55 protein-coding genes, 1 tRNA gene and 1 riboswitch (1 of these 57 running past the window's edge) are annotated in these 57,671 nt (G+C 40.6%); of the genes, 48 read left to right on the plus strand and 8 right to left on the minus strand.

What is annotated here, in order from left to right; all coding sequences use genetic code 11:
- The first annotated feature begins 30 nt into the window (after window positions 1-30).
- The 14 genes from EG2_RS12395 to EG2_RS12460 all read left to right on the plus strand — a co-directional run bounded on the left by EG2_RS12395 (window position 31) and on the right by EG2_RS12460 (window position 13,651).
- Window positions 31-104 (plus strand) — tRNA-Pro (locus EG2_RS12395).
- Window positions 105-207: 103 nt separating this feature from the next.
- Complete coding sequence (gene rsgA, locus EG2_RS12400; RefSeq protein WP_003128803.1) at window positions 208-1,092, plus strand: ribosome small subunit-dependent GTPase A; 885 nt, start codon at window positions 208-210, stop codon at window positions 1,090-1,092.
- Between the two features lie 11 nt (window positions 1,093-1,103).
- On the plus strand, window positions 1,104-1,757 hold the full coding sequence (rpe, locus tag EG2_RS12405) for a ribulose-phosphate 3-epimerase (protein ID WP_081131189.1): 654 nt from the start codon (window positions 1,104-1,106) through the stop codon (window positions 1,755-1,757).
- Window positions 1,758-2,390: a thiamine diphosphokinase gene (locus tag EG2_RS12410; RefSeq protein ID WP_060815003.1), complete on the plus strand. Its 633-nt coding sequence runs from the start codon at window positions 1,758-1,760 to the stop codon at window positions 2,388-2,390.
- A 146-nt stretch (window positions 2,391-2,536) separates the two neighbouring features.
- Window positions 2,537-3,394 (plus strand): rod shape-determining protein MreC, encoded by an 858-nt coding sequence (mreC, locus tag EG2_RS12415; RefSeq protein WP_005469711.1) that lies wholly within the window; start codon window positions 2,537-2,539, stop codon window positions 3,392-3,394.
- 2 nt (window positions 3,395-3,396) lie between these two features.
- Window positions 3,397-3,906 (plus strand): rod shape-determining protein MreD, encoded by a 510-nt coding sequence (gene mreD / locus EG2_RS12420; RefSeq protein ID WP_060815004.1) that lies wholly within the window; start codon window positions 3,397-3,399, stop codon window positions 3,904-3,906.
- 187 nt (window positions 3,907-4,093) lie between these two features.
- Entirely contained in the window at window positions 4,094-5,407 is a 1,314-nt protein-coding gene (locus tag EG2_RS12425) for a C40 family peptidase (RefSeq protein ID WP_060815005.1), read from the plus strand.
- A gap of 144 nt (window positions 5,408-5,551) precedes the next feature.
- Window positions 5,552-7,222 (plus strand): PTS transporter subunit EIIC, encoded by a 1,671-nt coding sequence (locus EG2_RS12430; RefSeq protein ID WP_082709566.1) that lies wholly within the window; start codon window positions 5,552-5,554, stop codon window positions 7,220-7,222.
- Window positions 7,209-9,242 (plus strand): BglG family transcription antiterminator, encoded by a 2,034-nt coding sequence (locus EG2_RS12435; protein ID WP_060815006.1) that lies wholly within the window; start codon window positions 7,209-7,211, stop codon window positions 9,240-9,242. Before EG2_RS12430 ends, EG2_RS12435 begins: the two co-directional genes overlap by 14 nt.
- 13 nt (window positions 9,243-9,255) lie before the next feature.
- Entirely contained in the window at window positions 9,256-9,693 is a 438-nt protein-coding gene (locus EG2_RS12440; RefSeq protein ID WP_060815035.1) for a PTS sugar transporter subunit IIA, read from the plus strand.
- Window positions 9,694-9,850: 157 nt separating this feature from the next.
- Window positions 9,851-11,614 carry a PTS mannitol transporter subunit IICBA gene (locus EG2_RS12445; protein WP_060815007.1) on the plus strand — a complete coding sequence of 588 codons (1,764 nt, stop codon included), beginning with the start codon at window positions 9,851-9,853 and terminating at the stop codon, window positions 11,612-11,614.
- 12 nt (window positions 11,615-11,626) lie between these two features.
- A complete protein-coding gene (locus EG2_RS12450; RefSeq protein WP_003128815.1) occupies window positions 11,627-12,064 on the plus strand; it encodes a PTS sugar transporter subunit IIA in 438 nt (145 codons plus the stop codon).
- Between the two features lie 12 nt (window positions 12,065-12,076).
- The gene (locus tag EG2_RS12455) at window positions 12,077-13,225 is read left to right on the plus strand and encodes a mannitol-1-phosphate 5-dehydrogenase (RefSeq protein ID WP_060815008.1); all 1,149 of its coding nucleotides are present in this window, start codon (window positions 12,077-12,079) and stop codon (window positions 13,223-13,225) included.
- 132 nt (window positions 13,226-13,357) lie between these two features.
- Entirely contained in the window at window positions 13,358-13,651 is a 294-nt protein-coding gene (locus EG2_RS12460) for a hypothetical protein (RefSeq protein ID WP_005469722.1), read from the plus strand.
- A gap of 120 nt (window positions 13,652-13,771) precedes the next feature.
- Here EG2_RS12460 and EG2_RS12465 read toward each other — a convergent pair whose 3' ends face one another.
- Complete coding sequence (locus EG2_RS12465; RefSeq protein WP_003128819.1) at window positions 13,772-14,293, minus strand: type 1 glutamine amidotransferase domain-containing protein; 522 nt, start codon at window positions 14,291-14,293, stop codon at window positions 13,772-13,774.
- A gap of 127 nt (window positions 14,294-14,420) precedes the next feature.
- Here EG2_RS12465 and EG2_RS12470 point away from each other — a divergent pair, with 127 nt between their 5' ends.
- The 3 genes from EG2_RS12470 to EG2_RS12480 all read left to right on the plus strand — a co-directional run bounded on the left by EG2_RS12470 (window position 14,421) and on the right by EG2_RS12480 (window position 16,329).
- The gene (locus tag EG2_RS12470; protein ID WP_060815009.1) at window positions 14,421-14,972 is read left to right on the plus strand and encodes a hypothetical protein; all 552 of its coding nucleotides are present in this window, start codon (window positions 14,421-14,423) and stop codon (window positions 14,970-14,972) included.
- 170 nt (window positions 14,973-15,142) lie between these two features.
- Window positions 15,143-15,568 (plus strand): hypothetical protein, encoded by a 426-nt coding sequence (locus EG2_RS12475; RefSeq protein ID WP_060815010.1) that lies wholly within the window; start codon window positions 15,143-15,145, stop codon window positions 15,566-15,568.
- A gap of 8 nt (window positions 15,569-15,576) precedes the next feature.
- Window positions 15,577-16,329, plus strand: coding sequence for a DUF6681 family protein (locus tag EG2_RS12480; protein WP_060815011.1), 753 nt, complete (start codon window positions 15,577-15,579; stop codon window positions 16,327-16,329).
- Window positions 16,330-16,397: 68 nt separating this feature from the next.
- On the opposite strand, the gene EG2_RS12485 is transcribed toward EG2_RS12480, so the two are convergent.
- Complete coding sequence (locus EG2_RS12485; RefSeq protein WP_005469744.1) at window positions 16,398-16,805, minus strand: Hsp20/alpha crystallin family protein; 408 nt, start codon at window positions 16,803-16,805, stop codon at window positions 16,398-16,400.
- 169 nt (window positions 16,806-16,974) lie between these two features.
- On the opposite strand from EG2_RS12485, the gene ispE reads away from it, so the two are divergent.
- The 8 genes from ispE (at window position 16,975) to thiT (ending at window position 24,935) form a co-directional block, all read left to right on the plus strand.
- Window positions 16,975-17,826, plus strand: coding sequence for a 4-(cytidine 5'-diphospho)-2-C-methyl-D-erythritol kinase (ispE, locus tag EG2_RS12490; protein ID WP_003128827.1), 852 nt, complete (start codon window positions 16,975-16,977; stop codon window positions 17,824-17,826).
- Between the two features lie 235 nt (window positions 17,827-18,061).
- Window positions 18,062-19,006, plus strand: a complete 945-nt coding sequence (locus EG2_RS12495; RefSeq protein WP_060815012.1) for a metal ABC transporter substrate-binding protein — start codon at window positions 18,062-18,064, stop codon at window positions 19,004-19,006.
- Window positions 19,007-19,018: 12 nt separating this feature from the next.
- Window positions 19,019-19,699 carry a metal ABC transporter ATP-binding protein gene (locus EG2_RS12500; RefSeq protein WP_060815013.1) on the plus strand — a complete coding sequence of 227 codons (681 nt, stop codon included), beginning with the start codon at window positions 19,019-19,021 and terminating at the stop codon, window positions 19,697-19,699.
- Window positions 19,672-20,505: a metal ABC transporter permease gene (locus EG2_RS12505; protein ID WP_003128830.1), complete on the plus strand. Its 834-nt coding sequence runs from the start codon at window positions 19,672-19,674 to the stop codon at window positions 20,503-20,505. Before EG2_RS12500 ends, EG2_RS12505 begins: the two co-directional genes overlap by 28 nt.
- A 136-nt stretch (window positions 20,506-20,641) precedes the next feature.
- The gene (gene purR / locus EG2_RS12510) at window positions 20,642-21,466 is read left to right on the plus strand and encodes a pur operon repressor (RefSeq protein ID WP_003128831.1); all 825 of its coding nucleotides are present in this window, start codon (window positions 20,642-20,644) and stop codon (window positions 21,464-21,466) included.
- Between the two features lie 125 nt (window positions 21,467-21,591).
- The gene (gene glmU / locus EG2_RS12515; RefSeq protein WP_060815014.1) at window positions 21,592-22,980 is read left to right on the plus strand and encodes a bifunctional UDP-N-acetylglucosamine diphosphorylase/glucosamine-1-phosphate N-acetyltransferase GlmU; all 1,389 of its coding nucleotides are present in this window, start codon (window positions 21,592-21,594) and stop codon (window positions 22,978-22,980) included.
- A 101-nt stretch (window positions 22,981-23,081) separates the two neighbouring features.
- Window positions 23,082-24,056, plus strand: a complete 975-nt coding sequence (locus EG2_RS12520) for a ribose-phosphate diphosphokinase (RefSeq protein ID WP_003128833.1) — start codon at window positions 23,082-23,084, stop codon at window positions 24,054-24,056.
- Window positions 24,057-24,198: 142 nt separating this feature from the next.
- A riboswitch (TPP riboswitch) is annotated at window positions 24,199-24,300 on the plus strand.
- A gap of 92 nt (window positions 24,301-24,392) precedes the next feature.
- Window positions 24,393-24,935 carry an energy-coupled thiamine transporter ThiT gene (thiT, locus tag EG2_RS12525; RefSeq protein WP_042620412.1) on the plus strand — a complete coding sequence of 181 codons (543 nt, stop codon included), beginning with the start codon at window positions 24,393-24,395 and terminating at the stop codon, window positions 24,933-24,935.
- Window positions 24,936-24,974: 39 nt separating this feature from the next.
- Here the strand turns inward: thiT and EG2_RS12530 are convergent, their stop codons facing one another.
- On the minus strand, window positions 24,975-25,757 hold the full coding sequence (locus EG2_RS12530) for a hypothetical protein (protein WP_003128835.1): 783 nt from the start codon (window positions 25,755-25,757) through the stop codon (window positions 24,975-24,977).
- Between the two features lie 229 nt (window positions 25,758-25,986).
- On the opposite strand from EG2_RS12530, the gene EG2_RS12540 reads away from it, so the two are divergent.
- The 19 genes from EG2_RS12540 to gor all read left to right on the plus strand — a co-directional run bounded on the left by EG2_RS12540 (window position 25,987) and on the right by gor (window position 46,172).
- Entirely contained in the window at window positions 25,987-26,700 is a 714-nt protein-coding gene (locus tag EG2_RS12540; RefSeq protein WP_003128837.1) for a class A sortase, read from the plus strand.
- 80 nt (window positions 26,701-26,780) lie between these two features.
- Entirely contained in the window at window positions 26,781-28,136 is a 1,356-nt protein-coding gene (locus tag EG2_RS12545) for a patatin-like phospholipase family protein (RefSeq protein ID WP_249024297.1), read from the plus strand.
- A gap of 74 nt (window positions 28,137-28,210) precedes the next feature.
- Window positions 28,211-28,438, plus strand: coding sequence for a hypothetical protein (locus tag EG2_RS19715; RefSeq protein ID WP_249024296.1), 228 nt, complete (start codon window positions 28,211-28,213; stop codon window positions 28,436-28,438).
- Entirely contained in the window at window positions 28,431-28,646 is a 216-nt protein-coding gene (locus EG2_RS12550) for a YdbC family protein (RefSeq protein WP_003128839.1), read from the plus strand. The genes EG2_RS19715 and EG2_RS12550 overlap by 8 nt, the downstream gene beginning before the upstream one ends.
- Before the next feature lie 13 nt (window positions 28,647-28,659).
- A complete protein-coding gene (locus tag EG2_RS12555) occupies window positions 28,660-29,544 on the plus strand; it encodes a YicC/YloC family endoribonuclease (RefSeq protein ID WP_060815016.1) in 885 nt (294 codons plus the stop codon).
- Between the two features lie 12 nt (window positions 29,545-29,556).
- Window positions 29,557-29,838: a hypothetical protein gene (locus EG2_RS12560; protein WP_003128841.1), complete on the plus strand. Its 282-nt coding sequence runs from the start codon at window positions 29,557-29,559 to the stop codon at window positions 29,836-29,838.
- A gap of 119 nt (window positions 29,839-29,957) precedes the next feature.
- The gene (gene gmk / locus EG2_RS12565) at window positions 29,958-30,572 is read left to right on the plus strand and encodes a guanylate kinase (protein ID WP_060815017.1); all 615 of its coding nucleotides are present in this window, start codon (window positions 29,958-29,960) and stop codon (window positions 30,570-30,572) included.
- 5 nt (window positions 30,573-30,577) lie between these two features.
- Complete coding sequence (rpoZ, locus tag EG2_RS12570; protein WP_005469752.1) at window positions 30,578-30,883, plus strand: DNA-directed RNA polymerase subunit omega; 306 nt, start codon at window positions 30,578-30,580, stop codon at window positions 30,881-30,883.
- A 131-nt stretch (window positions 30,884-31,014) separates the two neighbouring features.
- A complete protein-coding gene (priA, locus tag EG2_RS12575) occupies window positions 31,015-33,414 on the plus strand; it encodes a primosomal protein N' (protein WP_060815018.1) in 2,400 nt (799 codons plus the stop codon).
- 10 nt (window positions 33,415-33,424) lie between these two features.
- The gene (def, locus tag EG2_RS12580; protein WP_003128845.1) at window positions 33,425-33,916 is read left to right on the plus strand and encodes a peptide deformylase; all 492 of its coding nucleotides are present in this window, start codon (window positions 33,425-33,427) and stop codon (window positions 33,914-33,916) included.
- Window positions 33,909-34,862 (plus strand): methionyl-tRNA formyltransferase, encoded by a 954-nt coding sequence (fmt, locus tag EG2_RS12585; protein WP_060815019.1) that lies wholly within the window; start codon window positions 33,909-33,911, stop codon window positions 34,860-34,862. Before def ends, fmt begins: the two co-directional genes overlap by 8 nt.
- Window positions 34,852-36,210, plus strand: coding sequence for a 16S rRNA (cytosine(967)-C(5))-methyltransferase RsmB (gene rsmB, locus EG2_RS12590; RefSeq protein ID WP_060815020.1), 1,359 nt, complete (start codon window positions 34,852-34,854; stop codon window positions 36,208-36,210). The genes fmt and rsmB overlap by 11 nt, the downstream gene beginning before the upstream one ends.
- Before the next feature lie 15 nt (window positions 36,211-36,225).
- Window positions 36,226-36,969, plus strand: coding sequence for a Stp1/IreP family PP2C-type Ser/Thr phosphatase (locus EG2_RS12595; RefSeq protein ID WP_060815021.1), 744 nt, complete (start codon window positions 36,226-36,228; stop codon window positions 36,967-36,969).
- On the plus strand, window positions 36,962-38,953 hold the full coding sequence (gene pknB / locus EG2_RS12600; protein ID WP_060815022.1) for a Stk1 family PASTA domain-containing Ser/Thr kinase: 1,992 nt from the start codon (window positions 36,962-36,964) through the stop codon (window positions 38,951-38,953). Before EG2_RS12595 ends, pknB begins: the two co-directional genes overlap by 8 nt.
- Before the next feature lie 239 nt (window positions 38,954-39,192).
- A complete protein-coding gene (locus EG2_RS12605; protein ID WP_003128852.1) occupies window positions 39,193-39,660 on the plus strand; it encodes a CtsR family transcriptional regulator in 468 nt (155 codons plus the stop codon).
- 5 nt (window positions 39,661-39,665) lie between these two features.
- Window positions 39,666-42,140, plus strand: a complete 2,475-nt coding sequence (locus EG2_RS12610) for an ATP-dependent Clp protease ATP-binding subunit (RefSeq protein WP_060815023.1) — start codon at window positions 39,666-39,668, stop codon at window positions 42,138-42,140.
- A 299-nt stretch (window positions 42,141-42,439) separates the two neighbouring features.
- A complete protein-coding gene (locus tag EG2_RS12615; RefSeq protein ID WP_060815024.1) occupies window positions 42,440-43,360 on the plus strand; it encodes a peptidase U32 family protein in 921 nt (306 codons plus the stop codon).
- Window positions 43,361-43,372: 12 nt separating this feature from the next.
- A complete protein-coding gene (locus tag EG2_RS12620; protein WP_005469760.1) occupies window positions 43,373-44,614 on the plus strand; it encodes a peptidase U32 family protein in 1,242 nt (413 codons plus the stop codon).
- A 211-nt stretch (window positions 44,615-44,825) separates the two neighbouring features.
- Window positions 44,826-46,172 (plus strand): glutathione-disulfide reductase, encoded by a 1,347-nt coding sequence (gene gor / locus EG2_RS12625; protein WP_060815025.1) that lies wholly within the window; start codon window positions 44,826-44,828, stop codon window positions 46,170-46,172.
- 161 nt (window positions 46,173-46,333) lie between these two features.
- Here the strand turns inward: gor and EG2_RS12630 are convergent, their stop codons facing one another.
- The 4 genes from EG2_RS12630 to EG2_RS12645 all read right to left on the minus strand — a co-directional run bounded on the left by EG2_RS12630 (window position 46,334) and on the right by EG2_RS12645 (window position 50,428).
- The gene (locus EG2_RS12630; protein ID WP_060815026.1) at window positions 46,334-47,320 is read right to left on the minus strand and encodes a polyprenyl synthetase family protein; all 987 of its coding nucleotides are present in this window, start codon (window positions 47,318-47,320) and stop codon (window positions 46,334-46,336) included.
- An 11-nt stretch (window positions 47,321-47,331) separates the two neighbouring features.
- Entirely contained in the window at window positions 47,332-47,892 is a 561-nt protein-coding gene (locus tag EG2_RS12635; protein ID WP_003128859.1) for a Gx transporter family protein, read from the minus strand.
- Between the two features lie 10 nt (window positions 47,893-47,902).
- Window positions 47,903-48,319 carry a NusG domain II-containing protein gene (locus EG2_RS12640; RefSeq protein WP_003128860.1) on the minus strand — a complete coding sequence of 139 codons (417 nt, stop codon included), beginning with the start codon at window positions 48,317-48,319 and terminating at the stop codon, window positions 47,903-47,905.
- Window positions 48,320-48,484: 165 nt separating this feature from the next.
- Window positions 48,485-50,428 (minus strand): NAD(P)/FAD-dependent oxidoreductase, encoded by a 1,944-nt coding sequence (locus tag EG2_RS12645; RefSeq protein WP_005469767.1) that lies wholly within the window; start codon window positions 50,426-50,428, stop codon window positions 48,485-48,487.
- A 268-nt stretch (window positions 50,429-50,696) separates the two neighbouring features.
- Here EG2_RS12645 and pplA point away from each other — a divergent pair, with 268 nt between their 5' ends.
- The 3 genes from pplA to menA all read left to right on the plus strand — a co-directional run bounded on the left by pplA (window position 50,697) and on the right by menA (window position 53,937).
- Window positions 50,697-51,638 carry an extracellular electron transfer flavoprotein PplA gene (gene pplA / locus EG2_RS12650; protein WP_003128866.1) on the plus strand — a complete coding sequence of 314 codons (942 nt, stop codon included), beginning with the start codon at window positions 50,697-50,699 and terminating at the stop codon, window positions 51,636-51,638.
- A 249-nt stretch (window positions 51,639-51,887) separates the two neighbouring features.
- On the plus strand, window positions 51,888-52,964 hold the full coding sequence (locus tag EG2_RS12655; protein ID WP_060815027.1) for an FAD:protein FMN transferase: 1,077 nt from the start codon (window positions 51,888-51,890) through the stop codon (window positions 52,962-52,964).
- A 13-nt stretch (window positions 52,965-52,977) separates the two neighbouring features.
- Entirely contained in the window at window positions 52,978-53,937 is a 960-nt protein-coding gene (menA, locus tag EG2_RS12660) for a 1,4-dihydroxy-2-naphthoate polyprenyltransferase (protein ID WP_060815028.1), read from the plus strand.
- A 100-nt stretch (window positions 53,938-54,037) separates the two neighbouring features.
- Here menA and EG2_RS12665 read toward each other — a convergent pair whose 3' ends face one another.
- Window positions 54,038-54,997: a biotin--[acetyl-CoA-carboxylase] ligase gene (locus EG2_RS12665; protein ID WP_060815029.1), complete on the minus strand. Its 960-nt coding sequence runs from the start codon at window positions 54,995-54,997 to the stop codon at window positions 54,038-54,040.
- A gap of 439 nt (window positions 54,998-55,436) precedes the next feature.
- On the opposite strand from EG2_RS12665, the gene rpoB reads away from it, so the two are divergent.
- Window positions 55,437-57,671, plus strand: the 5' portion of a protein-coding gene (gene rpoB, locus EG2_RS12675) for a DNA-directed RNA polymerase subunit beta (RefSeq protein WP_060815030.1). Its footprint extends 1,383 nt past the window's final position; 2,235 of the gene's 3,618 nt are visible here — the first part of the coding sequence; the start codon lies at window positions 55,437-55,439; the stop codon falls past the right edge of the window.

The following is a 57,671-nucleotide window of genomic DNA, read 5'->3' on the forward strand; positions in this document are numbered from 1 at the left end:
TAGTCTTTTTATTTTTTTAATATCTATTATCGGGAAGTAGCTCAGCTTGGTAGAGCACTTGGTTTGGGACCAAGGGGTCGCAGGTTCGAATCCTGTCTTCCCGATTTTTTTTGTCTGAAGAGTTTTCTTCAGGCTTTTTTTATTGGTGAGAAATTTATTCATGAGTTATAAATATGTTACAATAAAAAGAAATGAGGAGGAGAATTTTTGAAAGGACAAATAATCAAAGCTCTTAGTGGATTCTATTATGTAGAGTCTGAAGATACTATCTTTCAAACTCGAGCAAGAGGAAACTTCAGAAACAGAAAAATCACGCCACTTGTTGGGGATGAAGTTATTTTTGAAAGTAGTAATCCAACTGATGGATACTTGTTAGAGATACTGCCGAGAAAAAATGAATTGATACGTCCACCAGTGGCCAATGTGGATCAAGGTGTAGTGGTGACAAGTTTGATCCAGCCTAATTTCTCATTTAATCTATTAGATCGGTTTTTAGTTACACTGGAGTATAAAGAGATTGAACCAATTATCTTTTTGAGTAAAACAGACTTAGTGAGTGATCAAAGTGAGGTTCAAAAAATTGCCGCTTTGTACCAACAAATTGGTTACCAAGTCATTGTCTCAAAAGCAGATAATAGCGATCTTCTGGAGTTACAAAGAATTTTCCCGGAGCGACTAACAGTTTTTATGGGACAATCCGGCGCAGGAAAATCCACATTGCTTAACCGAATAGTCCCAGAGCTAGATTTGGAAACGGCCGAAATTTCTGAGTCATTAGGTCGAGGGAAACATACAACGCGACATGTAGAATTATTGACATTATATGATGGGTTAGTGGCTGATACCCCTGGATTCAGCTCAATCGACTTTTTGGAAATTGATAGTGGACAATTGCCTAAACAGTTTCCAGAATTCTTAGCATTGGCACACCAATGTCGTTTTCGTGAGTGTATGCATTTAAATGAGCCAAATTGTGCCGTAAAAGAAGCAGTTGAACAGCAAACAGTTGCACTTACCCGGTATAAAAACTATGTTCAATTTTTAGAGGAGATTGAAAATCGTCGTCCAATTTATAAAAAGAAAAATAAGTGAGGGAAACGAATATGATTAAACTAGCACCATCAATTTTAAGTGCGGATTTTGCGAATCTGCAACGGGATATTGAACTTGTAGAAAAAAACGGCGCGGATTACATCCATATAGATGTAATGGACGGCCAATTTGTTCCTAATATTACTTTAGGACCAAATGTTGTCAAAGCTATTCGTCCGATAACTAAGTTGCCACTGGATGTTCATTTGATGATTACTCAGCCAGAAAATTATATTCATGCGTTTGCCGAAGCTGGTGCCGATATAATTGGAGTTCATGCCGAAGCTACTCCCCACATTCATCGCGCAATTCAAATGATTCTAAATGAAAATGTAAAGGCGGAAATTGTTATCAATCCTGGTACGCCAGTAGCTGCTATCCAACATGTACTATCCATGTGTGATCAAGTATTGGTAATGACTGTGAACCCTGGATTCGGTGGACAATCTTTTATCGAAGAAACAGTTGCTAAAATCAAGGAACTAGCACAATTGAAAGAGAAAAACGGGTATCACTATGATATCGAAGTAGATGGTGGAATCGTTCCAAAAACAGCTCGGATCTGTTTAGAAGCTGGTGCCAATGTGTTTGTTGCTGGTAGCTACATCTACGACGCGGATAGTCCTGCTGATCAAATCAAAGCATTGAAAGAAGTGTTGCAATAAATGAATATTCTTCTAGTTGCAGGTGGCAAAAAGCAAACTTGGCCGTCTCTAAAGAAGTATGATAAATACATTGGTATTGATCGGGGATCATTTTATCTGCTTGAGGAGGATTTACCTTTAGACTTTGCGATTGGTGATTTTGACTCTCTTTCTTCTGAAGAAAGAGAACGAGTGCGACAGAATGCAAAAAATTTTTTTCAAGCTCCGGCAGAAAAAGACGATACGGATACGCAACTCGCATTATTGATGGCTATTGAGCATTTTCCTAATGCAAAGATTGATATTATCGGCGCAACTGGTGGAAGAATCGATCATTTTTTAGCAAATTTATGGATTGTACTGGAGAAACGGTTTCAGCCTTTCGCTCATAATATTAGTTTATTAGATAAGCACAATGTCATTCGTTTCTTTTTACCAGGGAAGTATTCCATACGTAAAGAAAAGGGTATGAAATATCTGGCATATTGTTGTCTGACTCCAATTGACAATCTTTCATTAATGGAAAGCAAATACCTATTGGAAAATGTGAAGGTTGAACATCCTACATCATTTGCTAGTAATGAATTCATAACGGATGAAGCATCCTTTATATTTGAAACGGGAATTATTGCTGTTATTCAAAGCAAAGATTAAGAGACATTCAAGTCTCTTTTTTTATTTTTGAAAATTTCAGAAAGCTAATTACAAAAAAAGCATTAAGACGTACAACTTAACTTTTGTTTACATCGTTTTAGTGGTAAAATTAAGGCTATCAGTTTGGAACTCATTGAGGTGTCTTTGTGAAAAAGTTTAATCCTAATAAAAATATCATAATCACATTAATTATTGTGATTTTAGTTGTTTCTGTGTTGAGTGTGACGATTGCTAGAAGAGCAGTTGGGAATTCATCCAGTTTTGTGCAATCGGCAGTCAACGACACGATTGGTATCGTGGACAAGGTGATTACAGCTCCAGTACGGTGGATCGAAACCGGTGCAAACTCTGTAAAGAAACTTTTTGTCACGTATGAAGAAAATGAACGTTTAAAAGAGAAAATCGATAGTTATGATGAGATCGCTCGATCAAATGAAAATTACAAGCGAGAAATCGAATCATTGAAAGAAGAGCTTGAGTTAAACGAAACATTGACTAACTATGAAAAAATTACTGCCAATGTTATTAATCGTTCACCAGATACATGGCAAGACATGCTTGTTGTGGATCGTGGCACGAAAGATGGTGTTGAAGTAAATATGGCGGTTATGTCCCAAAAAGGTTTGATTGGGCGTGTGATTGAAGTGAATGCAGCATCTTCAAAAATCGAATTGTTGACTTCTGAAAATCAAAATTCAAATCATTTTCCTGTTCGAATCAGTGGGAAAGACGGCGAAACTTTTGGAATTCTAAGTAGTTATGATCAAAAAGAGAAGTCCTTGGTTATCAGTCAATTGACTGGAAGTACACAATTGAAAGAAGGCGATGTTGTACAAACCTCGGGATTAGGAGGGAATTCTCCAGCCGACCTTGCTGTCGGGACAGTTGTTAGTACCACCAAAGATGAATTTGGATTAGATACAAAAGTATATGTAAAACCTTATGCACAAATGTATGATATTCAAGCAGTTACTATTATCAAACGTTTGGCGGGTGACAAATAGGCATGAAAAAAAATACGTATTTAAAGTACTTTGCCGGAGCATTTTTTTTCTTGATGATGTTGTTAGATGGACAATTAACCCGTTTACTTGAGCGCTGGACGCAAGATAATTATATAGCGAGTGCACATTTACTATTGATTGCCTTCCTATGTGGTGCCAGATATTTGCCTAAAAACTACTTGATTATAACTGCATTGATCATTGGATGCTTGTATGACCTTTACTATATTGGCATAATAGGTATTTATGCTGTCGCATTCCCGATGATTGTGTGGATCATGTATATTTTAAATAAAACGCTATACCAAAACATATTCACCATGTTTTTTGGAATGATTATTTTCGTTACGGGTCTTGAAATGGTAACTTTGGGGATACAGTTGTTATTTAAAATAGCAACAGTCAATACTTCATTTTTTGTCTCTCGTTTCTTAGCACCGACACTGCTATTAAATATTATTTTATTTGTTATTTTAGTTATTCCATTCATGAAGCTATTCAAAGAAGAATAGCTTCATTTTTTTGTTATGTATTATATCGAATTTGGTAGATTATTTGAAATCTGTTTGTAACATTCTTTTTATCTGCTTGACATGTATCTATGTTACAATCGCTTTATCGTAAAAAGACTTTAGATATTCTTATATATTTTAAAATTAACTTAAACTTTCAATGAAAAGTCAGGCGGAGGAATGAAGGGTGAAAAAACGTATTCTATCAGTAATATTAGTGAGTTCTATTGCGCTTACTTCAGTTGTAGCACCAACACTTGTCGCAGCAGACGACTTTGATAGCAAAATTGAACAAAAAGATCAAGAAATCAGTAACCTAAAAAATCAACAAGCTGATGCTCAAGCACAAATCAAAGCATTGGAAAATGATGTTGCAGCTATCAATGAAAAAGCTGAAGTATTATTGACGCAACAATCTACTTTACATGCTGATTCAGAAAAATTACAAAAAGAAATCGATGACTTGAATGTTCGTATTGAAAAACGGGAAAAAGCGATTCAAAAACAAGCAAGAGATGTCCAAGTGAATGGACAAAGCACCAATTTTATCGATGCCGTTCTTGAAGCAGATTCTTTAACGGATGCTATCGGTCGCGTTCAAGCTATGACGACGATTGTTAGTGCTAATAACGAATTGGTTCAACAACAAAAAGCGGATCAAGAAGCGGTTAAAACGAAAAAAAATGAAAATGATAAAAAACTAAAAGAAATTGAAGCAAATCAACTTGAACTTGAGAAACAAGTAGGAGCACTTCAAGCGAAGCAAGCAGACTTGAATGTTTTGCAAGCAGATCTTGCTTTGCAACAGTCATCTAAAGAAGATGAAAAAGCCGACCTAGAAAAACAAAAAGAAAGCTATCAGGCTGAACAGGCACGAATTGCTGCCGCAAAAGAAGCGGCAAAAGCAGCTCGAGAACGTGAAGAAGCTGCGCAAGCGGAATCAAGCACAAGTAGTACAACAAAAACAGGCGAATCAACTTCGTCGAATGAGTCAAGCACAAATGAATCAAGCTCAACAAATGAATCTTCCAGTACTAACAGTACCGGAACAAGTGACTCAGTAGAAAATGATACACCAAAACAAGAAACAATTGTAAATAAGCCTGAAAATAAACCAGAAAACAATACAAACGTTCCTTCACAATCTGTAAATGGGTCAGCAATTGTTTCAGAAGCAATGAAATATCTTGGTACACCATATGTCTGGGGCGGAACGACACCGAACGGATTCGATTGTTCTGGTTTTACTCAATATGTGTTTGCAAAAGTAGGAATTTCATTACCTCGTGTGACCTATGATCAAGAGTATTCTGGTACGGTTATCTCAATCAATGAAGCAAAAGCTGGTGACCTATTATTTTGGGGATCGCGCGGAAGTACGCACCACGTGGCTATTGCACTTGGTGGAGGACAATACATTCATGCACCTACCACTGGACAAAGTGTTTCAGTTAGCAGCTACTCTTATTACGCACCAAGTTTTGCTGTGCGTGTTAATTAAATAAAAAATGGTAAAAATAAGGCAATAACTTAAGCTGACGTTTTTCGTCAGCTTTTTTGGTACATTCAAAAGGAGGAAGCATAATCTACGGTTATTCCTTTTTGGAGAAAACCAAATTATACTAGTGTTAGGTAGGTGAGGAGGATGAAGGGGATAAAAGACAGAGGACAAACAATTCAATTTTTAAAACTCTATACCCATTATTTTTCTGATATGATGATGCCAAATGTAAGTATTTTTATTGCATGGGCAGTCATTGCGTTTGCCGTACCCGTACTACATGCGGATCAGGGGATTTTGATCAAGTCAGAAGAAGCTATTTTACATTTTCTCTTACCAATATTGCTTGCTTACACTGGCGGAAAAATGGTTGAACCAACAAGAGGTGGAGTTTCAGGAGCAATTGCGATTTTAGGGATGATTTTAACCTCTCAATTTCCACAAGTTTTTGGAGCAATGATTATCGGTCCGTTAACGGGTGGTATGCTTCGATTCTTTGATCATATCTTTTCTCGAAAAGTAAAGACTGGCTATGAGATGCTCTTTCGTAATTTTTCGGCAGGCTTAATTGGAGGTCTTCTATTTTTATGTAACTTTTTTGTATTTGGCCCTTTGCTCGATCAGCTTAGTCAACAAAGTTATCATTTAGTTGATTTTTTTCTCAAGCAGAATTTATTTCCTGCTATTCATCTTTTTCTGGAGCCACTAAAGGTTCTTTTTTTTAATAATATTATCAATCATGGTCTATTTACGCCGTTGGGTGTTGAAGGCGCCAGTATTCATGGAACGTCGATTTTATTTCTGCTTGAAGCCAATCCTGGTCCTGGTTTAGGCGTCTTGTTTGCATGTATGAGGTATGGTTCTCAAAAAGCAAGAAATGGGGCGACTGCTGCTGCATTTGTGCAAGCTATAGGAGGTATTCATGAAGTTTATTTCCCATTTATCTTAATGAACCCATTATTGATTATCGCACCGATTTTAGGTGGAGCTACTGGTACATTTATTTTTCAAATGAGTAAAGTTGGCTTGCGATCACCGGCTTCACCAGGTTCTATTTTGGCTATCTTAACAAATACGCCAAATCACATGTGGTCAGGCGTATTAGCTGGAGTATTAGTAAGCACGCTTGTATCTTTTTTTGTTGCCTATTTTGTTTTGACCTATCACTCAGTGAATGAAAAAAGTACGGAAGGAACAATATGTATGGATAAAGTAAAGAGAATTATCGTTGCATGCGACGCAGGGATGGGATCTAGCGCAATTGGGGCAAGCTTATTAACTAAACATTTAGAAGAAGCAGCCATTTCCATACCTGTCGATTATAAATCAATTTATCAGTTGAAGGATGGAGAAGATCTTTTAGTTATTACCCAATCAGGGCTTGGTGCTTTAGCTCAAACTAAGACACCTCAAGCACAACATTACTTCTTGAGTAACTTTTTAGCGGAATCAGAGTATGAAACACTAGTTAAACTTTTAAAGCAAGAGCAAGAAACGGTAGCAAATGTTTCTTTTAAAATTGGGGAAAAAATCCCAACATTGATTTTTTTGTATGAAGGCAAGAAAAGAGGCGCTCAAACGATGGCTGTTGCAATCGTTCGTAAAATTGCCAATGAATTAGCCATACCTATTGAGGTAAAGAAAGAAGATATTGAGACAACCCAGTTTAATCCAGAGGCATTATATATCGTTCAAAAAGATTTTCAGCAAATGGCTGCATTAACAAATGTCACCCACTTAGTTGTCGATGATTTAGTGACAACTTCCAAATATCGTCAATTGATGACAGAAGGAGTCGCCTATGTTCTTGACTAAGCGTGAAACTATTTTGTTGACTGAGCTAATGAACAGTAATGGTCCTGTTTCTATGGACCGAATGATGCAGCTTTTGAAAGTAAGTAAGCGGACTGTCTACCGCGAACTAGCCAATTTAGAGAATTCGTTGCGTACTGTAGGGGCATCCTTAGAAAAAGAAGGTCGTGGACATTTTCGAGTCATTGTCGGGAATAGTATCACTCAGTTGCAAGAAGCAATTATGTCTGATCCATCCCAAGAGTTTGCGTCAATAGAGCGACAACATCGGATTTTGCTGCAATTGGCAACTACTGCTAAGCCGATTAGTAGCCATCGTTTTTTAGAGCTCTATCAAATCAGTAATACTACTTTTTTTTCTGATATTAAACAATTAGAAGAAAGTTTGGCGCGCCTTCCGTTGACAATTATCCGTAATCAAGGATATGAGCTCAAAGGACCAGAAAAACATCGACGTTTAGTAGCAGCAAATACGTTGATGATGGAAATAAATGAATACCAGTTTTTTCATTTTCCTGAAGCAGAACAAACGGCGCATTTTTTATTTGAGTTTATTGAAAAACAGTACTTGATTTTAGCACAAGATCTTATAAGAGAAGTGGTTGAACCTAAATATCCTGAGCTAAGTGATCGCAAGTTGGCTTTTATTGGTATTATGCTTGCTTTAGCCATGGAGCGAGTAGCAACAGGATTTTCAGTAGAGGAAGAAAGTTATCCAAGTCAAATCAACAAAGATTTGCTGAAGGTAGCTAAACAGATTTTTGCTCAAGTTGCTGAACAAACGAAGCGGTTGTATTCGGTTAATGAAATAGTTTTTTTTGCGATTTTATTAGGGGATTTTTCTAATTCTTTTGACCGCGATTTTTTTGAAGAGAATTTTGATACAACTTTGGCATATCAGGTAAAACGGTTGATCGAACTGATTAGCCAGCACACTGAGGTTGATTTTTTTGAAGATGAAATTTTATATAAAATGTTGCTAACACATATTTCTGGGGTAATGACCCGAGCGATTTTGGAAGAAAACCATCTAAACAATCCAATTTTAGAAAAAATAATGAAACAATATGAGGAAATTGCAGAAGCAATCCGTTTAAGCTTACCGCTTGTTTTCCCACAACAGCAGTTTTCGATAGAAGAAATTGCCTATATGGTATTGCACTTCGCAAACTCATTAGAAAAGAATCCTAAAGTGATGGAAGTCAATATTGCAGGTGTATCACCAAGCGGACTGGCTTCAATTAGTTTGTTAGAGATGCAGCTAAGAAAGCAATTTCCATTTATCAATAAAATTACTTTTTTCCGTGTGGGGGATATTGAACAGGATAAAATTGAGGGCAACTACGATTTGGTGATTTCCACATCTTTGTTGCCAGGTTATCGAGGAAAATATAAGCTAGTATCTCCTATTTTATTGGAAGAAGACATTCAGGAACTAAAAGAAGAATTTCGTCTGCTTAGTCAGAAAAAGAGACTTTCTCATGCTATACCTACGCCAGTTTCTACTAGGGAAGAAGATACCTATGAAGATGTTCTAGCATTTATTGAGGAGATTAATCGCTTATTAGAATTGTTTACTCTTCAAACGATTGACAATGGTCCCAACTTAGAAGAAACATTATCTGAAGTGATGAAACATTTTTCCAAAGCATTAGTACAAGACAGAAAAAAAGTAGCCAATAAATTAGTGAAGCGCTATTTACAAGCCCCTGTTGGAATACCGAATACTCACTTTGCCCTTTTTCATGCGTCAAGTACAGAAATTTTGCAACCAGTTTTCAAAATCTTTGATTTATCACAAGGACTATCACTTTATGCGATGGATAAACAAGAGATTAAGGTAACTCGTTTGTTAGTTATGCTCGCTCCTTATCCAATCGATGAGCAAAGCAGTAAAATCTTAGGGAGGATTAGCGGTTCCATCATTATGAATGATCTCAATACAGAAATATTTAATTCAGGAAATTTTTCCATCATTTATCAATTGCTTGCTACGCTTTTGATTGAAGAAGTCAAACAATAATGGGGAGGAGAAAATAGTGGATATTCCAGCAGCACATATTTTGTTAGATCAGCGATTCCAAAGTGCAGAAGAAGCATTGCATGAGATAGGTACATTCCTAGTAGACCAAAAAATGGTTCAACCTCAGTATATAAACAGTTTAATTCAGCGACACAAAAAATATGGTGTTTATATAGGAAACTTTGTGGCCTTGCCTCACGGAGAAGAAGAGGCAGACAAATGGATTAATGAAGAAGGGATTTGTCTTGTTCAAGTACCAGACGGTGTCGATTTTGGCGATGCAAAAGAATCAAAGGTCACTACGATTCTGTTTGTGGTTGTTCTCAAAGAAAAGCAGTTGTCATGCTTGCAAGAAATTGCTTTTTTTTGTTCAGATATCCAAAATGTAAAACTATTAAGCGACGCTGCTACAATAGAGGAAGTCCAAAAAATACTATCGCTAGAAGAGTAGAAAAGGGAATTTATTGATTAGTCATGCATTATGCATGGCTTTTTTTGTAGATAAGAGACAAACTTTGGCACAGTTTCCTGTGACAAAGTACGACTTTCGAAGCATCGGGAAAGCGCCTACAATCAAGGTGTAAAAACAAGTTGGGAGGAGAATGAAGATGGAACAAGTACAAGCAGACAGGAAGGCGTCTTTAAAGTCGAGAGTCCAAAAACTAGGTAGTACATTGTCGAGTATGGTAATGCCCAATATTGGCGCATTGATTGCATGGGGCGTGTTAACGGCTCTCTTTATTCCAGATGGCTATCTGCCAAATGAATCCTTTGCTTCAATGGTCGGTCCGATGCTGACTTATCTAATACCGATACTGATTGGATACACGGGCGGGAAAGTAATTGCTGGAGATCGGGGCGCAGTTGTTGGGGCAATCGCTACAATGGGGGTCATTGTGGGAACAGACATCCCGATGCTTTTAGGTGCAATGATTATGGGGCCATTAGGCGGATATACGATTAAGAAGTTCGATGAATTTTTTCAAGATAAAGTGCGGGCAGGCTTTGAGATGCTGGTCAATAATTTTTCTGCGGGTCTTCTAGGTTTTGCTTTGGCTCTGTTGGGCTTTGTTGTCATTGGACCTGTGGTAAACACATTGACAGAAGCAATGGCAGCAGGCGTTGCAGTGATTGTCAATGCACATCTGATTCCATTAGCAAATATTTTTATTGAACCTGCCAAAATCCTATTTTTGAATAATGCCATCAATCACGGAATTCTGACTCCATTAGGTACGGAACAAGTAAGCGAGTTTGGTAAATCAATTCTATATTTATTAGAGGCAAACCCAGGGCCCGGATTAGGTGTTTTATTGGCATTCACTTTCTTTGGCAAAGGCGCGGCAAAATCATCTGCTCCAGGAGCAATCATTATCCACTTTATAGGTGGTATTCATGAAATCTATTTCCCATATGTGATGATGAAGCCATTAATGTTTTTAGCTGTTATTGCAGGAGGTGTTTCTGGGAGTTTCACTTTTCAATTATTAGGTGCAGGTTTAAGGGCACCAGCTTCTCCAGGTTCGATTATTGCTATTTTAGCGATGACACCATTTAATTCAGTGATGAGTGTCGTCTCTGTTTTAGCAGGGATTGCTGTTGGAGCAACCGTATCATTTCTTGTGGCGGCAGCAATTCTAAAAGCCGATGCCAAAGATACTGTAGATAATTTTGATGAGAAGGTACAGGAAATACACCAAGCTAAACAGCGTTCAAAAGGAGTGGCTCTAGAATCGTTAACAGGCATTCAGAAGATTATTTTTGCCTGCGATGCTGGTATGGGTTCAAGTGCAATGGGGGCTTCCATTTTGCGTAAGAAAGTTAAAGATGCTGGTTTGGCACAACAAGTCACCAATCAAGCAATCAATAATCTGACAGATGATGCGCATACATTGATTGTGACACAAAAAGAGTTACAAGAGCGGGCAAAATTAAAAGCACCAAATGCAACATTTGTTGCTGTAGAAAATTTTTTGAATTCTCCTAAATATAATGAGATCGTGGCAACATTATCGGGCTCAGGAGTTGAGGAAGAGAAAAAAACGAAAGCAGTAAATCATAAGCCACTGCCTCTAGAGGAATTAAAGGGCATTCATGAAGTTATTCTTGCCCATGACGATCGTGAAGGCTCAGCGACCATGGCGAGAAAGGTTTTTCAAGACTTATTAGCGAAAGAATCTCTCTCATTATCACTTAAAAAGGTTCATATCGATAATCTAAAAGCGGATGCTTCATCATTGGTAATTACCAAAGAAGAGTTGACAAAGCAAGCGCGGTCGCTAGCACCAGAGGCAGTCCATCTATCTGTCAGCAATTTGATGCGAACGTCAAACTACCAGCGAGTAATCACAACACTTAAAGAAGCTCTTTAAGGAGGAAGAAAAATGAAACTATTAGAAAAAGAAATGATTGAGCTGAATCAACAGTTTGCGAACAAAGAAGAAGCGATTCGTTATTGTGGGAAAAAACTTGTTGAGGCCGGATATGTTGATCCGGAATACGTCAACGCTATGATCGAACGAGATGCAATGTTATCTGTCTACATGGGGAATTTCATAGCTATACCACACGGGACAGATGAAGCAAAAAAATATGTCAAAAAATCTGGTATCTGCATTGTTCAAGTGCCTGAGGGCGTAAATTTCGGGACAGATGAGGATGAAAAAATCGTTACGGTATTATTTGGCATTGCTGGAATAGGTGAAGATCATTTGCAGTTGGTACAACAAATCGCTCTCTTCTGTAGCGATATCGATAATGTGGTCGAATTAGCGGATGCTTTGAGTAAAGAAGAAGTCGCCGCTAATCTAACAGTGGCATAGGAGGGGAAAAAGATGAGAGCAGTTCATTTTGGTGCAGGGAATATTGGTCGAGGGTTTATCGGAGAGATTTTGGCAGCAAACGGTTTTGAAATAACCTTTGTTGATGTAAATGAAACGATTATTGCTGCGCTTCAACAACGTAAATCCTATACAATTGAATTAGCAGATGAGGACCGCGAACAGATTTTTATTGAACACGTGACAGGAATCAATAACGCAAAAGAACCGGATGCGGTTGTTCAAGCAATTGTCGAAGCCGATATTTTAACCACTGCCATTGGCCCTGCAGTATTGCCTCGCATTGCACCGCTCATTGCAAAAGGGCTGGATCAGCGAGCAATCAAGAAAAAGGAGCAAGCGATTGATGTCATCGCTTGCGAAAATATGATCGGCGGATCCACTTTTCTAAAAGAGGAAGTAGAAAAGTATAGCCAACAACTCGCTTACCTGGAGAATAATGTTGGTTTTCCAGATGCAGCAGTGGATCGCATTGTTCCGATGCAACAACATGATGATCCTTTGCTGGTTCAAGTGGAACCATTTTGTGAGTGGGTAGTTCAAGAAACAACAATGAAATCAGTACTTCGTCTACAAGGCGTGCAATACGTACCAGATCTGAAACCTTATATCGAGCGTAAATTGTTTAGTGTGAACACAGGTCATGCTACAGTAGCTTATACAGGAGCCCTACAAGGCTATGAGACCATCGATGAAGCCATGCGTGACCATCTAGTTGTGATTCAGCTGAAATCCGTTCTAGAAGAAACTGGTCAACTTTTAGTCGCCAAATGGGATTTTGATCCTGATGAGCATGAACAGTATATTGAAAAAATTATTCAACGATTCAAAAATAACTACATTTCGGATGCTATTGCTCGAGTAGCCCGCACCCCTTTGCGAAAATTAAGTGCACAAGAACGATTTATCCGCCCCGTCCTTGAATTGCAAATGAGAAATGTACAACCGTTCCATCTCTATGAAACGATTGGTATGATTTTCAACTATCATGATCCAGAGGACGAGCAAAGTCAACAATTGAGAGAGTTACTGGAAGCAGCTAATCTTTCTCAAGTGATCACAGAAGTCACAGGGGTAGAGGATCAGAGAATCATTGAGAAGATCAAACAAAACATTGAAAAATATGCTTATGTAGCTGCATGATCATTGGCTGCCGATTGCTATTCCAAATCATGGATAAGCCATCGGCAGTCAGTGGTTTTTGGTCTATTTTGGCAGGAAGTTTGACCTTCTGAATCATTCACGTGATAATAAAGGGAGAAATGAGGGATCGGGATGGAGAGATGGTTTGAAGAAGCCCAACTACATGTGATTGAATTACCTATCAGTTGGCAAGATGGTCGTCCTTGTTATAGTGCGTTTATTCGAGAATTGCCAATGCTGCAGGCAGAAGGTGGTTCACGGAAAGATGTCTATCGACAATTGGCGGAAGCCTATCAGATCTATTGGGAAAAACACCAACAAACGGAAGAAGAGGAGATGACTTCTTCTTTGCTATCACTAGATGAATTGCTTAAATATTATGATGGTGAGACATTTGATGGTTTTGACATTTCTATGGATGAATAGAAATATTAATAAAAAGAACTTGCGAACAAAGACAGCAGGTAAAATCGCTAAAGGATAGAAAAATAGGGAGTACGATATTCGTACACCCTATTTGTGAGTTCTTCGTTTAAAATTTAGGCTTTATTTGTTGCCTTCAAGTGCTGTTGTAATGGCTTGATTAAATGCATCCAAATCATCAGGATTACGACTAGTGATCAAATGATACGTGTCATCAATCACCACAGGCTCATCTTTGACAGTAGCACCTGCATATGTTAAATCTGGACGAATGGAATCATAGCCAGTCAATGTTAATTCTTTTGTCAATCCGGTTTGAATAAAGAGTTGAGGTCCATGACAGATAGCAAAAACTGGTTTTTCAGATGTCAGAAACTCTTTGGTCAAAGTGACATAGCGTTCATCTGTACGTAATTGGTCTGGAGAAAAGCCACCAGGAATCAACAAAGCATCAAAATCGGAAAAATTGATTGTATCAATAGACGCGTCAACTGCAAAAGTGGTCCCTTTTTTTCCTGTGACAGAGTCCACGCCTTCATTACTGATAATGACAACTTCATGTCCAGCATTTTCCAGTGCTTCTTTTGGCGAGGTTACTTCAATATCTTCAACTAGATCGGTAATGATAGTGGCAATTTTACTCATCAAATCTCCTCCTTAAAAATTATGCTTTTATTCATCTTCAATTTCTATGCTAACGAAGATTCATACTGCTGACAAATAATCTGTTTAGAACAAAAATAAATTAGATAAAAAAGAAAGAGAGAAAAAAATGGCAACAATTCAATTATTTATTACAGATGAGCCGCTCGTTTTTGAAAAAGCTGTCTTGCAATTTATGGGCGAAGAGCAAATAGTCGAAAAGAATCTGAGGTTCAAAGATGCTACTATAGAATTATCAAAGGAAGTAGAATCTACATGTGTCTCATTGGTCAAGCAAGGCATTCTATGGCTGGAAGAAACCGGTGAAGAAGAGGACTATATTGACTTACTTTATTTGGATTTTCAAAATACAACTCATTCAAAGATAGCGGCTACTATTTTGTCACGCCCTTTTTATCAAGTAGAAGAAACGCTACAACCTATTCTTGAGGAAGTTGGAGACGTTCTCGCGGAGAAATTCTTTGAGGAATGGAGCAATCAATTAGCCGAATTGTCTGATGATGAACTGTCCTATGCTTATTTCATCGACGGTGCTCGGATCACTTTAGAATTGACTGAGCCATTTGAGCTACAAGAATCGATCTTACTAAAAGAGCTGATAGTGGATTATCACTCTGCGTTAACTCGTTCTGTACAAAAGTTTTACGAATTTCTTATTTAGGACCTAGCAGAAGCTAGGTTTTTGTTTGTAACCGAAAACATTTTTACTTTTTTTTAAATCTGTTCCGTTAATCCTTCGTAGTCTTGACCATTTCCAAGGAAAGAACTATAAAGAAAGTAAGTACTCAATGAGTGCAAAAAAGATAAGAATCAAGACAAGGATGGAAAATTATGCGAAAAGTACCTCCTATTTTGAAACCAATTGCTCTCTTGACCATTTCAACCATCATCGCTACTGCAACTGGTGTTGTGAATTCCAGTAGCTATCGGCAGTCAAATGGAACCAGTCACTCGACTGAGATTACTGAAACGACCGAAACTAGCGTTGTTAGTCACTCGCAATCGGTAGATAGTCAACCTGTGTCTGAAAGCACAGAACCTTCAACATCAGCTGAAGATCATGGAGGCACTACATCTTCCACAACAAACAATCAGCGAACAGTTCCTTCATCTTCGATAGAGGATAGCTCTACACCACCAGCTACAGATGCCCCTTCTTCAGAGAACGGGCAAAGCGAAGAAACGACGCCGTCAAGTCAGGATCAGAATGCGGCTGACCAAGAAGCAGTCATCAATGAGGATCAAGAAAATGAGTAGGTGAATAAATGACTTTTTTATTAGATATGATCAATGGGATTCATAAGTTCTTAGGTTATCTGGATATTAGTCCTAAATACTTGAATCGGGCCTATACATTACTTAGTTTGATTCCAACGGCTTATATTCTGCGTATTGTTTACGGTCTTTATCTCAATCAAAATTATTTCCAGATGGCTTTATACGGGATAGGATTCTGCGTGTTGCTCTATTTCTGGGTTCTAAATATTTTTTATTACTTTTTTGATAAAAATCTTAAGGTAGATATCACTCAGCTTTTTGTGAAGTATTTACCTGATGAAGTATTCAATATTGAAGGAGAAAAAATCAGCACCACACAAATCGATCGTTTATCAACAGAGAAAGCAGTTATTGATTTTGAAGAAGACTATCAACTGGTTTTGGCTGATTATTTACAGAAACTCATTTCAAAAGATGAATTAGCAACGAATGCTATCGCACAAGGATTTGTGATTCCTAAAAATACCCTTTATCCCTATTACTTTGTCAAACAACGGTCAGATTCTGAATACTCGTTGCAAATTGGTACGAGCTATAGTGACTTAACAACAATTGGTCGTATCCATTGGAACGGGGAAAAAGCTTTGGAACCAGTTGGGTTGTTCATTACTGGCGGAGATTTTGTCAAAAATGATGTAAAATATCATGAACCGTATAGTTTGAAGCTTTATGTCAAAAAAGAAGAACTACCCACAGCAACAACTCGACAAGCTTATCGTCAAACTGGTAAGGTAAGGTAGAAATACAACAAAAAAGACTTCAGAAATATCAGTTTCTGAAGTCTTTTTTGCTTTTTGCGATAATTCAATTATTCGATTGGAATATGCTTACCTGGCGCGTCTTTGTAACTTGCCTTTGGTAAATTCAAGGAAAGGACCCCATCTTCGAACCGTGCTTTGATCGCTTCTTCATCAATGTCAGGTATAGTGAATGCACGTTGATAAGCACTGCTAGATCGTTCTTTACGCAAGTAGTGACCAAGATCATCTTTCTCTTCGCTTTCTTCAATTTGGGAAGCAGAAATTGTCAGAGTATCATTCACGAAACTAACACGGATATTTTCTTTTTTTATACCAGGAAGATCAGCTTTGACTACATAATGATCTTCATATTCTTTAATATCTGTATTCATTTGTCGTTCTTGCCAGAAACTGTTCATCAATTTGCCTAATAGTTCTTCTCCACCAGGTAGATCTCTAGGAATTAGATTTGCCATAATTTCCCCTGCCTTCTTGATCAAATTTGTTACTCTTATTTTACGAGGAACGATTTCAAAGAGCAACCCAAAAGCTGATAAAGATCAAAAACAGGAGAAATCTCTCAACTATCTTTAAAGAATCTGCTATGATAGAACTAGTTAACTATCAGATGATTGGGTGAATAAGATGGAAATTATTGAAAAAGCGCCTGCTAAGATAAATCTAGGACTTGATGTTTTGGGTAAGCGAGCAGACGGTTACCATGAATTGGAAATGGTGATGTCCAGTGTTGATCTAGCCGACCGTCTGATAATGGAAGAGCTAGAAGAAGATAAAATCATTATCGAAACCAATAAGGCCTTCCTGCCGATCGATAAACGCAATAATGTATATCAAGCAGCCAGTATTGTCAAAAAACGCTATGGTATCAATAAAGGCATCTTGATTCGGATCACGAAAAATATCCCTGTAGCAGCAGGCCTTGGCGGTGGCAGTACAGATTGTGCAGCAGCGCTAAGGGGGATGGACCGCTTATGGCAATTAGGTCTGACGATGCCGGAATTGATCGATATAGGAATGGAAGTAGGTACTGATGTCCCTTATTGCATTTATGGAACGACTGCGTTCATCTCCGGTAAAGGAGAGAAAGTCACGCCGTTGCGCCCGATGCCGCAGTGCTGGGTGGTCTTAGTCAAGCCCCGACTAAGTGTTTCAACAGGTAAAATTTTTCAAGAAGTTGATCTAGATCAGTTGCATCATCCAGATATCCAAGAACTTTCTGATGCAATTCTTGCTGAAGATTATCAACGAATGATTGCTGCAATGGGAAATAGTTTGGAATCGATCACGATTCCTAAACATCCAGTCGTACAACAAATCAAGGAACGAATGATGAAATATGGTGCGGATGTGGCGCTGATGACTGGAAGTGGACCGACTGTTTTTGCCTTGTGCCAGAAATACTCACGGGCTCAGCGAGTGTATAATGCTTTAAAAGGTTTTTGTGAAGAGGTTTATCTAGTTCGCACATTAAAATAGTAGGAAACAAAAGGACAGAGTAAAAAACAGATGCACACATTCAAAAAATGTGACATCTGTTTTTTGCTTAGCGGATATATGAATCAATTTTCCCATGTTTTCCGATTTACTCGCAGGGGAACGCTCTAAATCGGAAAACATACGATTTGTCTTGACGAATGAAGTTTCCTTTGGTAGAGTAATTTTTGCTGATAAATCGGACTAGTTCCGTTTTAATAAGAAAAGGGGAATCATCATGAAAAAATTACTAGCTCTATTTTTGCTTACCAGTACTTTTTTATTAGGGGCTTGCGGAAAAGGATCAGAACAAGTCGCAGAAGAAAGTCAGGATTTGCAGGTTATCACGACTTTTTATCCAATGTATGAGTTTACCAAAGAGGTTGTTGGAGATACAGGTAAAGTATCTTTGCTTATCCCGGCGGGCACAGAACCCCATGATTATGAACCTAGCGCGAAAGATATGGCAAAAATTATGGATGCAGATGCTTTTGTGTACAATAGTCCGGAATTGGAAACATGGGTGCCAACAATGACCGATTCGATCGATACTGACAAAACAGTTGTGATCGAAGCGGCCAAAGAGATTGATTTAGCTGAAAATGAAGATCATGGAGAAACAGAAACAGAAGCAGAACATGGGACAGAGGCCCATACCCATGAATTAGATCCGCATGTGTGGACAGATCCAGTAATGGCAATCAAAGAAGTTGAAACGATTCGAGATCAGTTAAGCGAGAAATTTCCAACGCAAGCAGCTACATTTAAAAAGAATGCTGCTGCTTATATTGAGCAATTGAACGCATTGGATCAAGAGTACACTGCTGCTTTGAAAGATGCGGTCAATCGAACATTTGTCACACAACATGCCGCTTTTGGATATTTGGCAAAACAATATGATCTAGTCCAAGAATCGATTGCTGGATTATCTCCAGATCAAGAACCAACTCCTAGTCGGTTAGCAGAGCTAAAAGAATATGTTGAGGATCATCAAGTCAAAGTTATCTATTTTGAAGAAAATGCTTCTTCTAAAGTCGCGGAAACTTTAGCAAATGAGACTGGGGTTGAATTGGCTGTATTGAATCCGTTAGAAAGTTTGACGGAAAAACAGATTAGTGATGGAGAAACATATCTCACAGTAATGAAGGAAAATCTGCAAGCTTTACAAAAAAGTATCAAGTAAGGAGGCATATCTGTGCGTTATATCGATGTAAAAGGACTAACGTTTTATTATGATGATGAGCCTGTATTAGAGGATATCTCTTATTTTGTTGAAGATGGGGAATTCGTCATTCTAACAGGAGAAAATGGGGCTGCAAAGTCTACCTTGATCAAAGCAACGTTAGGGTTGTTGAAGCCATCAAAGGGAGAAGTAACACTGGCTACCAAAAACAGAGAAGGACAAAAGCTAAGTGTAGGCTATATCCCGCAACAAATTGCCTCGTTCAATGTAGGCTTTCCAAGTACAGTCTTAGAATTGGTCCAATCTGGCCGTTATTCGAAAGACCGATGGTTCAAGAAGCTGACAAAGCGGGATCATGAACATGTTCGGCGAGCATTGGATGCAGTAGGTATGTGGGAAATGCGCAAAAAACGGATTGGTGAACTGTCCGGAGGGCAAAAACAGCGAATCAGTTTAGCACGTATCTTTGCGACTGATCCAGATTTATTTATTTTGGATGAACCAACGACAGGGATGGATGAGCAATCACGAAACTTATTTTATGAATTACTGCGTCACAATGCACACGATCATGGGAAATCGATTTTGATGATCACCCACGATCACGAAGATATTAAGGAATATGCGGATCGACAAATTCGGTTGGTTCGGAAGGAGGATTCACCATGGCGTTGCTTTCATATGAATTCATGAGGCGTGCTTTTTTGGCTGCAATTTTTATTGCCGGAATCGCACCTATGCTAGGTGTGTTTCTTGTGATCCGAAGACAGTCTTTGATGGCCGATACACTCTCACATGTTTCATTAGCTGGTGTAGCATTAGGCTTTTTTCTTAATTTGAATCCAGATCTCACGACCTTATTGATCGTAATCATCGCCGCGGTCATTTTGGAATATTTACGAACACTTTATCGGAGTTATTCAGAGATCTCGATTGCGATTTTGATGTCAGGAGGTTTGGCATTAGCATTGGTCCTTATGAATCTGAGTGGAGGAAACTCAGCGACCAGTATCCAATCCTATCTCTTTGGTTCCATCGTGACCATTACCCAAGACCAAGTTTGGTTTCTAGGCTTTTTATTTTTAGCTGTGTTCGTTCTCTTCTTTCTATTCAAACGTCCGATGTATGTCCTGACTTTTGACGAGGATACGGCTCATGTAGACCGTTTGCCAGTGCGGATAATGTCGATGCTTTTCAATGTTTTGACAGGGATTGCTATCGCTATGATGATTCCCATCGCTGGTGCGTTACTGATTTCTGCGATTATGGTATTGCCAGCTGCAATCAGTATGCGGTTAGGCAAGAGTTTTAATGCGGTGATTTTGATCAGTGTCTTGATTGGTCTATTCGGTATGCTGTCGGGATTGACTAGCTCTTTTTATCTCGATACACCTCCAGGTGCTACGATCACATTAGTATTTATCGGTTTGTTTTTAGTCATCAATGTGGTCAAGCGTATTGTCATTCTTTTCCAACGAAAACAACGGTTAAAACGATAAGAAACGAAAATTTTTCGTTTCTTTTTTTCTTTGATTGAATGAAAAGCGAACAATTCGTTAGATTTTCAAGATAATGCTCGCATTTATACGCAAAAAGCCTTATAATAAGACGAATAAATTAAAGGAGTGGGCATGTGTGAAAATTCGTCGAAGTGAACGATTGATAGATATGACACATTATTTATTGAATCATCCGCATGAATTGATTTCATTGTCATTTTTTTCAAAACGCTATGCTTCTGCTAAATCATCGATCAGTGAAGATCTAGCGATTATCAAAAAGACCTTCAAAGAACGTGGTACGGGAACTCTCGATACAATTCCAGGTGCAGCTGGCGGTGTTTTTTTTGTGCCTGAGATTTCAAAAGAAGAAGCCTATGCCTATGTTGAAGGGTTAGCGGAACGCCTTTCTGAGCAAGATCGACTGCTGCCTGGTGGTTACGTTTATCTCTCGGATTTACTTGGAGAACCTGAGCTACTGCGGCAAGTAGGCCGTATCATTGCTTCGAAGTATCTGGATAAACAAATTGATGCAGTCATGACTGTTGCTACTAAAGGAGTACCAATCGCACAAGCGGTATCCTATTATTTAAATGTTCCCTTTGTGATCGTTCGACGAGATTCTAAAATTACGGAAGGGTCAACAGTCAGCGTGAACTATGTTTCTGGGTCATCTGAACGAATCGAGAAGATGGAATTATCAAAGCGTAGCTTAAAACGCGGTTCCAAAGTCTTAGTCGTAGATGACTTTATGAAAGGCGGCGGCACTGTGAACGGCATGAAGAGCTTGATCGAAGAATTTGAAGCTGAACTCGTTGGCATCACGGTTTTTGCGGAAGCTAAATTTAAAGGAAAACGTGCAATTTCTGATTATAGTTCGCTGCTGTTTGTTGAAGACGTTGATACTCAGACGAAAACGATCTCGGTCGTACCGGGGAATTATTTTGAAACAAAAGACTGATTTTGAATCAGTCTTTTTTAATTGGTCTAGTTGTGTTTTTCCTTATATATTGAAAACCATCCTTAGTTGGGCTAAACTGGACATATACAGAAATCAATCAGTCGGAATCGATAGGAGTGGAACACGTGAAATCACGTTTTGCAATTATACTTGCCGCAGGCAAAGGTACTAGAATGAAATCCAAGTTATACAAGGTTTTGCATCCCGTTTGCGGAAAACCTATGGTAGAACATATCATGAATCGCGTAGTGGAAACAGAACCTGATGCAATCGTAACAATCGTCGGACATGGAGCAGAAATGGTCAAACAACAATTAGGGGACCGCAGTGAGTATGCTTTACAAGCAGAACAGTTAGGAACTGGTCATGCAGTTGTTCAGGCCGAGCCTTTCTTAAGAGGAAAACGGGGAACAACGTTAGTAATCAGTGGAGACACCCCATTACTAACGACTGAGACATTGAATAATCTTTTTGAGTTCCATCAGGAACAAAAAGCCTCAGCAACGATTCTAACTGCGCAAGCTGAAGATCCGACCGGATATGGTCGAATTGTACGCAATCAAATGGGTGTCGTAGAAAAAATCGTGGAACAAAAAGATGCCTCTGTGGAAGAGGCGATGATCCAAGAAATCAATACGGGAACATATTGTTTTGACAATGAATTATTATTTGATGCATTGGCAAAATTAGATACCGATAATGCACAAGGGGAATATTATCTAACAGATATTATTGAGATCTTGAAAGCAGAAGGGAAGATTGTAGCTGCTTATCAAACGGACGATTTCAATGAGTCATTAGGAGTCAATGATCGATTAGCGCTGGCAGAAGCGAATCGTTTGATGCGCAAGCGTATCAATCAGCAACATATGCGCAATGGTGTGACATTGATCGACCCTGATACTACTTATATTGATGATGGCGTGGAAATTGGAGCAGACACATTGATTGAAGCTGGTGTCGTCATCAAGGGTGCAACGAAAATTGGTGAAGACTGTGTCATCACTGCATCTTCTCAAATCATAGACAGTCAAATTGGTGATGATGTAACGATCAAGGCATCTGTGGTGGAAGAAAGTCGAATCAACAACGGGGCAGATGTCGGACCCAATGCACACCTGCGTCCAAAAGCAGACATTAAAGAAAGAGCCCATATTGGTAATTTCGTAGAAATAAAAAATGCAACAATTGGTGAGGGAACAAAAGTAGGGCATCTCTCTTATGTCGGAGATGCAACGCTAGGAAAAAATATCAATGTTGGTTGCGGCGTCGTCTTTGTAAATTATGATGGCAAAAATAAATTCAAGACAGTTGTCGGAGACAATTGTTTTATCGGCTCTGGTTCGAATTTAGTGGCGCCATTGCAGATTGAGGAAGAAACCATGATCGCTGCTGGCTCTACAATCACAAAAGATATTCCTAAACATAGCATGGCGATTGCCCGAGCAAGGCAGGAAAACAAAGAAGGCTATGCAAAAAAATTGCCTTATTTGAATGAAGAAACTGCGAAATGACTTGATTTATTTAGCAAAAATGACTACTATTTACTAGGAAGAAGATTCTGGTGAACTAGTAGTCTTTTTGCCAGATGAACGCAAAGAAAGTGGAGGTTCTCATGTCAAATCATTATTTTGATCCAAGATTGAAGATTTTTTCGCTGAATTCTAATCGTCCGTTAGCTGAAAAAATCGCAGCTGCAGTAGGTGTGGAATTAGGTAAGTGTTCAGTGAACCAATTTAGCGATGGCGAGATTCAAGTTAACATTGAAGAAAGTATCCGTGGTTCACATGTCTATGTTATTCAATCCACAAGCAGTCCAGTAAACGATAACCTAATGGAGCTACTGATCATGATTGATGCCTTGAAACGTGCAAGTGCGAAAACAATCAATGTAGTGATGCCTTACTATGGTTATGCGAGACAAGACCGTAAAGCTCGTTCCCGCGAACCAATCACTGCTAAATTGGTGGCGAACATGATCGAAAAAGCTGGCGCAAATCGTATGGTTACCTTAGATCTACATGCTTCACAAATCCAAGGCTTTTTTGATATTCCTGTAGATCACTTGATGGGTGCACCATTGATTGCTAATTATTTCTTGGAAAGAGATATTCAAGGAGATGACGTTGTAGTCGTTTCACCAGACCACGGCGGAGTGACTCGTGCGCGTAAATTAGCAGAATTCTTGAAATCACCAATTGCGATCATTGATAAACGACGTCCAAAAGCAAATGTTGCTGAAGTAATGAATATCATTGGTCACGTAGAAGGCAAAACGTGTGTCTTGATCGACGACATGATCGATACGGCCGGAACAATTACTCTAGCAGCGAACGCATTAAAACAAGCTGGTGCAAAAAGTGTTTATGCTTCATGTACTCATCCTGTTTTATCAGGACCTGCTTTGCAACGGATCGAAGATTCAGCTATCGAGCACTTAGTAGTTACGGATTCAATTTTCTTGCCAGAAGATCGTAAATCTGAAAAAATTGACGAAATCAGTGTTAGTGCATTGATGGGAGAAGCAATCAAACGAATCCATGAGAATAAACCTGTTAGTCCACTGTTTGAATCAAAATTATCGATTTAAAAATGATAACCCAAAAGAAGCATCTCGACTAGACACGGTTGAGATGTTTCTTTTTTTATCAGAGCGAGTTTTCTTTTCTTTTTTTTATTTTGTGGTATTCTTGAAGATGACTTGCAGCAGTGCAAGCAAAATAAAATAGAATCTAATCACAAAGGGGAGTCTGAAAAGGCTGAGAATGAGAGTACTCTAAACCCTTCGTACCTGTTTCGATCATGCGAACGTAGGAATTGTGACGAGTTGAAGTGTCTAACACTTCTCCTTTGTGAATTGTGATGATTCTAAAGGAGGAGTTTTTTTGTGGGAAATGGTACAAAAATTTGGATAGAGGGAACGATTATGGCGGCACTGGCGATGGTACTATCGCTGATTCCTTTAGACTTTGGAAGTAGTTTTTCAATTTCTTTAGGACAGATTCCATTAACAATCTTTGCTATCCGTAGAGGCTGGAAGCCAGGATTAATGGCAGGATTGGTTTGGGGATTGCTGCATTTCCCATTAGGTAAAGTCTGGTTTTTGAGTGTTCTTCAAGTATTGATCGAGTACCCATTTGCTTTTACATTTGTGGGTTTTGCCGGACTTTATGCAAATAAAATTCATTTGGCGATTAGAAATGGTTCGAAGGGTAGCGTGCAACGACTACTTGTACAAGCAACATTCACAGGCGCATTTGCTCGTTATTTTTGGCATTTCCTTGCCGGCTGGGTTTACTGGGGAGCATATGCTCTCTGGGGGATGAAACCTTGGCTTTTCTCTCTGGTAATGAATACCGCCAGCGGACTTGCTACGGCAATCGTCACGGCAATTATCTTACTAATTGCTTATCGAACATCCCCAGAGGTATTTGTACCTAAGGACGATTATTTAAATCGGACTGCTTAAAAAAAGACTTGTTCTCCAAAATCAAAATAGGAGAGCAAGTCATTTTTTATCGATAAAACCAAAAGCTAGATCGTCTTGATCCAATTCCAACTGCCATTCTTTTTTATTTGCAAAGTAGCGAAGCGTTGCCACTTGATAGTCTTCTTTCAGAGAGAGGTGACTATTTTTGAGCCCAGATTCCTCGACTAAGTAAATCGGGATTGTGTAGGTTTTATCGACCAATTGTTCTTGATGGAAACATAAGATGATTCCTTCCTGCATGACTCCCCGCAAGTCTTTGAGAAGATTTAAATCAAGTTTAGAGACCGGAGTAGGCTTTTTGAAGAAAGAGAGTCGATCATTTATTTTTTCTAGAACGATGTGCGTGATTTTGTCAGCCAAAATTCGGTAATATTCTTCCAGGTAGCGGTAGTAAACACGGGAACGCTGATCTTTGAGGTCGAAATAAACAAAGTTGTTTTGTAGTTTGTAGAAAAACGGAGAATGAAGATGCGTTTTCATATGCCCGAAATATAACAATTCTGAAATTTCTAGCGGTGTTAGCTCTTTTACCATTTCTAAATCATTAAAGTCGATCCATTTGATTTCTTCTGTGATCCGTCCGCGGTTGAGTTGTTGAAAGAAAAGGTGAACATCTTCAATGCCTCGGATAATCTTTAGCCCTGTATGCGACTCAAATTCACCAAATTCACTAGAGGGATCAAGCAACAACAGATTTTTTGGCTGGTGAACGATACTCTTGTTGAAATCTTGAGCATCCACTCCGCGAGTCGAAACGGCATTGCTGGTTGTATCAATATGTACATAAATCGTGTTCGACATGCCAATTAATCCCTCCCTGATAATAAGTTCATTCTACAATAAAGTGTATCAAATTGCTTGTATCTTTTCGTTTAAAGTTATATTACAAAATAACGGAAAAAACAATTTTTAAGATTGCGTTTTTTTATGAAGCAAAAAACTTTGCTTTTTTATTAAAAAAAATCCAAAATTGGCGCTTCTGCAGTGATTTTGTTATGATAGGAGTAATAAAAATTGGAGACGAAAAACGATGAAAAAGAAACGAACTTTGTTCCATTGGCTCTCGAATCTATTCTTGGTCCTTTTGTTATTGATTGGTCTTGCTTTGATTTTTAATAATCAAATCAAAAATTTTCTGATCAAACACAACGGAGATGCTTACGCAGTTTCCGAGATCTCTAGAGCCGATGTCAAAAAGAATATGGAGGCAGACACTACTTTTGATTTTGATGCCGTTGAACCGGCCAGCTCAGAAGCAGTTCTTAAAGCGCAACTAAGTAACAGCACATTACCAGTGATCGGTGGTGTAGCGATACCTAGCGTAGCGATTAATTTGCCGATTTTTAAAGGGTTATCGAATGAAGCTCTGCTATATGGAGCAGGAACTCTTAGCCCAACACAAAAAATGGGCGAAGGAAATTATGCACTAGCTAGCCATCGTGCGCAATCGCCAGACCTTTTGTTCACACCTCTAGATGATGTAGCTATTGGCGCAACAATTTATATTACGGATTTAGAAAATATTTATACATATACAGCAACTTCAACCGTGCGGGTTCAGCCAACAGATGTTTACTTATTGGATGAAGTAGCAGGAAGAAAAATGATCACATTAATTACATGTGGTGAAATGGGTGGAGTAACCAGACGTGTGGTTCAGGGTGATCTTGAATCGGTTACACCAGTTGCTGATGCGACAGACGAGATGCGGGCCGCATTCAATATGGAACAGCGGACTTTTTAAATGATAAGAATACCACGAATGATGTCAGAAATTTTCATTGATCATCCGTGGTTTCTTTTTTGCATTTGAGGAGGAGTCGGATGAAGACAACAAAAATTTATTTTTCTGATTTATATGTATCCCAAGATGTGTTTCAACAAAGCCGACTAGTTTTCCCTTTTTTTTCTAGTCATTCGGAGGCGCGAGCCGCTTTTCAATCAGTGGTCAACGAACAGGGGTGGCGATTGACGAATCAACACGGCACAGTCTATCTGTCTTGTGTCCATGAAGGGCCGCTTCTGACCATTCAGAATTTGTTGCAGGTGCCAAGTGATGCATTTACTTGGGAGACACTTGTTTCGATGACTGAGAGTTTTGCTAGAAGCCGTTTCGTAGACCAGATAGTTTGGGAAATGACAAGAAACCCCATCATGGATCAGTGGTTTGTGGGACGTGGATATGGTAGGGCGACACAGGGGTACCACAAGCAACTGGCCTACCATACAGCTTTCGTTCTAGGAGGAGGAGGTGCCCATGGCGCCTATCAAATTGGCGTATGGCAAGCGCTGAAAAAACACGGAATCACATTTGAGTGGGTAGCTGGGACGTCAGTTGGTGCATTGAATGGTGCATTGGTTTTGATGGACGATATTGAAGCTGCTGAGCAATTATGGACGAATATTTCTAGTGATCAGGTCCTCCAATACCCAAAAGCTGCTGCTAAGAAAGAAACCTTATTAGATATGATGGAGCAATTACGCTCACTCGTAAAGACAGCACTGAAAGACAATGGTGCGAGTACAAAACCATTAGCACAGCTGTTAGCAGCGACTTTTGATGCAGACAAATTTAATGCCAGCAAAAGCCAGCTCTTACTTTGTACGACTCGTCTGCCGGATTTCAAAGAGGTTGTTTATCAGTTTGATTCCAGTAAAATTGATTATAGTTTGCAATGGTTGCTAGCGTCAGCGTCTTTTTATCCAGCAATGCAGGCACAATTGATTGATGGGGTCTATTATATTGATGGAGGGTACCGCAACAATCTGCCAATTGATGCAGCCATTGAGCGAGGCGCTACAGAAGTTATTGCCGTCGATGTCCAAGGGCCTGGAATCAATAAGAAGGTTCAGGTCTCAGAATCAATTGCGCAGATTCAAATTGCTTCACCGTGGACTCTAGGTAGTTTTTTGATTTTTGATGCCAAACGTTCTCTAGAAAACATGACTCTTGGGTATTTAGAAACGATGAAATACTTTGGCAAGTTCAGTGGCTATTGGTATACTTTTGATGAAGAGGCCTTCAACGATTCGTGGAAGCCATTCGCTCATCTGCTTCGACAAGATGCACCACGATTGTACGCATTTATGAAAAAAAAGGAATTTTGGAAGAAAGTGCGTAAGTTATATCAGCAAGAGGTCCCCTTGGAAATTTGTGGCGCGTCTTTTTTGAATGCATAGGCAGATTACTACATCTTACACCGACCGTCATTTATACAAAGGAATCTTTCCTGCAAGCGATACGTGAGAAAATCATGACAGAACCAACGAAAGAAACAGAAGTATGGTCAGTAGCAGAATGGTTGTATTACTATCGCGAACAGTTCTTTTTGTTATCTGAGCAAAAACGGTTCTTGTTTTTCTATCGAACCCAACAAATTGAAACACCGGCATTTCAGCAGATTCGTGCGCGGTATCCAGAATTGGCTGTGCTGTCAGCCTATCTGGCTTATTTTTTAAAAGGAGAGGAACACAATGGATAATTTTTCTTATGAGATCGTAGAGGAGATCGCCGTTCTTTCGGAAAATCCTAAGGGTTGGCGTAAAGAGCTTAATTTAGTCAGCTGGAATGGTCGCCCGCCTAAGTTTGACTTGCGTGACTGGAGTCCAGGACATGAAAAAATGGGTAAAGGCTTAACGTTATCAAATGAAGAATTCACCGAATTAAAAAAAGCACTGCTTTCTATGTGAAAGGAAGAAATGAATGAAAAGCATGACAGGTTTTGGTAAAGGGAATGGAGAAACAGCTGATTATCAAATAGAGATTGAGATTAAAAGTGTCAATCAGCGATTTATGGATTTGCAGCTGCGCATGCCCAAACAATTAAATGATTTGGAAGCACTGATTCGACAAGAAGTCAAAAAAGTATTACAGCGTGGTCGGGTGGAGCTTTATCTGACATTGAACGAAAAGAATGCGGCTCATAAAGAAGTTATAGTCCAATGGGATTTATTGGTGCCTTTTTTGAAGCAGGTCGAAGAAGAAGCTGCTCAAAGGTTGGATGTAGAAGAGCTGTCGAAAAAAGATCTTTTGGAAAAATTGATCGTCCATGAAGCATTTCTTGATGTCCGAGAAAAACAACAAGAAGATACCCAGTTAGCGCAAGGTGTGTTAGATGCTTTGTCTCAGGCCTTAACAGCTATCGATCAAAGCCGTGAAATTGAAGGACAAGGGATTTATCAAGTGTTAAAAGAAAATCAGCAGCAATTACTTGGTAAAGTCATGGAATTACAGACGTTTATTGCCGATTATGAAGCCGATCATCGCCAACGTTTTGAGAAAAAGCTGACGGAATATTTAGGCGAGCAAGTAGATCAAGAACGTTTGTTGACCGAGATGGCCATCCTGTTGGAGCGGGGAGATATTCATGAAGAGTTGGATCGAATGATGATTCATTTAGATTCTATGACTACTTTGTTAGAGGCAAAATCGCCGATCGGCCGGGAGCTGGATTTTTTGATTCAAGAAATGAACCGAGAAGTAAATACCATAGGTTCCAAGTCAAGCCCAATTGAAATCAAGAATAGTGTGGTTCAGATGAAGACGATTATTGAAAAAATAAGAGAACAAGTCCAAAATATCGAATAGGAGTGATCAACAATGAAATACTATGATATTACTTTTCATGAATTAAGCGGAAAAAACGTCATCAAGCGGAGCGTCCCATCAGATAAAGCAAACTTTGATGCTTGGCAAGATGCTTGTGTCGCGATTGATCAAGAGTTCTTGCAAATTTTGGTCAATGGAAATGCGGTATCGTTGAATCGTCGGTATATCGTTCGGATTGATTGCCAGGAAGTAGAAGATCCTACGGAGAAAGCTATCACGACAAAAGATGAATTGGCAGGTGTGATCAATACGCTAAGCAACATGGGGTTCTAAAAGTAGGAGAGATGAGTAGTAATTTCATGAATTTCCCATTATAATAAAGTAGTTCTTGAAAGTTGCTGAAAAAAAGTGCAAAATAGACGTTAAGCAAAAGTCAGTGAAAGGACGTCATTATGTCAGAGCGAGGATTACTAATAGTTTTATCAGGACCTTCCGGTGTAGGCAAGGGCACTGTGCGAAAAGCAATTTTTGAAAGTGATGACAACGATTTTCAATATTCTGTTTCGATGACAACACGCAACAAGCGTGAAGGTGAGATCGAAGGCGTTGATTATTATTTCCGCACCCGTGAGGAATTTGAAGCCTTGATTGAAGCAGGCGAAATGTTGGAATATGCAGAATACGTTGGCAATTACTACGGCACCCCGTTGTCTTATGTTCAAAAAACATTGGACCAAGGGAAAGATGTTTTCTTGGAAATCGAAGTTCAAGGAGCTAAACAAGTCAAAGAAAAAGTGCCTGATGGGGTCTTTATTTTTCTTACCCCACCTGATTTAGCAGAGCTACGCTCACGTATCACTGGCAGGGGGACAGATTCTGCTGAAGTGATTGATGAACGAATGCGTGTTGCCAGAGAAGAAATCGAAATGATGGCTTTATATGACTACGCAGTCGTAAATGATGAAGTACCTAAAGCAGTACAACGGATTCGAGAGATTATATCAAGTGAACATTTTCGCGTTGATCGAGTGATCGGCAAGTATATCAAAATGTTAGAGGAGCTGTAAAACGAATGATGTTAAAACCTTCAATCGATTCATTATTGGATCGTGTGAACTCAAAGTATTCCCTAGTGATTTTAGCCAGCAAACGCGCGCATGAACTAGATGCAGGTGCCCAAGCAACATTGGAACAATTTGATTCGGTGAAAAGCGTAGGACAAGCATTGGAAGAAATCGAAGCAGAGCTTGTTGTTAATGATCCGCATCCAGAAATCAAACGTGCTCGCTTGAAAATGGAACAAGAAGAGCGCAAAGCGCAAAAGGACCAAGAGCAAAAAGAACTGGAAGCCCGGATTCGTGACGAACAGAATCTGTAGACAATTAAAAAAGCTAGAGCACAATGCGTGTTCTGGCTTTTTCTTTTGAGGCGATAGCCGTTAAATTTTCGTAAGGTTTACAGACAAATGTCTGTCATTTTAGTAAAATAAAGCCTGGAGGAGGAGAGAAGATGACCTATGCAGCAGAAGTGATCGTGGATGTACCAACGATGCAGACAGATCAACCTTTTACATATGAAATACCTGAATATTTGCGCGCTGTGGCAGAGACTGGCATGCGAGTCGAAGTGCCATTTGGTAATGGGGATCGGCATATCCAAGGCTTTATCGTAGGATTGACGGATACACCGCCAAGTCAACCATTGAAACCTATTCTTCGCTTGCTGGATCTTTCTCCTGTGGTGAATGAAGAATTATTACAGTTAGCTGATTACATGAAAAAAACGACATTTGCTTTTAAGATCACCTGCTTGCAGACCATGTTGCCTAGTGTGATGAAAGCAGAATACCAGAAGAATATTCTTTTATTGGATGACACGCACCCAATAAAAGCGCATTTTCCTGAGACGAATAGTCTGAGCTGGCAAGCTGCTGAAGAAGCAGGATTATTGTCGCAATTGAAAGTGTTACGCGAAGAAGCAGTCGTTGAATTGCAATACGTGGTCAAAAATAAAAATAAAGCCAAGAAGATCCGTGTAGTGAAACGTCTGATTTCTCCAGAAGCGATTCCAGAGGCAATGAAGCAAATCAGAAAAGGGGCAAAACGACAACAACAATTATTGACAGTCTTACAAGAATCTGATCAGCTTCCCGTCTCATTTTTTGCAGAAGCAGGTATTTCGACAACAGTCTTGAATCAAGGACAAGCACTGGGATGGCTTGAATTTCATGAGATTGAGACGTATCGGGATCCATTTAAAGATCGTTTTTTTCCAAAAACTGCAGCATTGGCATTGAACGAAGAACAAACCGATGCGGTTTCAAAAATTCTGTCAGCAGCAAAAAGACAAGAGGCACAAACCTTTCTTTTAGAAGGCATCACTGGCAGTGGGAAGACAGAAGTCTATCTTCAAACGATCGCTGAGCTATTGAAACAAAAAAAGACTGCCATTATGCTGGTGCCAGAGATTGCTTTAACCCCACAAATGGTGGAACGTTTCAAGAGCCGCTTAGGTAACGCTGTGGCTGTGCTTCACAGTGGTCTGTCACAAGGGGAAAAATATGATGAATGGCGAAAGATTGAACGGGGAGAAGCCCAAGTAGTAGTCGGCGCACGTTCAGCTATTTTTGCTCCTTTAAAAAACATTGGCGTCATTATTGTCGATGAGGAACATGAAGCAAGCTATAAGCAGGAGGAGGCACCAAGATATCATGCGCGTGATTTAGCGATTTGGCGCGGAGGATACCATCATTGTCCTGTTGTTTTGGGGAGTGCCACTCCCTCTCTCGAGTCACGGGCTCGGGCGCAAAAAGGCGTTTATCAATTGTTGCGTTTGAATCAACGAGCAAAACTCAGTGCTCGTTTGCCGCAGATCAATGTAGTAGATATGCGGGAAGAATTTGCCAACAAAAACTACCAGACTTTTTCTCGCCAATTACAGGAAAAAATTCAAGATCGCTTAGATAAGCAAGAACAAATCGTTTTGCTGCTGAATAGACGCGGGTATTCTTCTTTTGTTATGTGTCGCGATTGCGGGTATGTTCTGCCTTGTCCGAACTGTGATATTTCTTTGACGCTTCATATGGATACCAAGACGATGCGCTGTCATTATTGCGGGCACGAAGAAAAGATCCCTCACCGCTGTCCTAGCTGTCATGCAGATAAGATCCGTTACTATGGAACAGGTACGCAGAAAGTTGAAGAAGAACTAATTGCTAGATTTCCAGAAGCGCGGGTATTGCGGATGGATGTGGATACTACCCGCAAAAAAGGAGCACATGAAAAAATACTTACTTTATTTGGCGAAAAGAAAGCAGACATTTTACTAGGAACACAAATGATTGCCAAAGGGTTAGACTTTCCGGATATTACATTGGTAGGGGTCTTAAATGCTGACACAGCATTGAATCTGCCAGATTTTCGTTCTAGTGAACGAACATTCCAATTGCTGACGCAAGTAAGCGGCCGAGCTGGCCGTGCGGAGAAAGCCGGCGAAGTAATCATTCAGACATTTAATCCGGAACACTATGCGATTCAACTAGCACAAACCCAAAACTATGAAGCTTTTTACCAACAAGAAATGTGGGTTCGGCATCAAAGCGGATATCCCCCTTATTACTACACGGTAAAAATTACCTGCAGTCATCTCGAAGAGCAGGCAGCTGCCCAAAAGATGTTTGCCATTTACCAAGAAGTACAAAAAGAATTGTCGGATCAAAGTATTTTGCTTGGACCGGCACCTAGCGCGATCATGCGTGTCAAAAATCGCTATTACTACCAACTGATTATTAAATACAAAAATGAACCACATTTGCCTGAACTGTTGACCCGGTTATTGGAACAAAGTCAGATCGATCAGCGAAAAGGACTCTATGTTTCCATTGACCAAGAACCGTTGAATTTTATTTAAAGGAGATATTATGCGCTATCCGATTATTATTCATCCCGACGATCAGCTTCGTCGAAAACCAAAACCGGTATCTATGATTACAGATGAGCTGGTACAACTACTAGAAGACATGTATGAAACAATGGTGGCGCATGACGGCGTAGGTATTGCGGCCCCTCAGATTGGTAAAAACCTGCAAGTGGCAATCGTTGAAGTAGATGAAGAGGATCGTTTCGAACTGATTAATCCAGAAATCATCGAGTCATCCGGAGAATCTGTTGATGTAGAAGGGTGCTTGAGTATTCCTCATACCTATGGTACGGTCAAGCGAGCAGATGAGATTACGGTTCGCTACTTTGACCGTGAAGGAGAAGAAATGGAGGTTCAAGCTTTTGGCTACTTGGCTCGGGCTATCCAGCATGAGATTGATCATCTGAATGGTGTCTTATTTATTGATAAAATGATCGATAAGATCCCAGAATCTGAACTAGAACAATATATGGAGGAACACGAAAATGACTAAAGTTGTCTTTATGGGAACCCCCGCGTTTTCTGTACCAATCTTAGAAGGATTGCTGGCAGAAGGCTATGAAATTGCAGCGGTAGTGACCCAACCGGACCGGCCCGTAGGTCGAAAACGAGTAATCACGCCAACGCCTGTCAAAGAAGCAGCATTGAAGCACCAATTGTTGGTTTTGCAACCAGAAAAAATCAGCGGTTCACCTGAAATGGAAACGATCAAAGAATTAGCACCAGACATTTTGATCACTGCGGCCTTTGGCCAATTTTTACCGGAAAAGCTGTTGCAAGTACCAAAATTTGGAGCGATCAATGTCCATGCCTCCTTATTACCAAAGTATCGGGGTGGTGCCCCAGTGCACTATGCAATTATGGAAGGCGAACCAGAAACAGGTGTCACCATCATGGAAATGATCAAAAAAATGGATGCTGGGGGTATTTTTTCTCAAGCTAAACTTCCGATCACTAATCAAGACGATGTGGGGACTATGTTTGAGAAATTAAGTTTATTGGGTAAAGAATTACTGCTGAAAACATTACCCAAAATCCTATCAGGAGAACTGAAACCAATGCCTCAAGCAGAAGAGCAGGTAACATTCTCCCCCAATATTACGCAAGAACAAGAAGCAATTGATTGGACAAAGACAGCACAGGAGATCGACAATCAGGTCCGAGGGATGCGACCGTGGCCAATTGCTTTCACGACTTACCAAGGGAGCCGTTGGAAGATTTGGTCAGTAGCAGTAGTCGATGAAACAACAGATGCCGCGCCAGGAACCATCATGCAACGAACGAAAAAGGCGCTATGGATCGCTTGTGGTCAACAGACAGTTTTAGCTTTAGAAGAGCTACAACCAGCTGGAAAAGGTCGTCAATCCATTGCGGCTTTTCTAAATGGCACTGGGCAACACATTCAACTAGGTGATAAGGTTGGTACTCATGAAGCGTAAAATAGGAAAAATCCAATATACTGTTCGTTTTGTTGCATTAGAGGCCTTAGTTCGTATCGAAAGAGGCGGTGCCTATTCGAACTTATTATTGAGAGAACTGATGAATCAAGGCCGTTTGAATGATAAAGATGGACGTTTATTGACAGAAATGGTCTATGGAACCATTAGTCGGCAGCTGCTATTGGATTATTATTTAGCGAACTTTATCAAGAATGCAAAAAAAGTCGATCCATGGGTCAGATCATTATTGCGTCTTTCTCTTTACCAAATGCTGTACTTGGACAAAGTACCTAATCATGCTATTTTAAATGAGGCTGTGGAAATCGCGAAAGCAAAAGGAAATCCAGGAATCGGAAAATTTGTTAACGGCGTGTTGCGTACGATTCAAAGAGAGGGTGTGCCGGCACTTGATCAAATCAAAGATCCCTTGGAGCGGTTAGCTACAGAAATCAGTATGCCATTATGGCTAACTGAAAGATTCGTAGCGCAGATCGGCAGCGATAAAACCCGGGAGTTAGGGCTGTCTTTACTGGTACCTAGCCATGCTAGTGGACGCCTTGATCTACAAAGAATTACTCGCAACGAAGCCATCCTTCAACTACAGGAAGAAGGGATCGAAGCTCGAGAAAGCCAACTATCTCCGTATGGGATTGTGGCTGATAAAGGATTTTTAGCCGGCTCTTCTTTATATCATGATGGATTATTGACAATACAAGATGAAAGTTCGATGTTAGTAGCACCGGCACTGTACATTGCACCAGAGCACCAAGTATTGGATGCTTGTGCAGCACCTGGAGGTAAAACAACCCATATCGCGTCCTTTCTATCTGCAGAAGCAGGTGGGAAAGTCACTGCGTTGGATATTCATCCTCATAAAGTTAAATTGATCACTGAAAATGCTGAAAGACTTGCGGTCTCAGAGGTGGTTCAAGCGGAAGTGATGGATGCAAGGGAAGTCGCTCAACATTTTGAGGAACAACAGTTTGATCGAATCTTAGTGGATGCTCCTTGCTCTGGTCTAGGATTGATGCGTCGTAAACCAGACATCAAATACAACAAGCAGGCAGCTGATCTAGAGCGTTTACCCGAAATTCAGTTAGCGATTTTAGAAAGTGCCGCCCCAACGCTAAAAAATTCGGGTATAATGATCTACAGTACATGCACCATAATGCTAGAAGAAAATCAGGCAGTAGTGGAGGCATTCTTAGCGGATCATCCAGAATTCGAACGAATCGATGTATCGGTAAATGCTGATATTGCTGCGAATATCAATGATCAGATGCTAACGATTTATCCGCAAGATTTTATGACAGATGGCTTTTTCATAAGCTGCCTTCGCAAAAAGTAATGAGGTGAAAAGAAGTTGGAGATCCATTTTCAAACAGATGTTGGTAAACGTCGGAATACGAACCAAGACTTTGCTGCTGTGTATGTCAACAAAAAAAGTATCACATTGGCGATCTTAGCTGATGGGATGGGAGGACATCGGGCAGGTGATGTAGCGAGTCGTCAGGCTGTGAGTGGCTTGGGAACAGCTTGGGAAAAAACAGAATTGACAGATAGTGAAAAGGCTGCTCAATGGCTGATCCAAAAAATCCAGGCAGAGAGTGTCTCGATCTATGAAAAAGGCATCGAGGATGAGGCGCTGAATGGTATGGGAACAACGATCATTGCTGTAGCACTCTTTGAGGATCAATTTACGATTGCGAATGTTGGCGACAGCCGCGCCTATATTTTGCGGGATCATGAGTTGATACAAATTACTGAAGACCATTCTCTTGTCAATGAATTGGTGAAATCTGGCCAAATTACTGCTGAAATGGCACTGAACCATCCACGCAAAAATGTTTTGACTCGTTCTGTTGGAATGCCTAATACAGTAGAAGTAGATGTAGCGATTCATTATTTTGCTGAAAGTGATTACTTGCTTCTTTGCTCAGACGGACTGACAAACATGTTGGCAGATGAAAAGATCGCAGCCATCATTGAAGACGCATCATCCCTTAAAGAAGCGGTTCAGCAGTTGATCGATGCAGCCAATCAACAAGGCGGAGTCGATAATATCACAGTGTTACTGATCAAAGTTGGAGGAACTGCCCATGATTGAAATAGGGAAAAAGTTAAATGGCCGCTATAAAATCATTGGCAATATCGGCAGTGGCGGCATGGCAAATGTATTTCTGGCTCATGATTTGATTCTTGATCGAGAAGTTGCCGTCAAAGTATTGCGATTTGACTTCCAAAATGATAAAAATGCGATTCGCCGCTTTCAGCGGGAAGCATTGGCTGCCACAGAGTTGGTTCATCCCAATATCGTCACAGTGTATGATGTAGGCGAAGAAGATGGGATGCAGTTTTTGGTGATGGAATATGTCAAAGGCATGGACTTGAAGCGATATATTCAAACCCATTACCCGGTTCCTTATCTACAGATTGTCGATATCGTGCAACAAATTTTGTCAGCAGTGGCATTGGCTCACCAACATCGAATCATTCATCGGGACTTGAAACCACAAAACATTCTGATCAATGAAGAAGGCGTCGTTAAGATCACGGATTTCGGGATCGCGATTGCTTTATCGGAAACATCGATCACCCAAACCAACTCGATGTTAGGCTCTGTGCACTACTTATCGCCAGAGCAAGCACGGGGAAGTATGGCTACTAACCAATCTGATATCTATGCGATTGGAATCATCCTATATGAAATGTTGACGGGGAAAGTTCCTTTTGATGGTGAGTCCGCTGTCACAATTGCCTTAAAACATTTTCAAGATGAGATCCCTTCTATTCGTATCTATGATAAAAATGTTCCTCAATCATTAGAGAATGTCGTATTAAAGGCAACAGCGAAAGAGCAAGCCGATCGTTATAAGACAGCTGATGAAATGCGAGAAGATCTTTCAACAGCCCTGTCACCTGAGCGCTTGAATGAACCAAGGTGGGAGCCACATGCGCTAAACGATGAAACTCGAGCGCTGACCCCTATTACCGATGAAATGATAGCTGAACAGCCTGCAGAACCGGCAGTGACGGAGCCAGAAGTAGAAGAAACCGCAGACCAGAAACAAGAAAAACCAAAGAAGAAGCGGAAGAAATGGTGGCTGATCCTGCCAATACTAGTTATTGCAGCGCTGCTGGTCATTGGCGGCTATTTTGTTTTTGGCGGAGGGCGCGGCGATGTTGAGATCCCTAAAGTCAGCGGAGACACAGAGACCGTTGCTCGAGAAAAGCTGGAAGCAGCAGGATTAAAAGTTGCTGACAAAACCGAAGAGATTGCTGACGATGAGATCGAAGAAGGCAATGTCGTTAAAACGGATCCGCAAGAAGGAACCGAAGTCAAAAAAAATAGCGAGATCACTTTGTATATCAGCTCAGGGACTGAAAAAATCACCTTAAAAAACTATGAAGAGAAAAATTTTGAAGATGTAAAAGCTGAGTTGATCAAGTTAGGTTTTTCAGAAGACCAAATCAAAGAAGAGACCAAATCCAGTGATGCTATTGGAGAAGGTCTGATCATTAGCCAATCACCAGATGTCGGCGAGAAAGTCTCTCCGAAAGAGGATGACATTACTTTTGTAGTCAGCACGGGACCTGAATCGTTTGCAATGGAAGACTATTATGGTCAGCGAATCGAAGATGTACGGGCGGCATTGACCTCAAAAGGAGTTCCAACCGAAAATATTTATGAACAGTCAGCACCAAGTGATGAACCGGTGGGGACTGTCATTAATCAAGCGCCAGGAGCAGGAGAATCAGTCATTACCTCTCAAACTGTTATCACGCTGACAGTCAGCAGCGGTCAAGAGATGGTCAATGTGCCACGAATCATTGGACAGAGTCGAAATGATGCTGTAGCAGCATTGAATGAGGCTGGATTAAAATATTCGATCAAAGAAGAATCGGGCTACAATGATTCTGTTCCGGCTGGAGAAGTCACAGATGTTTCACCAGGTGAAGGTACTTCGGTGGCTGTTGGTTCTTCAGTAAATGTTACTATTTCTAAAGGACCAAAACCAGAGTCCTCTACGAGTGAATCCTCCGCTAGCAGTGAATCAACAAGTACGAGTTCAACGAGCTCTGAAGATTAATCAATTGCTGAAAAAACTATCCGAATGATTTTTAAGTTTACTCTATAGGTCGCAGTGAGATGGCGACCAAAGACTGTAGAAGTAACCACTTGAAGATGCGGATAGTTTTTTTGTGATGCGAAAAAAGAGCGAGCTGTTTAAGTTTCTTTTAGTAATTCCGCATCTCTAGGCGTACATCTTTTCAAGTTTTCAAAAATTGGGTATAATGAAGGTCAGAATTAGTCAAGGGAGGGAATGAATTGAATCATCATAACACTTCCGATTTGATTGAGGCATATTTGAAGAAAATTCTTGAAGACAGCGAAACAATCGAGATTCGCCGAGCTGAAATGGCGAATTTATTCAATTGTGTGCCTTCACAAATAAATTATGTGATCAATACCCGTTTCACTATTCAAAGAGGGTATACTGTTGAAAGCAAACGTGGAGGCGGAGGGTATATCCGTATCGAAAAAGTCAAGATCACGGATAACCACCACTACCTTGAAGAAATGAATCAATTATTTGATGAAACCATCTCGGAAAAAGATGCTTATGCAATAATCCAAAAACTTTATGAGGAAGGAATCCTGTCGAAGCGCGAGGGCAACTTATTGTTGACCGTCATTGCGAAGTCAGTATTAGGACGTTCTCCTTATGAAAATCGAACACGAGCAGACTTGCTCCATGCAATTTTAGAACGTTTAAGTTATGAAGACAGGAAGTGAATGAGATGGATGAACTATTTACACAACGAGCGAAAGCTGTGCTGACGATCGCACAGGAAGAAGCAAAGTACTTTAAACATCAATCCGTAGGTTCAGAACACATCTTGCTTGCCTTAGTCATTGAACAAAATGGCATTGCCGGCAAAACGTTACGGGAAATGAATATCACTGAAAATGATATTCGCGAAGAAATCGAGCATTTAACAGGTTATGGAACTGTTCGCCAATATCCAGAGAATGCCTATCTAGCCTATTCCCCACGAGCGAAGCAAACATTTGCGTACGCTGGAGATGAAGCTAAGCGTTTAGGCGCTCTTCAAATCGGCACAGAGCATCTTTTGTTAGGATTGCTTCGGGATGAAGATATTTTAGCCTCAAGAATCATGTTGAACTTAGGGTTGAGTTTGGCTAAAATGCGGCAGTTATTAAAGAAAAAAATGGGTATCAATGACACAAAAAATGCCGGTGGTGCGGGTCGTCGTCGTCCTCAAGGAAAAGCACAAGGAACGCCGACGCTGGACTCACTAGCTCGAGATTTAACAAAATTGGCAAGAGATAAACGCTTAGATCCAGTAGTGGGTCGAGCAAAAGAAGTGAAACGATTGATTCAAATCCTAAGCCGCCGGACCAAAAACAACCCTGTTTTAGTAGGGGAACCGGGGGTTGGTAAAACAGCTATTGCTGAAGGATTGGCACAAAAAATCATTCACGGTGAAGTACCAGAAGATATGCAGAACAAACGCTTAATGATGTTAGATATGGGTGCTTTAGTAGCTGGCACGAAATATCGCGGTGAATTTGAAGATCGAATGAAGAAAATCATCGACGAAATTTACCAAGATGGTCAGATCATTTTATTTATTGATGAGCTGCATACGCTGATTGGTGCTGGTGGTGCGGAAGGCGCTATCGATGCATCAAATATATTAAAACCTGCATTAGCCCGCGGAGAATTACAAACAATTGGTGCTACGACCTTAGATGAATATCAAAAGTATATCGAAAAAGATTCCGCATTGGAAAGACGGTTTGCCCGTGTTCAAGTGGATGAGCCAACTCCAGAAGAAGCAGAAGAAATTTTACGAGGATTACGTCCCCGTTATGAAGAGCACCATGGGGTAGAGATTTCAGATGATGCCCTGCATGCTGCTGTCCAATTGTCGGTACGCTATATCAATTCACGGCAGTTGCCGGACAAAGCCATTGACTTGATGGACGAATCGGCAGCAAAAGTGCGCTTGGATAAAACAGACGAAAGCTCTGAGTTGGCCGATTTGCAAAATGAAATCGCCAATCTGATTGAAGAAAAAGAAGCAGCGATTCGCCAACAAGACTTTGAAGCCGCAGCTCGTTTGCGCATCAAAGAGAAGAAATTGACCCAGCAGTTGACTGAAGTTGCGTTCATGGAAGTCAAAGAAGCTTCTGGCTACGCAGACAGTGTCACTGGCGAAGATGTTGCGGCAGTCGTGTCGCAATGGACGGGCGTTCCTTTACAGCAAATGGAGAAAAAAGAAAGTGAACGGCTTCTCGATCTAGAAAAAATCCTGCATCAGCGAGTCGTTGGTCAAGAAGAAGCTGTGAAAGCAGTCGCACGTTCGATTCGTCGAGCACGTAGTGGTCTAAAAGATCCGAATCGCCCAATCGGTTCATTCATGTTCCTAGGTCCTACGGGTGTCGGAAAAACAGAGCTGGCAAAAGCCTTGGCAGAAGCGATGTTTGGCAGTGAGGATTCACTCGTTCGTGTGGATATGTCTGAGTTTATGGAGAAATACAGTACAAGTCGTTTGATTGGCTCCCCTCCTGGTTATGTTGGTTATGATGAGGGTGGACAATTAACTGAAAAGATTCGTTCAAAACCTTATTCAGTGATTTTACTAGATGAAGTGGAAAAAGCTCATCCAGATGTCTTCAATATTCTCTTACAAGTTCTTGATGATGGTCATTTGACAGATGCCAAAGGGCGGAAAGTCGATTTCCGTAATACAATCCTGATTATGACCTCAAATATCGGCGCACAACAGATCCGTGAAGAAAAGAACGTAGGTTTCAATGTGGTGGATCTTAGCAAAGACCATCAAGCGATGCAAAAACGGATTCTGGAAGAGCTCAAGAAAGCATTCCGTCCTGAGTTCTTGAATCGGGTGGATGAAACAGTTGTCTTCCGTTCATTAGGTGAAGATGAAATTCATGAAATCGTTAAAATCATGAGTAAAGCGATCATCAAACGTCTCAGTGATCAAGACATTCAACTGAAGATCACATCTGCAGCGATTGATGTCATCGGTAAAGCTGGTTTTGATCCAGAATATGGGGCTCGCCCAATTCGTCGAGCATTGCAAAAAGAGGTCGAAGACCGCTTAAGCGAAGCACTATTGTCGGGACAGATCCATTTAGGTGACCGAGTGACGATTGGGGCATCGAAAGGCTCAATTACATTGAATGTAAAAGAAGGCCAAGCTCGTATCCTTCAACAAGTATAAGCTCTTAAAGAAAAATAAAACTATCTAACTAGCAAACGACTGATAGTCAGCAGAATGCAGGCTGAAGCATCGTTTGCTGCTTGGATAGTTTTTTTGTGGGCAAATAGTGTTTGCTGGATTTCGAACAATTGAAATGGAGATAAAAACTCATAAAGTTCACAAATTTAAAATAGTGTTAAAGTTGGTTTACCAGTTCTTATTGCTGAGTATTCCTTTTTTTCGTGAAAAAAGTTCAAAAGGAAGTCTTGGAAAGCCGTGTTGCCTGTGATACTATTAGTGAGTTATAAAGGAGGAATATCATGGTTGAGATTATCGCAACGGTGGAGTCGATCGAACAAGCAAAACAGCTCTTACCTTATGTAGATACTATTTTTTTCGGAGAAGAAACTTTCGGTTTGCGTTTGCCGACATCTTTCTCACGAGAGGAACAAGGCGAATTGATCCGCTTAGCGCAAGCAGAAGGAAAAAAAGCGATGGCGGCAGTCAATGGCATCATGCACCCGCAAAAAATGACGCTAGTTCCAGAATACTTGGCTTTTTTGAAGGCCAACCATGTTGATAAAATTTCTATCGGCGATCCAGGAATCATTTATCGTATGAAAAAGAATCCGGAATTGGCATTGCCGTTTGTATACGATGGAGAGACGCTGGTCACCAGTGCTAGACAAATCAATTTTTGGGGGCAAAAAGGGGCGATTGGTGCAGTCTTAGCAAGAGAAGTCCCCTTTGGAGAAATGACAGTTTTAGCACCACAGCTAACGATTCCTGCGGAAGTGCTTGTCTATGGGGCAACATGCATTCATCAGTCGAAACGTCCATTGCTGCAAAATTATTATAATTATACGCAACAGGAAGATGAAAAATCTCGTGAGCGAGGTTTATTTTTATCAGAACCCAAGAAGGAGGATACCCACTACTCGATTTATGAAGACAGTCATGGCACTCATATTTTCGCCAATAATGACATCAATTTGATGAATGAATTGCAGTCTCTTTTTGAAACGGGGTACCAGACTTGGAAGTTAGACGGTTTATTTACTCCAGGGACAGCGTTTGTCTCGATCGTAGCTTGTTTTGCACAAGCGAAGCAATTGCTTACTGAAGGCACATGGACTGCTGAACAAGCAGCTAGCTTGAGTGAACAAGTACGTCAGCTACATCCAGCTCAACGGGGGTTAGATACCGGTTTTTATGCGATCAATCCAGAGGATATCAAGTAAGGAGCAATGGAAATGACAGTCAAACAAAAATTGAAACGGCCAGAAGTATTGGCACCAGCCGGTACATTAGAAAAATTAAAAACAGCCATTCATTACGGGGCGGATGCTGTTTATATAGGCGGCAACGCCTATGGCTTACGCAGTCGTGCCGGAAACTTTACCTATGAAGAGATGGCTGAAGGGGTTGCATTTGCTAAAGCTCATAATGCTAAAGTATATGTAGCAGCAAATATGGTCACCCATGAAGGCAATCAAGAAGGTGCAGGGGAATTTTTCCGTCAATTGCGGGATGTGGGAATTTCGGCGGTGATCGTGTCTGATCCTGCTTTGATCGAGATCTGTGCGACAGAAGCACCAGGATTGCCGATCCATCTTTCAACGCAAGCTTCCGCGACAAATTATGAAACGCTAGAATTTTGGCGAGAAGAAGGGCTTGAGCGAGTTGTCTTGGCTCGAGAAGTATCCATGGAAGAAGTCGCTGAAATCCGCAAAAATACGAGTGTGGAGATTGAAGCTTTTATTCATGGGGCGATGTGTATCTCTTATTCTGGACGTTGTACATTGTCCAATCATATGTCAATGCGAGACGCCAATCGTGGTGGTTGCTCGCAATCTTGTCGTTGGAAATATGATCTTTTTGATATGCCTTTTGCACAAGAAAGAAAGAGTTTGACAAAGAATGGAACAATCGAAGAAGAATTCTCAATGAGTGCAGTCGACATGTCCATGATCGAACATATTCCTGACTTGATTGAAAACGGCGTCGATAGTTTTAAGATCGAAGGACGGATGAAATCGATCCACTATGTTTCAACTGTTGCGAATGTGTACAAAGCGGCAGTGGACAGTTATATGGAAGATCCAGAGAACTATGTCTGCAAACAAGAGTGGATTGATGAATTATGGAAGGTAGCGCAAAGGGAACTAGCTACCGGATTTTATTACCATACACCGAGTGAAAATGAGCAATTATTTGGTCCTCGGCGTAAAATCCCGCAATACAAGTTTATCGGGGAAGTCATGGCCTATGATGACGCAACAAAGATGGCCACGATCCGGCAGCGGAATTTGTTTTCGGTGGGGGACGAGATCGAGTTTTATGGACCTGGATTCCATCATTTCCATCAAAAGGTGGAAGTCATGTATAATGAAGACGGTGAATCGATCGATCGCGCGCCAAATCCAATGATGCTTCTAACGATGCCCGTCGCTGAACCTGTTCAGGTTGGCGACATGATCCGTAAGAAAAAATAAAAACTGTGACAGAAGTATCCAAGGCTGATAAAGGAAGAATAATGAGATTCGAGGGGTAGCGCACTGTGCTTAAAGCGGGTTTGAATCTCGTAGATGTTATGTTCCTCTCCCTTTATCATTTACTCGGTGCTTCTGTCGCATTTTTTTGTAAGATTTGAAAAATCTTTCGATATACACCAAAATGAAGTTGTTCCTAAGGAGGAGACCAATAATGCAAGAATATGATTACATAGTGATTGGCGGTGGCAGTGGCGGGATTGCTTCTGCTAACCGTGCAGGAATGCACGGAGCCAAAGTTTTATTGATTGAAGGCAATGAGCTGGGGGGGACTTGTGTCAATGTGGGCTGTGTACCCAAAAAAGTGATGTGGCAAGCAAGTGAAATGCTAGAAATGATTAAGCGTGATGCCACGAGCTATGGTATTTATCCACATGTGGATAAATTTGATTTTAAGCAACTTGTGGATAACCGTGAAAAATATATTGATTTTTTACACACAGCATATCAAAAAGGCTTAGATAGCAATAGAGTAGAAGTTATCCACGGTTATGCACAGTTTGTGGATAACCATACTGTGACGGTCGATGGACAAGAATACAGAGCGCCAAAGATCTTAATTGCTACAGGAGGAAAACCTAGTGTCATGTCGATTCCTGGTGGTGAATATGCGATTGATTCCAATGGCTTTTTTGCCTTAGAAGAAGTACCTAAAGAAATGATCGTCTTAGGAGCAGGATACATTGCGGCAGAACTTAGCGGAATGAGTCAGCAATTTGGCAGTCACGTTTCTTGGGCTTATCGTAAAGAACGTCCATTACGGGCGTTTGATCATATGTTAACTGACAATTTAGTAGAAATTTATCGAGAAGCAGGAATGGACCTTTATTCCGGCTATGTAGCTGAAAGGATCGAAGAACGTGATGGACAATATACAGTTTTCTTTGAAAATGGTCACACACTGACGGGGGACTGTGTATTGTTTGCTGGGGGACGAGTGCCCAATACCCAACACCTTGGTTTGGAAAATACAGATGTCTCTCTAGATGAAAAAGGCTTTGTCATTGTTGATAAATACCAAAATACTACTGCTGAATCGATCTTTGCAGTTGGAGATGTGATCGGCAAATTAGAGTTGACGCCAGTAGCGATTGCAGCGGGTCGTCGCTTGTCTGAACGGCTGTTCAATGGTCAAACTGAGGCACATTTAGATTATGATCTGGTGCCGACAGTCATTTTTACGCACCCACCAATTGCAACGATCGGTCTTTCAGAAGAAGCTGCAATCGCAAAATATGGCGAAGAAGAAATCAAAGTATATCGTTCACGCTTTACACCAATGTACTTTGCATTGAATGACTATCGTCAAAAATGTGAAATGAAACTTGTTTGTTTAGGAAAAGAAGAGAAGATCATTGGGCTACACGGTATTGGAATTGGTGTTGACGAAATGCTGCAAGGATTCGCCGTCGCCATCAAAATGGGAGCAACTAAGGCAGATTTCGACAATACCGTTGCAATCCATCCGACTGGAGCAGAAGAGTTCGTTACAATGCGATAAACAGTTAAGAGAAAATGAAGTAAAGAAAAAGAACGATCTCCGATTGATAGAAGACGTGTCGTCTAATCAATCGGAGATCGTTCTTTTTTGTCTGAAAGACAGCTAGTTGAAAGCAGCTACCTATAAATCACTTATCAAACTATTGTTTATAGAAAAACCACTTAATTTGTGCGAGCTAGGATTTGGCTTGTGATCTGATACAAATAGTCTTTGGTATTGTTGCCAGGATCAGGTAATTTCTTGATTCCTTGCAGGGCTTTTTTTGTATAACGAGCAGCTAATTGATGTGCTTCTTCAACGCTATGGCTGTCGTGAACGATTTGGTAGACTTGCTGCGCTTCCTGATCGGTCATCTCGGCTTTTTTCTCCAGTAATGGTGTTAGCACAGCCCGCTCTTTCTTCAGTGCCAACAACAACGGCAGTGAGTAGACCCCCTGCTTGACATCTTCAAGGACAGGCTTACCTAAGGCACTTTCGCTTTGGCTGTAATCAAGGATATCGTCCATGATTTGAAATGCTAACCCGATGGATTGACCAATCGTTTTTGCCTGATTGGCTAAACGTAGAGAAGTCCCACTTTCATAAGCACCGATAAAGCAGCTTAGAGCAAACAGTTCAGCTGTTTTACCGGAAATGTTTTCCAGATAGTCCTCAATCGTCATATTCAGGTCGTAGCGTTTGCTCATTTGTCCTAATTCTCCAGCTAAAATTGTTTCCATGCTGCGAGAATTGATTTGCAGACTTTTGAGAGAACCAGCGTAGTCCGCCATTAGTTTAAAACAGCATACAAAGAGATAATCACCCGCGTAAACGGCGACATCATTACCGAATTGTGCACGGATAGTAGGCAAGCTTCGCCGAGTATCGGCTTGATCAACGATATCATCATGAATCAGTGAAGCAGTATGGAGCATTTCGATCGCTGCGGATAGTGCTACTGCTTTTTGAGAATCTTTCTCTTCTCCGAATTCAGAGAACAACAACTGATAGGCCGGGCGGAGCATCTTGCCGCCAGAATGGATCATCGCTAATATCGCTTGTTCTACTGCTTTATTTTTTAGTTTCAAGGATTGTTCCATTAATTGCAGCGATTCAGATAAATCGTTTTGCAACGCAGGATATGCTTGCCACATTGGATGAAGTTTCATAAATGACTCCTTTATTTTGAATCAGAACGCCACTTGACATTGGTTTGCCGTTCATAATCAAGCTGAAATCGCCGTAATGTGTCCACTCTTTGCAAAAGATAGTTGGCGGCGATGCCGATGGCGATTCCTGATAGAATACCGAAAAATGCGAGAACGGGTAGGTAAAGCATGACACTCCAGGATTGAGCAATCCAAGAAGCTGTGACCAATTGGCCAACATTGTGTAAAAAACCACCAGCAGCACTGATTCCGATAATGCTGACGCGCTTAGGCCCTAGTTGTTTCACTAACAACATACCGAAATAGCTCAAAAGTGAACCACTCATACTATATAAGAATGTTGAAACAGTTCCGCCTAAGAGTGTAGTTAAGATCAAGCGTAGCCATATCAGCAAAAAACTGTCTCGCTTAGGCATAGTGAACAAAGCAATGATCGTGATCAGATTGGCTAAACCTAATTTAGCTCCGGGAGCAAAGGCAAAAGGATACGGAATCATATTTTCAATCAAACCGATAACGACTCCTTGAGCAACTAATAATGAGATGAAGATGATTTTCTGTAAACGACTCATAGTATCACGATCAGTAGATTAGATCGTCTGTCTCACTCCCATCTGTTGCACGAACTTCGATCACTAATTTATGTGGCAAACATACGATCGTTTCGCCATTTTTTGAGGCCCAGCCGCGGCGGACGCAAATTTGATCGCCACAGTCAGCTTCTTTGATGCGGATGCGGTCACCAGCGATTTCAATGAGATTGTAATCACCATCTGGATCTTCGTATCGATACGTGTAGCTATCTTGTCCTTCGATCAAATCAAACTCTTTGATCTCCTTGCCATCAACTCGCAAAACAGCTTGTTTGGCGGCAGTAGGGGTACTTTGTGATTGCCCAAAAATCAAAATTGGTAAAAACGAGCTAAGTATCAGTACCAGAATGATGACCCCGTCCCAAGGCTTCAGGTGGGCACGACGGATAAATTCTTTTACTTTCATCAGAAAGACTCCTTTGAAGTTCTGTGTCTCATTCTAGCATAATCCGCTGGTTTTCTACTACTTTTAAGAGAAGGTTTTTCTAGTAGATAAAAAAGTGCTTAACTTGGAAAGAGACTGAGACATTGATCAAAGGATCAGGCTGCCTCAGTCTCGTTTAAAAAGCGATTATTTTTTACCGTATAAGGAACGCGGTGTACCGTACCACCATTTACCAAGTGTACGTTGTAACCATGGGATCACCCAACGATCCAAACCAACGGCACGGCCAGAACCGTTCATTAATGCAAAGGCTACTGGGATGAACCAAATGTTAACCCAATAGAACATACCTGACATACAGAATGTCAAGACTAAAACGATTGTCGTTGCATTCACTAACCAAGTAAACAAACCAGCCATCAATGCTAAAGCTAAAGCAATTTCAAAGAAGACCATGAATTTTTGGAAGAACATTGCTACATCGTTGTTAGGCATAATAAATTGCATCACTTTTGTAAACCAATCTGGTGATTTTTCGATCACGACCATTGGTTGTTCGCCGTAGGCATAACTTAAACCAAAGTGAGCTGCTTGAGTTGCTGCTGCGCCGGCAGCATCGCCTGCACCGCTTGCCGCACTGGCAGCGTCAGCTGCTTCACTCGCGCCACTTGCTGCATCAGCAACAGTTTGATATTCCCAAGTCCAAGGGAATACGCTGTTTCCTTGGAACCAAGAACCTTCGCCAAACCATGTTCCTGGCTTAAAGACTTCACCATTCGTACCTAGAATTTTCTTGAAGGCTTCAACGAACCATACCAGACCGTAGAAGATTCGCAGTGGAACACTCCAAAGAACGTTTCCGTAACGTGAAGTATGACCACGAGCCACTGTCCGATCATCTTTGATATGGAAGATTTCATGCATCAAGTATTGGAACATGTAGTAGCCAGAACGAATGTCAAAGAAGTATTTCAAGTTGACGATATGTTTCATAATGATTGCTAAGAAACCGCTAAGGTGAATCTTATTGAATAAGTTGGCTACACCCCATTTAGCGCCAATCGATACCATGAATCCTTGGTAATTTCCTTTAAATTTGTGTTTTTCGCCACCTTTGATCGCTGCGACGATATTTGATGCAGCTGTATGACCAGTTTGTTCAGCGGCTTGAACGATTTGTGGTGTTGGCGTATTTGGAAATTCTTCATAGAAGACCAAGTCACCAATGATATAGATATTTTTGTCTTCGTAGCCTTTTGCTTCCATATATTCGTTAGCAACAAGACGGAAACCACGAGCCGTTTCTAGACCAAAGTCTGCAGCATCGCTCGTTCCTTTCACACCAGCTGTCCAAATCAGTGTATAAGTTGGGATCGTTGAACCATCTTTTAATTTGATGTGATCTTCAGCCACTTCAACGATTGGTGCGTTCAGAACTAATTCGACATTTTTTTGTTTCAAGTAGCGTTCTGCTTTGGCAGCATCGTTACGATCCAACATGTTAAGGATCGTAGGCATTGCTTCGACCACTTTCAAAGTGATTTCGCTTGGATCCAATTTGTAGTCTTCAGCCAAACGCTCTTTCCAGTCGATCAGTTCACCGATCATTTCAATACCGGTAAAGCCAGAACCGCAGACAACGAAAGTCAACATTGCTTTACGAAGTGCTGCATCAGGCTCGATTGCTGCTTTAGCAACAGTTTTTTCGATGTGTTCACGAATGCGAACAGAATCTTCAAATGACCATAGAGTAAATCCGTGTTCTTTCACTCCTGGAGTGCCGAAGTCATTTGGTTCGCCACCCATACCTAAGATCAAGTAATCAAAGGAATAGCTGCCTTGTTTTGTTTGTACGACTTTCTTCTCTTTATCGATAGCAGTTACCGTGTCGGTTACTAAGCGAACATTTTTCTTACGTGAAAACAAACGTTGCAAGTCATATTGGATTGCGGTCGGCTCGACACGTCCCCCGGCAACCTCGTGCAGTTCGGTCATCATGGTGTGATAAGAGTGACGATCGATCAATGTTATCTCTACATCATTGTCTTTTTTCAATTTTTTTGCCATGTACTTGGTTGCTGAAACACCGGCATACCCTGCACCGACAACGACAATGCTTTTCTTTGCCATTGCAAATCTCTCCTTAAAAAAAATAATCTATGATAATAAATACACAATCGTTCCTATTATATATAGAAATCCTTCGTTTGTCTAACTTTTCTGATAGGAAAATACGATATTTCATGAAATTCGTGAAAATTTGCGAAAATCAAAAAAAGTTCAAAAATATTCACAAAAGCCATAGGGAAGCGGTTGACATATTTCTAATTTACTTTAAAATGTTAGATGAATCACAAACTTTTTTTGTGGGAAAATAATTAGTAAAAGGTGGAGCATTATGAAAGCAAAGAAATTAATGGTAGGTATGGCGGTATTTTCATTCTCAGCGTTAGTATTAGCAGGTTGTGGATCTGACAACAACACGTCAGCTTCTTCGTCAACAAAAGAAAGTACTTCACAAGTCGCTAGCAGCGAATCAGCAACAGCAACTTCTGAATCAGAAGCAAAAGTAGTCGCAGGAGCACCATTGCAAGATGGCACATATAAATTGGAAGAAAAAAATTATTCAAATGATTACCGCGTAGTTTTTGAAATCACTGTTAAAGATGGCAAAATCACTGAATCTAAATATGACAACATCAATGCAGACGGCGAATCAAAAACAAAAAATGCGGAATACAACGAAAACATGAAAGCCAAAGCAGGAATCAGTCCAGAAGAATTTATTCCAAAATTCAATGAAGAATTGGTTGCGGCACAAAGCCCTTCAGCAATTGAAGTTGTTTCTGGTGCGACACACTCATTCGATTCATTCCAAAACTATGCACAACAATTGATCCAAGCTGCTCAAGCAGGCAACACAGATACAATCGAGATCGACAACGGTGCAGACTTGAAAGATGGTACGTATAGCTTAGAAGAAAAGAACTATTCAAATGGCTACCGTGTAGCATTCTCAATCACTGTCAAAGACGGCAAAGTGTCTGAATCTAACTATGATTATGTTAACGAAGATGGCAAATCTAAAAAAGATGATGCGGAATACAACGAAAACATGAAAGCAAAATCTGGTACAAACCCAGAAGAATTCATTCCAAACTTCAACGAAGCATTCGTGACGGCAGTAAATGCTGAAGATGGTTCAGTTGCTGATATGGATGTTGTTTCTGGTGCGACACACAGCTTCCACAGCTTCGTGATCTATGCACAACAATTGTTGAACGCAGCAGAAAAAGGGGACGAAACACCTATCCAAGTGGATAACATCGTCACTGAATAATTCATAAATGAACAAGCGGTATTCTGATGTAGAGTACCGCTTTTTTTATGTTCAAAAGCGCTAAATAACCTACCAATAATAAAAAAAATCTAGTAGAAAACCTTCCTATGTGGACTCCCTCTGTCTAACAAAGAAACAAAAGAGATTAAAGAATCGCAAAAGAAACTAAGATTCTGGCGCCAACCCTTTTCATTTTAGAAAAAAAAAGCTATTATAATAAAATTGAATACAACAGAAAAGAGGAAGACCATGAAAAAGAAATTACCGTTTTTTGCATTGATTGTTTTTTTTATCACAATATTATCCGCTTGCGGCAGTGAAAAAGAAACTGTTCAATTGAGAGACGAACCATATTTTCAAGAAGAATTTTTATTAGGCACGTATACACGCATCAGAATTTACGATGAAGGCAAAGAGTCTGCGATGAAACCAGCGTTTGCCCGCATCAAAGAACTGGGAGACAAGATTACGATCAACCAAGCGGGATCAGAAGTTGACGAGATCAATGCCCAAGCTGGAATCAAACCAGTCAAAGTTTCTGATGATATTTATTTTCTATTGAAGGATGCCTATGACTATAGCAAAAAATCTGATGGTGGGTTCAATATGGCTATCGGTGCAATCACTCAATTGTGGCGGATTGGCTTTGATGATGCTCGCAAACCGGAACAATCGGAAATTGATGAAGCACTAAAACATATCGATTATCGGAAAGTTGAGTTCAATGATGATGAGAAGACCGTCTATTTAAAAGACAAAGATATGATCATTGACTTAGGAGCGATCGCTAAAGGATATATCACGGATGAAGTAGTCAAAGTATTGAAGGAGCAAGGGGTTACCTCGGCAATTGTTGACTTAGGCGGCAATGTCTATGTGTTAGGACATAGCAATCGTGGTGAAGACGAACCTTGGAATGTGGGAATCCAAGATCCCAACGAAGCCCGCGGTTCCATTATTGGCAGTATCAAAGAAACCAATAAAACGGTGGTCACTTCAGGAATCTATGAACGCTATTTGAAAGTCGACGGCAAAACCTATCACCATATCTTTGATTCAGAAACAGGGTATCCGTATGACAATGACATTGCCAGTGTATCTGTGATTACAGATAAGTCGATCGATGGCGATGGTTTGACGACGGTGGTTTTTGATAAAGGAATCAAAGCTGGTTTAGAATATATCGAACAGCACACCGACAAAGGAACAGATGCGATCTTCATCACGAAAGAAGGGATCGTCTATGTTACGGATGGAATTAAAGATACCTTTAAGCTGTCTGAAGAATCAGGTTACACGATGGGCGATCGTGCCGATTTAAAATAAGAGGAGGGATCTTGTGTCTCTTGCAGTATTTTTAGAAGTTGTTGAGATTCGGACTAAGGTTGCCAGTATTTTTCCGTTTATTATGGGGATCTTGTTTTCTCTCGTATACTTCCATGAATTCCATCCATTGAACACCGTTATATTTTTTGTAGGGATGATCTTGTTTGATTTAACGACAACATCGATCAATAACTACATGGATTTCAAAAAAGCAAAGTCTAAGGTTTATAAGTATGAACAAAATGTGATCGGTCGGGAAAAGATTCCCGAAACCCTTGTACGGAACATGATTTTTGGCATGTTGGCGCTGACGTTGTTGATCGGTCTTTATCTGACTTGGATGACAGGCTGGCTTTTATTGCTGATGGGATTAGTCGTATGCTTTATCGGGGTGTTTTATACTTTTGGGCCGGTTCCCTTATCTCGGATGCCTTTGGGGGAAGTCTTTAGTGGAGTGACGATGGGATTAGGTATTTTTGCCATCACCATCTATCTGAACACTGTCACACAAAAAGTTTTTTATTTAGACATTGATTTTGCCGCCGGAACCTTCGGATTAGTGGGTCATCTGTGGGCGGTATGTGCCATTGTATTAGCATCCTTGCCCCTTGTATTTACGATTGCTAATATTATGTTGGCAAATAACTTGCGTGATTTGGAAACAGATATTGAGAACCACCGGTACACATTGGTTTATTACATTGGTCGGACCAACGGGATTCATCTTTTCCAAGGATTGATGCTGGCATCTTACGGTGCGATTTTGATCGGATTTTTGTTTGGTCTTTATCAGTGGCCGATCTTGCTCGTCTTTCTAACCTTACCGAAGATTCGCCAAAACTTGAAAGAGCATCAAGCAAGTTTGCCGCACCCAAGAAGCTTTGGTTATTCAATCAAAAACATGATTTTATTTAACAGTAGCTATGCTATAGGCCTGATTTTATGCCTAATCTGGCAAATGCTCGTTCACTAAATAGCAAGAAAAAGACCCGTCAGACAAAGAATGGCTGTATCGTAAAAGCAGTCTTTCTTGATCTGACGGGTCTTTGTTTGGTTTTTTGAAAAAAATGCTGCTAAGAATATTTCTCCAGACTGATTTCACCAGAAGAAAGGACTTTGACATCATCTGTTGTCCGAACCACTAATTCACCAGTAGCAGTGATGGACTCTGCGACTCCTTCATAGCGGATGCCTTGTTGTGTGAAGCAAACGGTTTTGCCAAGAACAAATGATTTCTGACGATATATAGTGAGATAATCATCAGCCGGTAATTGATCCAACAAGTCAAAGAAGCGTGTCCATACTGCTGTGATCAAGCGCGCACGGTTGACAGGAGCTTCCCCGCTTGGAAAGAGAGAGGTTGCCTTTTGCTGGATATCTTCTGGGAAAGCTGCCTGAGGGATCGCAAAGTTGATGCCTATGCCGATGACGATCGAAGCGATACGGCCACTTTCAAAGTCACTAGTGGCTTCAGATAAAATACCGCAGACTTTTTTTCCTTCTAAGTAAATATCGTTGACCCACTTGATTTGTGTTTCTTTGCCGGTCAACTCATCGATTGCTTGTGCCACAGCTACCGCTGCCAATAATGTGTATTGAGGCAACTCGCTGAAGGTATGGTTTGGCTTCAGCAATAAGCTCATATAGATTCCTTTTCCTTTGGGTGAAAAGAAAGGACGATTGAATCGACCATGCCCACCTACCTGTGTTTCTGATAAAAATAGAGCCGGAGTCGAAAGTTCAGATAAAGCAGCTAGCTTTGCTTCTTTCATCGTGGTCTCAACTTGGTCAGCAATCTGGATCGTTGCTACCATCGGCAGTGCTTCCTGTAATGCGCGTTGTTCGTAACGATCTGCTGATAAATAACGATAGCCGTTAGCTGAATGTTCAAAGTGGTAGCCTTTTTTCTCTAATTCTTTAATCGCTTTCCAGACGGCAGTCCGTGATATGTCCAATTTTTGGGCAATTTTTTCTCCGGATAAAACGGAGGTTTCTTGTTGCAACAATGCCAAAATCTTTTCTCTAGTTGTCATAGTTGCTCCTTTCAAAATGTTTCACGTGTAACGCTCATGCTTTTTTTGCTAGCATAGCAAGAAAACAAGAAAATGCAAAGAAATTTCTCGTCATTTTTTCTAATTTTAGAGAATCCTTTCTTAAAGAAAACTTAGAATTTGCATGCATCGGAAAAGCGTTGCAACTTTCAATGAAAGCTTGACATGAATGTGCTTCATCTGTATAATAAGGAGTTGCAAAAACTATCTGAAAGAAAAAAGCAGAAACGAAATATTGTCCGTTTCGGCTTGGGAATAAGGAAACAAAAGTAGAAAATGCCCAATGCATCCGTTCTATTTTTGGTTTTTTTTTGCCTAAAAGCCGCAAAAAATGCTTTCTGTAATCTATATTTAATATTTGTTACAGTTTTGTAAATAATCGGATAGCCTTTTTGAAAGACTTTATGAAGAGGTGAAGAGCTTGGCTGGACACGTAGTAAAATACGGAAAGCACCGCGAACGTAGAAGTTTCGCACGGATCAGTGAAGTATTAGAATTACCGAATTTGATTGAAATTCAAACCGACTCTTACCAATGGTTCTTAGATGAGGGCCTAAGAGAAATGTTTGAAGATATTTTGCCAATCGAAGGATTTAACGGCAATTTGTCCCTAGAATTTGTAGACTATGAATTGAAAGAACCTAAGTATACGGTGGAAGAAGCTCGTGCGCATGATGCCAACTATTCGGCACCTTTGCATGTCACATTGCGTTTAACAAACCGTGAAACTGGCGAAATCAAGTCACAAGAAGTCTTCTTTGGCGATTTTCCATTAATGACGGAACAAGGTACGTTTATCATCAATGGGGCAGAACGGGTCATCGTTTCTCAGTTAGTCCGTTCACCAGGTGTTTATTTCCATGGAAAAGTCGATAAGAACGGAAAAGAAGGATTCGGCTCAACTGTGATCCCTAACCGCGGTGCGTGGTTAGAAATGGAGACAGATGCGAAAGACATCTCTTATGTACGTATTGACCGTACTCGGAAAATTCCTTTGACTGTGTTAGTGCGTGCCTTAGGGTTTGGTTCAGATGACACGATCTTTGAAATTTTTGGAGACAGTGATTCATTACGCAACACGATCGAAAAAGACTTGCACAAAAATGCAAGCGACTCTCGGACAGAAGAAGGACTGAAAGATGTTTACGAACGTCTGCGTCCAGGCGAACCCAAAACGGCTGACAGCTCACGCAGCTTGCTGAATGCTCGCTTCTTCGATCCAAAACGCTACGACTTAGCAAATGTTGGTCGTTACAAAGTAAACAAAAAATTAGACTTGAAAACACGTCTATTGAATTTGACATTAGCAGAAACATTGGTTGATCCTGAAACTGGCGAGATCATCGTCGAAAAAGGAACTGTGTTGACTCACCAAGTGATGGAAACATTAGGTGCCTTTATCGATAATGGTTTAAATAGTGTTACTTACTACCCATCAGAAGACGGTGTTGTTACAGAACCAATGACTGTTCAAGTCATCAAAGTCTTTTCACCAAAAGATCCAGAACAAGAAGTGAATGTCATCGGTAATGGCTATCCAGATACGACTGTTCGCACAGTACGTCCAGCGGATATCATTGCTTCTATGAGCTACTTCTTCAATTTGATGGAAGGTATCGGCAATGTTGATGATATCGACCACTTAGGAAACCGTCGTATTCGTTCAGTTGGGGAACTATTGCAAAATCAATTCCGTATCGGACTTGCTCGGATGGAACGTGTCGTTCGTGAACGGATGTCAATCCAAGACACAGAAACATTGACACCGCAACAATTGATCAATATTCGTCCCGTTGTAGCAAGTATCAAAGAATTCTTTGGTTCTTCTCAGTTGTCACAGTTCATGGACCAAACCAACCCATTGGGTGAGTTGACCCATAAACGTCGTTTATCAGCCTTAGGACCTGGTGGTTTGACGCGTGACCGTGCTGGATATGAAGTACGGGACGTTCACTATTCCCACTATGGCCGGATGTGTCCGATCGAAACGCCTGAAGGACCGAACATCGGGTTGATCAATAGCTTGGCGTCTTATGCCAAAGTCAATAAATATGGCTTTATCGAAACCCCTTATCGTCGTGTTGATCGGGAGACTGGCCGTGTGACAGATCAAATCGACTATCTGACTGCAGATATCGAAGACCATTACGTCGTTGCCCAAGCAAACAGCTTGCTGAATGAAGACGGTACATTCGTGAATGACGTTGTTATGGCTCGTGCGACTTCTGAAAACTTAGAAGTGTCGATCGACAAAGTGGACTACATGGACGTTTCACCTAAACAAGTAGTCGCAGTCGCAACAGCTTGTATCCCATTCTTGGAAAACGATGACTCCAACCGTGCCTTGATGGGTGCCAACATGCAGCGGCAAGCAGTTCCATTGATCAACCCTAAATCACCATGGGTTGGTACTGGTATGGAATACAAATCAGCCCATGACTCAGGTGCTGCATTATTGTGTAAACAAGATGGAATCGTCGAATATGTGGATGCTGCTGAAATTCGCGTTCGTCGCGACAATGGCGCATTAGATGTTTATTCGGTAACGAAATTCCGTCGTTCTAACTCAGGAACAAGTTACAACCAACGCCCACTTGTAGCCCTTGGCGAAAAAGTAGAAAAAGGCGACATCCTTGCAGATGGCCCATCCATGGAA

It is taken from the genome of Enterococcus gallinarum NBRC 100675 (assembly GCF_001544275.1).
GTDB classification, from domain to species: Bacteria; Bacillota; Bacilli; order Lactobacillales; family Enterococcaceae; genus Enterococcus_D; species Enterococcus_D gallinarum.

Coding starts and splice junctions, on each gene's coding strand:
- EG2_RS12545 (WP_249024297.1), top strand. CDS start 26,781: ATGAAGACAACAAAAATTTATTTTTCTGATTTATATGTATCCCAAGAT.
- pknB (WP_060815022.1), top strand. CDS start 36,962: ATGATTGAAATAGGGAAAAAGTTAAATGGCCGCTATAAAATCATTGGC.
- mreD (WP_060815004.1), top strand. CDS start 3,397: ATGAAAAAAAATACGTATTTAAAGTACTTTGCCGGAGCATTTTTTTTC.
- EG2_RS19715 (WP_249024296.1), top strand. CDS start 28,211: ATGACAGAACCAACGAAAGAAACAGAAGTATGGTCAGTAGCAGAATGG.
- EG2_RS12450 (WP_003128815.1), top strand. CDS start 11,627: ATGAAACTATTAGAAAAAGAAATGATTGAGCTGAATCAACAGTTTGCG.
- EG2_RS12665 (WP_060815029.1), bottom strand. CDS start 54,997: ATGACAACTAGAGAAAAGATTTTGGCATTGTTGCAACAAGAAACCTCC.
- pplA (WP_003128866.1), top strand. CDS start 50,697: ATGAAAGCAAAGAAATTAATGGTAGGTATGGCGGTATTTTCATTCTCA.
- gmk (WP_060815017.1), top strand. CDS start 29,958: ATGTCAGAGCGAGGATTACTAATAGTTTTATCAGGACCTTCCGGTGTA.
- EG2_RS12655 (WP_060815027.1), top strand. CDS start 51,888: ATGAAAAAGAAATTACCGTTTTTTGCATTGATTGTTTTTTTTATCACA.
- EG2_RS12435 (WP_060815006.1), top strand. CDS start 7,209: ATGTTCTTGACTAAGCGTGAAACTATTTTGTTGACTGAGCTAATGAAC.
- EG2_RS12615 (WP_060815024.1), top strand. CDS start 42,440: ATGGTTGAGATTATCGCAACGGTGGAGTCGATCGAACAAGCAAAACAG.
- EG2_RS12430 (WP_082709566.1), top strand. CDS start 5,552: ATGAAGGGGATAAAAGACAGAGGACAAACAATTCAATTTTTAAAACTC.
- EG2_RS12620 (WP_005469760.1), top strand. CDS start 43,373: ATGACAGTCAAACAAAAATTGAAACGGCCAGAAGTATTGGCACCAGCC.
- EG2_RS12475 (WP_060815010.1), top strand. CDS start 15,143: ATGCGAAAAGTACCTCCTATTTTGAAACCAATTGCTCTCTTGACCATT.
- EG2_RS12505 (WP_003128830.1), top strand. CDS start 19,672: ATGGCGTTGCTTTCATATGAATTCATGAGGCGTGCTTTTTTGGCTGCA.
- EG2_RS12480 (WP_060815011.1), top strand. CDS start 15,577: ATGACTTTTTTATTAGATATGATCAATGGGATTCATAAGTTCTTAGGT.
- rsmB (WP_060815020.1), top strand. CDS start 34,852: ATGAAGCGTAAAATAGGAAAAATCCAATATACTGTTCGTTTTGTTGCA.
- EG2_RS12640 (WP_003128860.1), bottom strand. CDS start 48,319: ATGAAAGTAAAAGAATTTATCCGTCGTGCCCACCTGAAGCCTTGGGAC.
- EG2_RS12630 (WP_060815026.1), bottom strand. CDS start 47,320: ATGAAACTTCATCCAATGTGGCAAGCATATCCTGCGTTGCAAAACGAT.
- rpe (WP_081131189.1), top strand. CDS start 1,104: ATGATTAAACTAGCACCATCAATTTTAAGTGCGGATTTTGCGAATCTG.
- fmt (WP_060815019.1), top strand. CDS start 33,909: ATGACTAAAGTTGTCTTTATGGGAACCCCCGCGTTTTCTGTACCAATC.
- EG2_RS12495 (WP_060815012.1), top strand. CDS start 18,062: ATGAAAAAATTACTAGCTCTATTTTTGCTTACCAGTACTTTTTTATTA.
- EG2_RS12550 (WP_003128839.1), top strand. CDS start 28,431: ATGGATAATTTTTCTTATGAGATCGTAGAGGAGATCGCCGTTCTTTCG.
- EG2_RS12645 (WP_005469767.1), bottom strand. CDS start 50,428: ATGGCAAAGAAAAGCATTGTCGTTGTCGGTGCAGGGTATGCCGGTGTT.
- EG2_RS12445 (WP_060815007.1), top strand. CDS start 9,851: ATGGAACAAGTACAAGCAGACAGGAAGGCGTCTTTAAAGTCGAGAGTC.
- EG2_RS12485 (WP_005469744.1), bottom strand. CDS start 16,805: ATGGCAAATCTAATTCCTAGAGATCTACCTGGTGGAGAAGAACTATTA.
- EG2_RS12410 (WP_060815003.1), top strand. CDS start 1,758: ATGAATATTCTTCTAGTTGCAGGTGGCAAAAAGCAAACTTGGCCGTCT.
- EG2_RS12465 (WP_003128819.1), bottom strand. CDS start 14,293: ATGAGTAAAATTGCCACTATCATTACCGATCTAGTTGAAGATATTGAA.
- priA (WP_060815018.1), top strand. CDS start 31,015: ATGACCTATGCAGCAGAAGTGATCGTGGATGTACCAACGATGCAGACA.
- EG2_RS12560 (WP_003128841.1), top strand. CDS start 29,557: ATGAAATACTATGATATTACTTTTCATGAATTAAGCGGAAAAAACGTC.
- EG2_RS12460 (WP_005469722.1), top strand. CDS start 13,358: ATGGAGAGATGGTTTGAAGAAGCCCAACTACATGTGATTGAATTACCT.
- EG2_RS12520 (WP_003128833.1), top strand. CDS start 23,082: ATGTCAAATCATTATTTTGATCCAAGATTGAAGATTTTTTCGCTGAAT.
- EG2_RS12610 (WP_060815023.1), top strand. CDS start 39,666: ATGGATGAACTATTTACACAACGAGCGAAAGCTGTGCTGACGATCGCA.
- EG2_RS12470 (WP_060815009.1), top strand. CDS start 14,421: ATGGCAACAATTCAATTATTTATTACAGATGAGCCGCTCGTTTTTGAA.
- EG2_RS12530 (WP_003128835.1), bottom strand. CDS start 25,757: ATGTCGAACACGATTTATGTACATATTGATACAACCAGCAATGCCGTT.
- EG2_RS12635 (WP_003128859.1), bottom strand. CDS start 47,892: ATGAGTCGTTTACAGAAAATCATCTTCATCTCATTATTAGTTGCTCAA.
- rpoZ (WP_005469752.1), top strand. CDS start 30,578: ATGATGTTAAAACCTTCAATCGATTCATTATTGGATCGTGTGAACTCA.
- ispE (WP_003128827.1), top strand. CDS start 16,975: ATGGAAATTATTGAAAAAGCGCCTGCTAAGATAAATCTAGGACTTGAT.
- EG2_RS12540 (WP_003128837.1), top strand. CDS start 25,987: ATGAAAAAGAAACGAACTTTGTTCCATTGGCTCTCGAATCTATTCTTG.
- thiT (WP_042620412.1), top strand. CDS start 24,393: ATGGCGGCACTGGCGATGGTACTATCGCTGATTCCTTTAGACTTTGGA.
- gor (WP_060815025.1), top strand. CDS start 44,826: ATGCAAGAATATGATTACATAGTGATTGGCGGTGGCAGTGGCGGGATT.
- def (WP_003128845.1), top strand. CDS start 33,425: ATGCGCTATCCGATTATTATTCATCCCGACGATCAGCTTCGTCGAAAA.
- EG2_RS12555 (WP_060815016.1), top strand. CDS start 28,660: ATGAAAAGCATGACAGGTTTTGGTAAAGGGAATGGAGAAACAGCTGAT.
- EG2_RS12455 (WP_060815008.1), top strand. CDS start 12,077: ATGAGAGCAGTTCATTTTGGTGCAGGGAATATTGGTCGAGGGTTTATC.